This window comes from Nautilia lithotrophica, assembly GCF_054656815.1.
In genome coordinates this window covers 1-56,358 of record NZ_BAAHXN010000002.1, presented here as the reverse complement: position 1 = coordinate 56,358, position 56,358 = coordinate 1, and the positions used below count along the sequence as shown (strand labels likewise).

General features: G+C 33.5%; 60 protein-coding genes, 6 tRNA genes and 2 pseudogenes (1 of these 68 only partly in view). 13 read left to right on the top strand and 55 right to left on the bottom strand.

The genetic code is table 11. The features are described from left to right. A protein-coding gene (locus ACYQ19_RS04815) for a TrkH family potassium uptake protein (RefSeq protein WP_459978296.1) crosses the window boundary here: on the top strand, nt 1–1,248 show its 3' portion. It extends 207 nt beyond the left edge of the window; 1,248 of the gene's 1,455 nt are visible here — the last part of the coding sequence; its start codon lies beyond the left edge, outside the window; it ends in the stop codon at nt 1,246–1,248. Between the two features lie 188 nt (nt 1,249–1,436). Here ACYQ19_RS04815 and ACYQ19_RS04810 read toward each other — a convergent pair whose 3' ends face one another. The 11 genes and pseudogenes from ACYQ19_RS04810 to ACYQ19_RS04760 all read right to left on the bottom strand — a co-directional run. Continuing rightward, nucleotides 1,437–2,075 carry an HAD family hydrolase gene (locus tag ACYQ19_RS04810; protein ID WP_459978295.1) on the bottom strand — a complete coding sequence of 213 codons (639 nt, stop codon included), beginning with the start codon at nt 2,073–2,075 and terminating at the stop codon, nt 1,437–1,439. Then, complete coding sequence (gene dxr / locus ACYQ19_RS04805) at nt 2,056–3,156, bottom strand: 1-deoxy-D-xylulose-5-phosphate reductoisomerase (RefSeq protein ID WP_459978294.1); 1,101 nt, start codon at nt 3,154–3,156, stop codon at nt 2,056–2,058. Before dxr ends, ACYQ19_RS04810 begins: the two co-directional genes overlap by 20 nt. Continuing rightward, nucleotides 3,157–3,894, bottom strand: a complete 738-nt coding sequence (locus tag ACYQ19_RS04800; protein ID WP_459978293.1) for a phosphatidate cytidylyltransferase — start codon at nt 3,892–3,894, stop codon at nt 3,157–3,159. It abuts the gene before it with no gap. 118 nt (nt 3,895–4,012) lie between these two features. Beyond that, nucleotides 4,013–4,252 (bottom strand): hypothetical protein, encoded by a 240-nt coding sequence (locus ACYQ19_RS04795; RefSeq protein WP_459978292.1) that lies wholly within the window; start codon nt 4,250–4,252, stop codon nt 4,013–4,015. Continuing rightward, a complete protein-coding gene (locus tag ACYQ19_RS04790; protein WP_459978291.1) occupies nt 4,249–5,544 on the bottom strand; it encodes an NFACT RNA binding domain-containing protein in 1,296 nt (431 codons plus the stop codon). The genes ACYQ19_RS04795 and ACYQ19_RS04790 overlap by 4 nt, the downstream gene beginning before the upstream one ends. A 75-nt stretch (nt 5,545–5,619) precedes the next feature. Beyond that, nucleotides 5,620–6,222 carry a phosphoribosylanthranilate isomerase gene (locus ACYQ19_RS04785; protein ID WP_459978290.1) on the bottom strand — a complete coding sequence of 201 codons (603 nt, stop codon included), beginning with the start codon at nt 6,220–6,222 and terminating at the stop codon, nt 5,620–5,622. A gap of 93 nt (nt 6,223–6,315) precedes the next feature. Then, nucleotides 6,316–6,957 carry a ribulose-phosphate 3-epimerase gene (gene rpe / locus ACYQ19_RS04780; protein ID WP_459978289.1) on the bottom strand — a complete coding sequence of 214 codons (642 nt, stop codon included), beginning with the start codon at nt 6,955–6,957 and terminating at the stop codon, nt 6,316–6,318. Further along, nucleotides 6,954–8,798, bottom strand: coding sequence for a transporter substrate-binding domain-containing diguanylate cyclase (locus ACYQ19_RS04775; RefSeq protein WP_459978288.1), 1,845 nt, complete (start codon nt 8,796–8,798; stop codon nt 6,954–6,956). Before ACYQ19_RS04775 ends, rpe begins: the two co-directional genes overlap by 4 nt. A gap of 8 nt (nt 8,799–8,806) precedes the next feature. Beyond that, nucleotides 8,807–9,694, bottom strand: a complete 888-nt coding sequence (locus tag ACYQ19_RS04770; protein WP_459978287.1) for a carbon-nitrogen hydrolase — start codon at nt 9,692–9,694, stop codon at nt 8,807–8,809. Nucleotides 9,695–9,723: 29 nt separating this feature from the next. Then, nucleotides 9,724–10,065 (bottom strand): annotated as a pseudogene (locus ACYQ19_RS04765) (methyl-accepting chemotaxis protein); the annotation flags it as partial. Between the two features lie 345 nt (nt 10,066–10,410). Next, nucleotides 10,411–10,944, bottom strand: a pseudogene (locus ACYQ19_RS04760) (PAS domain S-box protein); the annotation flags it as partial. A 101-nt stretch (nt 10,945–11,045) separates the two neighbouring features. On the opposite strand from ACYQ19_RS04760, the gene ACYQ19_RS04755 reads away from it, so the two are divergent. From ACYQ19_RS04755 to ACYQ19_RS04745, 3 genes are all read left to right on the top strand, one after another. After that, nucleotides 11,046–12,242: a saccharopine dehydrogenase family protein gene (locus tag ACYQ19_RS04755; protein ID WP_459978286.1), complete on the top strand. Its 1,197-nt coding sequence runs from the start codon at nt 11,046–11,048 to the stop codon at nt 12,240–12,242. A gap of 2 nt (nt 12,243–12,244) precedes the next feature. Next, nucleotides 12,245–13,462 (top strand): saccharopine dehydrogenase family protein, encoded by a 1,218-nt coding sequence (locus tag ACYQ19_RS04750; protein ID WP_459978285.1) that lies wholly within the window; start codon nt 12,245–12,247, stop codon nt 13,460–13,462. Nucleotides 13,463–13,588: 126 nt separating this feature from the next. Continuing rightward, nucleotides 13,589–14,140: an HdeD family acid-resistance protein gene (locus ACYQ19_RS04745; protein ID WP_459978284.1), complete on the top strand. Its 552-nt coding sequence runs from the start codon at nt 13,589–13,591 to the stop codon at nt 14,138–14,140. On the opposite strand, the gene ACYQ19_RS04740 is transcribed toward ACYQ19_RS04745, so the two are convergent. From ACYQ19_RS04740 to ACYQ19_RS04715, 6 genes are read right to left on the bottom strand one after another with little or no spacing between them, the layout of a single operon-like run. Next, nucleotides 14,131–14,397, bottom strand: a complete 267-nt coding sequence (locus ACYQ19_RS04740; RefSeq protein WP_459978283.1) for a hypothetical protein — start codon at nt 14,395–14,397, stop codon at nt 14,131–14,133. The genes ACYQ19_RS04745 and ACYQ19_RS04740 overlap by 10 nt on opposite strands. A 13-nt stretch (nt 14,398–14,410) precedes the next feature. Beyond that, entirely contained in the window at nt 14,411–16,177 is a 1,767-nt protein-coding gene (gene ciaB / locus ACYQ19_RS04735; RefSeq protein WP_459978282.1) for an invasion protein CiaB, read from the bottom strand. 9 nt (nt 16,178–16,186) lie between these two features. Next, nucleotides 16,187–16,522 carry a hypothetical protein gene (locus tag ACYQ19_RS04730; protein ID WP_459978281.1) on the bottom strand — a complete coding sequence of 112 codons (336 nt, stop codon included), beginning with the start codon at nt 16,520–16,522 and terminating at the stop codon, nt 16,187–16,189. 37 nt (nt 16,523–16,559) lie between these two features. Next, entirely contained in the window at nt 16,560–16,853 is a 294-nt protein-coding gene (locus ACYQ19_RS04725; protein WP_459978280.1) for a hypothetical protein, read from the bottom strand. Between the two features lie 52 nt (nt 16,854–16,905). Beyond that, nucleotides 16,906–17,619, bottom strand: coding sequence for a ferredoxin-thioredoxin reductase catalytic domain-containing protein (locus ACYQ19_RS04720; protein WP_459978279.1), 714 nt, complete (start codon nt 17,617–17,619; stop codon nt 16,906–16,908). Next, nucleotides 17,619–17,948: a ferredoxin-thioredoxin reductase catalytic domain-containing protein gene (locus tag ACYQ19_RS04715; protein WP_459978278.1), complete on the bottom strand. Its 330-nt coding sequence runs from the start codon at nt 17,946–17,948 to the stop codon at nt 17,619–17,621. Before ACYQ19_RS04715 ends, ACYQ19_RS04720 begins: the two co-directional genes overlap by 1 nt. A gap of 174 nt (nt 17,949–18,122) precedes the next feature. Here ACYQ19_RS04715 and ACYQ19_RS04710 point away from each other — a divergent pair, with 174 nt between their 5' ends. The 5 genes from ACYQ19_RS04710 to ACYQ19_RS04690 all read left to right on the top strand — a co-directional run bounded on the left by ACYQ19_RS04710 (nt 18,123) and on the right by ACYQ19_RS04690 (nt 22,086). After that, on the top strand, nt 18,123–18,461 hold the full coding sequence (locus ACYQ19_RS04710; protein ID WP_459978277.1) for a P-II family nitrogen regulator: 339 nt from the start codon (nt 18,123–18,125) through the stop codon (nt 18,459–18,461). Further along, the gene (locus tag ACYQ19_RS04705; protein WP_459978276.1) at nt 18,451–19,731 is read left to right on the top strand and encodes an ammonium transporter; all 1,281 of its coding nucleotides are present in this window, start codon (nt 18,451–18,453) and stop codon (nt 19,729–19,731) included. Before ACYQ19_RS04710 ends, ACYQ19_RS04705 begins: the two co-directional genes overlap by 11 nt. Nucleotides 19,732–19,894: 163 nt before the next feature. Next, a complete protein-coding gene (locus ACYQ19_RS04700; protein ID WP_459978275.1) occupies nt 19,895–20,569 on the top strand; it encodes a P-loop NTPase family protein in 675 nt (224 codons plus the stop codon). After that, the gene (locus tag ACYQ19_RS04695) at nt 20,562–21,224 is read left to right on the top strand and encodes a hypothetical protein (protein WP_459978274.1); all 663 of its coding nucleotides are present in this window, start codon (nt 20,562–20,564) and stop codon (nt 21,222–21,224) included. Before ACYQ19_RS04700 ends, ACYQ19_RS04695 begins: the two co-directional genes overlap by 8 nt. Then, nucleotides 21,205–22,086, top strand: a complete 882-nt coding sequence (locus ACYQ19_RS04690; RefSeq protein WP_459978273.1) for an exonuclease domain-containing protein — start codon at nt 21,205–21,207, stop codon at nt 22,084–22,086. The genes ACYQ19_RS04695 and ACYQ19_RS04690 overlap by 20 nt, the downstream gene beginning before the upstream one ends. On the opposite strand, the gene ACYQ19_RS04685 is transcribed toward ACYQ19_RS04690, so the two are convergent. The 9 genes from ACYQ19_RS04685 to plsY all read right to left on the bottom strand — a co-directional run bounded on the left by ACYQ19_RS04685 (nt 22,083) and on the right by plsY (nt 28,497). Then, nucleotides 22,083–22,781 carry an ABC transporter ATP-binding protein gene (locus ACYQ19_RS04685; protein WP_459978272.1) on the bottom strand — a complete coding sequence of 233 codons (699 nt, stop codon included), beginning with the start codon at nt 22,779–22,781 and terminating at the stop codon, nt 22,083–22,085. The two genes, ACYQ19_RS04690 and ACYQ19_RS04685, sit on opposite strands and share 4 nt — an antisense overlap. Then, complete coding sequence (locus ACYQ19_RS04680; protein WP_459978271.1) at nt 22,768–23,535, bottom strand: ABC transporter ATP-binding protein; 768 nt, start codon at nt 23,533–23,535, stop codon at nt 22,768–22,770. Before ACYQ19_RS04680 ends, ACYQ19_RS04685 begins: the two co-directional genes overlap by 14 nt. Beyond that, a complete protein-coding gene (locus tag ACYQ19_RS04675; RefSeq protein WP_459978270.1) occupies nt 23,522–24,604 on the bottom strand; it encodes an NAD(P)/FAD-dependent oxidoreductase in 1,083 nt (360 codons plus the stop codon). The genes ACYQ19_RS04680 and ACYQ19_RS04675 overlap by 14 nt, the downstream gene beginning before the upstream one ends. Then, the gene (locus tag ACYQ19_RS04670) at nt 24,591–25,064 is read right to left on the bottom strand and encodes a hypothetical protein (RefSeq protein ID WP_459978269.1); all 474 of its coding nucleotides are present in this window, start codon (nt 25,062–25,064) and stop codon (nt 24,591–24,593) included. Before ACYQ19_RS04670 ends, ACYQ19_RS04675 begins: the two co-directional genes overlap by 14 nt. Further along, nucleotides 25,061–26,527, bottom strand: a complete 1,467-nt coding sequence (locus ACYQ19_RS04665) for a Ppx/GppA phosphatase family protein (protein ID WP_459978268.1) — start codon at nt 26,525–26,527, stop codon at nt 25,061–25,063. The genes ACYQ19_RS04670 and ACYQ19_RS04665 overlap by 4 nt, the downstream gene beginning before the upstream one ends. After that, a complete protein-coding gene (locus tag ACYQ19_RS04660) occupies nt 26,527–26,784 on the bottom strand; it encodes a YfhL family 4Fe-4S dicluster ferredoxin (protein ID WP_459978267.1) in 258 nt (85 codons plus the stop codon). Before ACYQ19_RS04660 ends, ACYQ19_RS04665 begins: the two co-directional genes overlap by 1 nt. A gap of 1 nt (nt 26,785) precedes the next feature. Next, on the bottom strand, nt 26,786–27,454 hold the full coding sequence (hsrA, locus tag ACYQ19_RS04655) for a homeostatic response regulator transcription factor HsrA (protein WP_459978266.1): 669 nt from the start codon (nt 27,452–27,454) through the stop codon (nt 26,786–26,788). A 79-nt stretch (nt 27,455–27,533) separates the two neighbouring features. After that, on the bottom strand, nt 27,534–27,860 hold the full coding sequence (locus tag ACYQ19_RS04650; RefSeq protein ID WP_459978265.1) for a dihydroneopterin aldolase: 327 nt from the start codon (nt 27,858–27,860) through the stop codon (nt 27,534–27,536). 28 nt (nt 27,861–27,888) lie between these two features. Beyond that, nucleotides 27,889–28,497 carry a glycerol-3-phosphate 1-O-acyltransferase PlsY gene (gene plsY / locus ACYQ19_RS04645; protein WP_459978264.1) on the bottom strand — a complete coding sequence of 203 codons (609 nt, stop codon included), beginning with the start codon at nt 28,495–28,497 and terminating at the stop codon, nt 27,889–27,891. Nucleotides 28,498–28,569: 72 nt separating this feature from the next. Between plsY and nadA the strand changes: the two genes are divergently transcribed. From nadA to ACYQ19_RS04630, 3 genes are all read left to right on the top strand, one after another. Further along, nucleotides 28,570–29,541, top strand: a complete 972-nt coding sequence (gene nadA, locus ACYQ19_RS04640) for a quinolinate synthase NadA (RefSeq protein ID WP_459978263.1) — start codon at nt 28,570–28,572, stop codon at nt 29,539–29,541. 150 nt (nt 29,542–29,691) lie between these two features. Further along, a complete protein-coding gene (gene nadC, locus ACYQ19_RS04635; protein WP_459978801.1) occupies nt 29,692–30,510 on the top strand; it encodes a carboxylating nicotinate-nucleotide diphosphorylase in 819 nt (272 codons plus the stop codon). A 7-nt stretch (nt 30,511–30,517) separates the two neighbouring features. Beyond that, the gene (locus ACYQ19_RS04630; RefSeq protein ID WP_459978800.1) at nt 30,518–31,384 is read left to right on the top strand and encodes a PhoH family protein; all 867 of its coding nucleotides are present in this window, start codon (nt 30,518–30,520) and stop codon (nt 31,382–31,384) included. A 136-nt stretch (nt 31,385–31,520) separates the two neighbouring features. Here the strand turns inward: ACYQ19_RS04630 and ACYQ19_RS04625 are convergent, their stop codons facing one another. The 7 genes from ACYQ19_RS04625 to ACYQ19_RS04595 form a co-directional block, all read right to left on the bottom strand. Then, entirely contained in the window at nt 31,521–32,381 is an 861-nt protein-coding gene (locus ACYQ19_RS04625) for an ABC transporter ATP-binding protein (RefSeq protein ID WP_459978262.1), read from the bottom strand. After that, entirely contained in the window at nt 32,378–33,052 is a 675-nt protein-coding gene (modB, locus tag ACYQ19_RS04620) for a molybdate ABC transporter permease subunit (protein WP_459978261.1), read from the bottom strand. Before modB ends, ACYQ19_RS04625 begins: the two co-directional genes overlap by 4 nt. Next, nucleotides 33,052–33,423, bottom strand: coding sequence for a hypothetical protein (locus ACYQ19_RS04615; protein WP_459978260.1), 372 nt, complete (start codon nt 33,421–33,423; stop codon nt 33,052–33,054). Before ACYQ19_RS04615 ends, modB begins: the two co-directional genes overlap by 1 nt. Nucleotides 33,424–33,432: 9 nt before the next feature. After that, complete coding sequence (gene modA / locus ACYQ19_RS04610; protein WP_459978259.1) at nt 33,433–34,149, bottom strand: molybdate ABC transporter substrate-binding protein; 717 nt, start codon at nt 34,147–34,149, stop codon at nt 33,433–33,435. Nucleotides 34,150–34,224: 75 nt separating this feature from the next. Then, a complete protein-coding gene (locus ACYQ19_RS04605) occupies nt 34,225–35,454 on the bottom strand; it encodes an L-cysteine desulfidase family protein (protein ID WP_459978258.1) in 1,230 nt (409 codons plus the stop codon). A gap of 71 nt (nt 35,455–35,525) precedes the next feature. Further along, entirely contained in the window at nt 35,526–35,765 is a 240-nt protein-coding gene (locus tag ACYQ19_RS04600) for an HP1242/YdcH family protein (protein WP_459978257.1), read from the bottom strand. A 27-nt stretch (nt 35,766–35,792) separates the two neighbouring features. After that, entirely contained in the window at nt 35,793–36,095 is a 303-nt protein-coding gene (locus tag ACYQ19_RS04595; protein WP_459978256.1) for a hypothetical protein, read from the bottom strand. A 209-nt stretch (nt 36,096–36,304) separates the two neighbouring features. Here ACYQ19_RS04595 and ACYQ19_RS04590 point away from each other — a divergent pair, with 209 nt between their 5' ends. Beyond that, nucleotides 36,305–36,700: a DUF6858 family protein gene (locus ACYQ19_RS04590; RefSeq protein WP_459978255.1), complete on the top strand. Its 396-nt coding sequence runs from the start codon at nt 36,305–36,307 to the stop codon at nt 36,698–36,700. Here ACYQ19_RS04590 and modD read toward each other — a convergent pair. From modD to ACYQ19_RS04480, 22 genes are all read right to left on the bottom strand, one after another. After that, nucleotides 36,684–37,511: a ModD protein gene (modD, locus tag ACYQ19_RS04585; protein ID WP_459978254.1), complete on the bottom strand. Its 828-nt coding sequence runs from the start codon at nt 37,509–37,511 to the stop codon at nt 36,684–36,686. The two genes, ACYQ19_RS04590 and modD, sit on opposite strands and share 17 nt — an antisense overlap. A gap of 364 nt (nt 37,512–37,875) precedes the next feature. Continuing rightward, nucleotides 37,876–39,957 carry an elongation factor G gene (gene fusA, locus ACYQ19_RS04580; RefSeq protein WP_459978253.1) on the bottom strand — a complete coding sequence of 694 codons (2,082 nt, stop codon included), beginning with the start codon at nt 39,955–39,957 and terminating at the stop codon, nt 37,876–37,878. 98 nt (nt 39,958–40,055) lie between these two features. Next, nucleotides 40,056–40,526 carry a 30S ribosomal protein S7 gene (gene rpsG / locus ACYQ19_RS04575; protein ID WP_459978252.1) on the bottom strand — a complete coding sequence of 157 codons (471 nt, stop codon included), beginning with the start codon at nt 40,524–40,526 and terminating at the stop codon, nt 40,056–40,058. Nucleotides 40,527–40,763: 237 nt separating this feature from the next. Then, nucleotides 40,764–41,147, bottom strand: a complete 384-nt coding sequence (gene rpsL, locus ACYQ19_RS04570; protein ID WP_123352888.1) for a 30S ribosomal protein S12 — start codon at nt 41,145–41,147, stop codon at nt 40,764–40,766. Between the two features lie 118 nt (nt 41,148–41,265). After that, complete coding sequence (gene rpoC / locus ACYQ19_RS04565; protein WP_459978251.1) at nt 41,266–45,768, bottom strand: DNA-directed RNA polymerase subunit beta'; 4,503 nt, start codon at nt 45,766–45,768, stop codon at nt 41,266–41,268. Beyond that, nucleotides 45,755–49,894 (bottom strand): DNA-directed RNA polymerase subunit beta, encoded by a 4,140-nt coding sequence (gene rpoB, locus ACYQ19_RS04560; RefSeq protein ID WP_459978250.1) that lies wholly within the window; start codon nt 49,892–49,894, stop codon nt 45,755–45,757. The genes rpoC and rpoB overlap by 14 nt, the downstream gene beginning before the upstream one ends. 75 nt (nt 49,895–49,969) lie before the next feature. Next, complete coding sequence (gene rplL / locus ACYQ19_RS04555; RefSeq protein WP_459978249.1) at nt 49,970–50,344, bottom strand: 50S ribosomal protein L7/L12; 375 nt, start codon at nt 50,342–50,344, stop codon at nt 49,970–49,972. Nucleotides 50,345–50,371: 27 nt separating this feature from the next. After that, entirely contained in the window at nt 50,372–50,851 is a 480-nt protein-coding gene (gene rplJ, locus ACYQ19_RS04550; protein WP_459978248.1) for a 50S ribosomal protein L10, read from the bottom strand. An 87-nt stretch (nt 50,852–50,938) separates the two neighbouring features. Continuing rightward, entirely contained in the window at nt 50,939–51,640 is a 702-nt protein-coding gene (rplA, locus tag ACYQ19_RS04545; RefSeq protein WP_459978247.1) for a 50S ribosomal protein L1, read from the bottom strand. A 41-nt stretch (nt 51,641–51,681) separates the two neighbouring features. Further along, nucleotides 51,682–52,107, bottom strand: a complete 426-nt coding sequence (rplK, locus tag ACYQ19_RS04540) for a 50S ribosomal protein L11 (RefSeq protein WP_015901971.1) — start codon at nt 52,105–52,107, stop codon at nt 51,682–51,684. Nucleotides 52,108–52,117: 10 nt separating this feature from the next. Beyond that, nucleotides 52,118–52,642 (bottom strand): transcription termination/antitermination protein NusG, encoded by a 525-nt coding sequence (gene nusG, locus ACYQ19_RS04535; RefSeq protein WP_459978246.1) that lies wholly within the window; start codon nt 52,640–52,642, stop codon nt 52,118–52,120. 8 nt (nt 52,643–52,650) lie between these two features. Next, nucleotides 52,651–52,839, bottom strand: coding sequence for a preprotein translocase subunit SecE (gene secE, locus ACYQ19_RS04530; RefSeq protein ID WP_459978245.1), 189 nt, complete (start codon nt 52,837–52,839; stop codon nt 52,651–52,653). A gap of 25 nt (nt 52,840–52,864) precedes the next feature. After that, a tRNA-Trp gene (locus ACYQ19_RS04525) sits at nt 52,865–52,940 on the bottom strand. Between the two features lie 5 nt (nt 52,941–52,945). Further along, nucleotides 52,946–53,022, bottom strand: a tRNA-Gly gene (locus tag ACYQ19_RS04520). 49 nt (nt 53,023–53,071) lie between these two features. Further along, nucleotides 53,072–53,224: a 50S ribosomal protein L33 gene (rpmG, locus tag ACYQ19_RS04515; protein ID WP_459978244.1), complete on the bottom strand. Its 153-nt coding sequence runs from the start codon at nt 53,222–53,224 to the stop codon at nt 53,072–53,074. A gap of 29 nt (nt 53,225–53,253) precedes the next feature. Next, on the bottom strand, nt 53,254–54,453 hold the full coding sequence (tuf, locus tag ACYQ19_RS04510) for an elongation factor Tu (RefSeq protein WP_459978243.1): 1,200 nt from the start codon (nt 54,451–54,453) through the stop codon (nt 53,254–53,256). Nucleotides 54,454–54,518: 65 nt separating this feature from the next. Continuing rightward, nucleotides 54,519–54,593, bottom strand: a tRNA-Thr gene (locus ACYQ19_RS04505). A 102-nt stretch (nt 54,594–54,695) separates the two neighbouring features. After that, nucleotides 54,696–54,772, bottom strand: a tRNA-Gly gene (locus ACYQ19_RS04500). A 4-nt stretch (nt 54,773–54,776) separates the two neighbouring features. Beyond that, nucleotides 54,777–54,862 (bottom strand) — tRNA-Tyr (locus ACYQ19_RS04495). Between the two features lie 28 nt (nt 54,863–54,890). Next, a tRNA-Thr gene (locus ACYQ19_RS04490) sits at nt 54,891–54,967 on the bottom strand. Between the two features lie 81 nt (nt 54,968–55,048). After that, nucleotides 55,049–55,471, bottom strand: coding sequence for a hypothetical protein (locus ACYQ19_RS04485; RefSeq protein ID WP_459978242.1), 423 nt, complete (start codon nt 55,469–55,471; stop codon nt 55,049–55,051). After that, nucleotides 55,468–56,289, bottom strand: coding sequence for a hypothetical protein (locus tag ACYQ19_RS04480; protein ID WP_459978241.1), 822 nt, complete (start codon nt 56,287–56,289; stop codon nt 55,468–55,470). Before ACYQ19_RS04480 ends, ACYQ19_RS04485 begins: the two co-directional genes overlap by 4 nt. Nucleotides 56,290–56,358: the final 69 nt, after the last annotated feature.

Sequence of the window (56,358 nt, the reverse complement as noted above, 5' to 3'; positions counted from 1 at the left end):
GATGCTATTTTAAGTGTCAACCTTGTATGGATTATGCTTGGAATTCTCGGTGCTATACCTTTAATGCTGGAAACGAATATCACTTTTATAGATGGTTTTTTTGAAGCTGCTAGTGGATTTACAACTACAGGTGCTACAATTTATTCCGATATTACAGATCTTCCAAAAAATATATTAATGCTTAGAAGCACAATGCACTGGATAGGCGGTATGGGTATAATAGTGCTTGGCGTTGGACTTCTTTCGTTAATTAATCCTACTGGGTCGCTAGCTTTATTTAAAGGTGAATCGACAGGTATAACACCAGATAAAGTTACTCCTAAAATCAAACATACCGCCCTTAAATTATGGGGAATTTACTTTACAATAACTATTATAGACGCCCTGCTTTTAAAATTAGAAGGAATGAGCCTTTTTGATGCAATAAATCATGCTTTTGCAACCATATCCACAGGTGGATTTTCAACTAGAAGTGAATCTTTGGGCTATTGGGCCAACAACCCTTGGATTTTATGGACAACTACATTTTTTATGTTTATTTCCGGAATAAACTTTATAGCTCATATAAAATTTTTAAAAAAAGATTATAGTGGATATAAAAGTGAAGAAGTAATATGGTATTCAATTATTTTTTTCGTATTGGCCGTTGGTGTAAGTTTAGTTCATTATTTTAATTCTAATGATTCCTTATTTTATACATTAACTCACGGATTTTTTACGATAAGTTCTATTTTAACCACTACTGGATTTGCTACAGTTGATTACTCTCAATGGGGACAAACAGCAATAGCATTAATATTTATCGCTATGTTAATAGGTGGAAACGCCGGAAGCACCGCTGGAGGTATTAAAGTCATAAGATTTGTGGTAATGTTTAAAAACCTAAACTATCAGATAAAAAAAATCCTTTTCCCAAATGCGATAATTTCTGTAAAAGTGGATAAAAAAACAATCCCCCAGTCAATTATAAATAATGTAAGTGCTTTTATATTTTTATATATCTTAACGGTTACTACTATAGCTTTATATCTTTTTGCCAACGGATACGATACTTTAACTTCGCTTAGCGCCTCAATAGCCTGTGTGGGAAATATAGGTCCTGGGTTTGGGCATGTAGGACCTGTAGATAATTTTGCATTTTTTACCCAAACTCAAAAGTTAATTCTTGCAATAGGAATGATAATAGGAAGACTTGAGTTTTTTACGGTTCTTATTCTTTTAAGCAGAGATTTTTGGAAAAAATTTTAAAAAACCAAGCTTAACTAGTATATTGATATATTTGTGTATTGGTTATTATGTTTAATAAAAATTGTTGAGGTTAGTTAGGGTTTTTATGGTTGTTGAGGTTAATTGAGTCCTCTGAAAAATATTGTTTTGAGAAAACATCTAAAGTGTAACGTTCGAAATTTCTGTGATATTTCAGGAATTACTCTTTCTTAACAATTTTTTATTATATATTCAACCGCTTCCAAAACATTTTCTTTTATTATTTCCGCGCATTTTTTCATATTATGGAGATTTTCATATTCCCATTTCACTCCAATATAATTAATTCCGGCTTCTTTTGCACTTACCATATCAAGGCAGGTATCGCCTATCATCCACGTAGCTTCTTTAATGGCATTCATTAAATGAACAGCCTTTAATATCGGTTCCGGATGAGGTTTAGGGTTTTGGACATGTTCTCTTCCAATTAGAACCTCAAAATAATGCATTATCCCAAAATGTTCAAGCAGCTCTTTTGAATATTCCCCGGTTTTGGTTGTTACGATTCCAAGTTTTGCAAATTTACCCGCTTCAATTACCGCTTCTTTCGCAAAAGGTAAAAGAATGGTTTTCTGTTTTGAAATTTTTCTGTAATGCTGTTTATAAGTATTAACATAATCCCATACGTTTTCTTTATCAACGCCAAGTTTGGCAAACATAACATCAAGTGGAAGTCCTATCAGTTTTTTAACATCTTCATCTTTTGGAGGATTATTTCCGTATGTTTTGAAAGCTACATTAAACCCTTCAAGAATAGCTTCCGTGGAATCAATAAGCGTTCCGTCCAAATCAAATAAAATTACCCTCACACCAGCCCTTTATTTCTTGTTTGATTTCGAAAATATCTTCAAGATTATTTATATTTACAATTTCAAATTCTTGGACCGCTTTTAATATTATTTTGCTTATGTCCATAAAAGAAATTTTCTCATTTAAAAACATTTCAATGGCAAATTCATTCGCAGTATTTACAACCACGCCCAAATCCGGTTTTTTTAAAAGCAGATCTTTTATTTCCCACACCGGATATTTTTCAGGATCTATTTTTCTAAATTCAAGCCCCCCAATTTCCAAAAGATTTACAGGTTTTAATATTTCATCCCTTACTTCATCCAAAATAGCAAACGCAATCGGCAGTTTCATATCAGTTTTGGAAATGTGTGCTGTGGTGCTTCCGTCTATCCATTCCACAAGAGCGTGAATAATGGATTTGGTTTCTATAAAAGCATCAATATCAGTCGTATTAAAAAGCCATTTTGCTTCAAGCAGTTCAAACAGCTTGTTTACCATAGTAGCCGAATCAATCGTGATTTTAACGCCCATCGACCAATTCGGGTGATTAAGCACGTCTTTAATGGTTGCTTTTTTAATATCTTCCAAATTCCAGTCTCTAAGCGCCCCTCCACTCGCCGTTATATAAAGTTTTTTAAAACCACACTTTCCATTTTTCACTTTACACTTTTCACTTAGTAAATACCAAAGCCCGAAATGTTCGCTGTCAATTGGGGTTATTTTGGAAGTATCTATGAATTTTCCGGCATTTACCAAAGACTCTTTGTTTGCAAGGGCTATTTTTTTACCACATTCCTGAGCTTTAAGTGTAGGTTTAAGCCCCGCATCCCCCACAAGGGCGTTTACTACAAGAGGACTTTTAGAATTTTCTATGATTTCAAGTATTGCTTCTTCCCCATATTTTACATTATTAAAATTTATCTTTTTGGCCGTCTTTTTATCTTTTACGGCGACATATTTAGGCTTAAACACTTTTATCTGCTTATTTAAAATTTCAAAATTATTACCGGCAACCAAAGCTTCTATTTCAATATTATAACGCCTTGCAATTTCCAATGTATTAACACCTATACTTCCCGTTGAGCCTAAAACTACCAACTATACCCCCAACAATACAAACATCACAGGTGCCGCAAACAGATATCCGTCTATTCTATCAAGCACTCCGCCGTGTCCCGGAAGGATATTGCCGCTGTCTTTCACGCCAGCTCTTCTTTTTAAATAACTCTCAAACAAATCCCCAAACACACTTGAAACACTTACAAGCAGTGCTATAAAAAACGCCTGTAAAAACCCCATAAAATATAGACCTACAAAAGCCCCGATTATCGTAGCACCGGCCACACCGCCTATAACACCCTCCCATGATTTGTTAGGTGAGGTTTTACAAAATCCGCTTGGTATAAACTTCCTTGCAAAATTTTTACCTACGAAATATGCCAAAGAATCGGTAAGAGCAACTATTACTATAAGCCATCCTATTACCCCCATCCCGTGTTTTACATATAACGCATATAAAATCATTACAGGAATCAAAGGATAAATAACAGGTGAAATAATTTTCAAATCCTTTTGCCAGTAAGCTATATACGAAGCACTTACAATTACGCCAAAAATTAACGCTATAAAAGGGTTTACGATTAATGAAAGCAGGACACTTGCGACTGCAATATAAAATATCTCTTTATCTTCCGTTTTAAAAAGTTTCTGGGCTTCTATATATCCTGCAATTGCAATAGCACCTATTAAAAGCCCTGTTAAAAATCTGTTATCAATTATACCTACAAGCAGTAATATAGCTATTAATACAACTGAAGTTATAAGACGTTCTTTCATTTAATTCCTTTTTTATAATTATACAATATATGAGCGGATAAGTAGTTAAGTTGTGAAGTCGTGAAGTGGATAAGAATTAAATACTTTTTTTTACAACTTCACAACTTATCCACCTGCCTTATGCTCTTAAATCCAGATGTTTGCTTTCTCTTTCTATTTCCTCTTTTGAATCGTCTTCGGCTAAAATTTTCTCACTCTCTTCTACCGGACGAACTTCTTTTACTTTAAGCTCTTTTTCTTCGTTTATGATTTTTTGCGTTTCTTTACTTAACTGCTCTCTTGCAATGTTATCTGCCGCCATTGCAGAAGCTACATGCATATTTTGATTTATAAGTGTTACCTGCCCAATTAAACTCATAATTTAACCTTTATAGTATTGTATTTGCCATACTCTACATTTGCCCCCTCTTTTACCTTTACAAATTTCCTTTTAGTATAATCGACTTCTCCCTCATTTTTTTTAGAAAACGCCACGGCAAGTTTTGCAGCTTCTTCTATTACGCTTTGGGGGATTGAAAGTTTGTTGTTTTTAATTATTACATGAGCACCCGGCACATTTTTAATATGAAGCCATAAATCATTTGCATTTGCGCTTTTTAATAATTTAATATTTCCTTTTTCGTTCTTACCTACAAGAATTTTATAATCATCTATAAAAAATTCCGCTACATTCTCATCTACACTTTTTTCTTTTTTAGGCGGTTTATAGTAATTAAGACTCCCTAAATCTTCCGTTTTTTCAATCAATTTTTTATAATTTTCCAAAAATTCCAGCTGTGAGTTTAAATGATTTTTTTCAATATGTAGATTCTGAGCTTTTCTTTTTGCTTTTTTTGCAAGGTTGTAAAAATAATTCCCCACCTCATTTATATTTTTTAGTTCAGGCAGTGGTATTACTATTTCTTTTCCTTCAAAATCATAAGTTTTAAGCTCTTTCATATAAGGTTTAATCTGATAGAGGTTTACCATTGCGATATCTGCGTATTTTTTATAAAGTTCGGATTTTTTTAGAAGTTTTTCTTCATCCTCAAGTTTTGAGAGTTTTTTTTGAATCTCTTTTATTTTTTTGTTTATTCTGTTTATTATGGCTTCTTTCTTCTGTTTGAGGCGGTTTTGGTATTTTTTGTTAAACAGCTCTTTTGTAAAGCTCTCTAAATCTTCTATTTCAAACTCTTTTTCCTTAATTTCAAAAGGCGGCAGTTCTTCAAGTTTAACACCCGGTTTCACAACCCTTGAAGACTGGTTTTCTGTAATATGTCTTAGTGATTCTATTACTATATCGTTTTCATCAAGAATGATGGCATTCGTATAACGCCCTGTAAACTCAAACCTGATTTTTACCATCTCTTCTTTGAAGCGGTTTTGGTTCTTTGCGGTTATTGTTAAAATTCTCTCTTTTGTTTCAACGTTTACAATTTCCGCTTTTGTAAATTTCTTTTCCAAAACAATATCAAAAGGCGCTTGAAATTTGCGTGAAAGAGGATAGTCGATGTTTATATAAATATCCCCGCTTCCTTTTGTAAGATCAAAATAAAACCTATCTTTGTCAAACTGCATTAAAATAAGGTTTTCATCAACTCTAAGTGCCCTTTTAATATATTTGTGCTTTTTTATATATTCGGCAATCCTTTTTAAAACAAACGCTTTCAAACTTTACCTTTTTATTTTTAATTACCCTCAATCTACTATCAACTATTTACTATCGCCATTAACCATTTACCATTCTTATCCGCACCTGAAGCCGTATTTTGCAAGCTCTATAAATTTTCTGACTTTTCTTTTGTCTTTCTTTCCTGGACTTTTTTCAACCCCGCTGCTTACATCAACCCCGTAAAACCCGTATCTTCCGACTTCAAAAACATTTTCAGCACTTAGCCCCCCGGCTAATATAATATCCGAATTATCCCTTCCTTCAAACCATTCAAGCGCAACCCTTTTACCGCTTCCTCCATATTGTGGAACAAAAGCGTCCACTATTTTATATTCGCCCTCAAATTTTTCAATATCGTTTTTTTCCTTCGCACGGATTACTTTTATGTGTTTACATTTCAGATTTTTATAAAATTCTTCATCGGCTTCAAAATGTATCTGTGCAATATCGGCTTTTGTAAAAGACATTATTTCATTTACATATTCGACATCCACATTTACAAACAATACGGCTTTGGTAACAAAAGGAGGCAGTTTTTCAATAATTGATTTTATGTCTTCCGGTTTTATAAATCTGGGTGATTTAGGGTAGGTTACAAACCCCAGGGCGTCCGCCCCGGCATCACAGGCAACCTTAGCGTCTTCATAGTTTGTAATTCCGCATATCTTTACTTTCAATTAAACCCCTTTTTAACGATACTTTTCATTGCCATGTTACTCATTTTCTCACTTTTTCTTACTTCCTCTTACTTTTTCTTACTTTCCAATTACTCACACTTTGAGACTTTCAATGGCTTTTTTATAATCACTGCTTCCAAACACATAGCTTCCAGCCACTAAAATATCCGCACCCGCTTCTTTTAAAAGAGGTGCGTTTTTATTATTCACTCCCCCGTCTATTTCTATTAAAAGAGAAGGGTTTTTCCTCTTAGCAAGTTCTCTTAACTCTTTTATTTTATCCAAAACACTCGGAATAAATTTTTGTCCCCCAAATCCCGGGTTTACACTCATTAAAAGCACCATATCAACATCAGCCACTATATATTCAAGCAAACTCACCGGTGTTGCAGGGTTTAAAACAACCGCAGGCCTTATACCCTCGTTTCTTATTTTTTGAATAACCCTGTTAATATGTTTTTCTTCTTCTATATGAAAAGATATAAATTCCGGTTTTAAATGTTTATAAAGGTCTATAAAAAACGGAATGTTTTCCACCATAAAGTGAATATCAAGAGGTTTAGTTGAAACCTTGGCAACCGCTTCGACTATCATAGGACCCATTGTCATGTTAGGCACGAAGTGCCCGTCCATTATATCAACATGTATCAAATCCGCACCCGCTTCACACACTGCTTTTACATCTTCTGCCAAATTACCGAAATCGGCGCTTAAAATACTTGGAGCTATTATCATTTTATTCCTTTAACCTGATTTCTTCCGCTATTTTTTGCTTCATATAAAGCTCTATCAACTTTTTTCAATACATCCTCAGGGTTATCACCTTTTTTAAATTCGCTTACACCTAAACTAATTGTTATTTTCAACCCTTCAAAATCACTATTTTCAATAATTTTTCTTAATTTTTCAGCAATTTTATATGCTGCATCAAAAGATGCATTAGGCAGAATAATAACAAATTCTTCACCACCCCACCTTCCAAAATAATCGCTATTTCTTATATTTTTTTGGATAATTGCAGCAAGCTTTGATAAAACAAGATCGCCTTTCTCATGCCCAAATGTATCATTAATTTGTTTAAAATGATCTATATCGAAAAATATTACGCTTCCATTAGTTTCTTTTATTTTTTTATGTAAAATCTTTTCAATTGTTCCTCTGTTATATATTTGCGTCAAAGCATCGAACTCTGATTGTTCTTTATACGTTCTAGCTTTTAAAAATATAAATATTAAAATTAATATAAGGACAAAAATAACTAAATATACCCATATACTATATTTTTTTTCTTCTATTAAAATTTTCTCACCAATATAACGCGAAATAATTTTATTTTTTTCAAATATTGATATATTATCAATTGCTTTATCTATTTTTCTTTTTACATCCAATAAATCTTTTCTTAACATAACTTGCAATTTAAATGTAAAAGGCGTTTTGAAAAATATTCTCATACTTCCAATGTTTTTTTCATTCATAAGCCAAACAATAGTAGGTAAAATATCCACAACACATTGCGCTTTTTTTGCCTTTACTAGCTCAAATGCATCAATAACGCTTTTAGCTGGAACATAATTAAGATACGGGTAATGTTCTTTCATCATTTTATGTGCTGTATAATTATAACCTACGGCAATAGTTGAAATATTGTCAATATTTTTAATTTTCAAATCATTCCTACAAGCAATTGCCAGAGGAAATTCTACATATGGTTTTGAAAAAATTGCATATTCTTCCCTATCAGGTGTTGCTGATGTATTTGGTGTAATGTCATATTTTTTAGACTTAATACCATTCAAAATTTTAATCCAAATAGGTTGAGTAATGATTTCATAATCAAGCTTAGCTTTTTGTGCAATAAGTTTCCAAAAATCTATACCAATACCTTTTAATTCACCATTTACTTCTAAATCAAATGGTGGCCAGTATGGTGTTACCGCAACTTTTAATTTTTTAGCAACCACTTCTTTAAACATATCATCATAAATTGAAGAAATATTGATTTTGCTTTTCAAATAATAACCAGTTAATATAAGTGAAGAATTTGTTTTCATTTTAGGAAAATAGGCACTTAAAAAAGAGGCAGCATCCTTATTCTTTTCTAAAAAATCTTTATAAGCAACTAAATAAAATTTATTAAATACAATTCCCAAATTATCTAAATCATATAAATAAGAATTTTTTATATATATTTTATCATTCAGAACAATAGCATCAACTTTATTTTTTTTAAAATCCTCTACTGAGGCATGAATATACGAAACTTCATCTATTACATTAAATAATATTTTAGCAGGAAGATTAGCATTTCCAACTACTTTTATGTCATTAAGATTCTTATGAGAATATATATATGTTTTTAAATGCCCTATTCCCGATATCACGCTTAAATTATTTTCTACTATTAATGGTAATTTATCGTAACTCAATATATAAAATCCATTTTTTTGTAACTGCTTAAAATCTTTTTTTACAAATGGTTTAGGTAAATCCATTTTAAAATTTTTATCAACATATACATTAACATTCATATCTGCAAATAAAAAAACGCTTAAAAAAAGTATAATAAAACGCATAAAACCCCTTAACAATATCTTTTAAGTAAACATTTATAATTTTCTATTCTTCTATCTCTAAAAAATGGCCATATTTTTCTTACTTCAGCAGCGCTTTTTAAATCAATATCCACGTTTATTATTTCCTCTTCCATTCCCGCTTTATAAATTACCTCACCCTGAGGTCCATAAACAAAACTATTCCCCCAAAACTCAATTCCACCCAATATTCCACTTTCATCTTTTTCTTTTCCTACCCTGTTTACCGCAATTACATATACTCCATTAGCTACTGCGTGTCCTCTTTGAACGCTAAGCCATGCGTTTAGCATTTTTTCTTTTTCTTCTTTTGTATTTTCTTTTTCACAAAGTTCATCAACTCTATCCTCAGGACACATAAGCCAGCCGATCGCCGTAGGATAAATAAGTATTTCGGCACCTTTTAAAGCCATAATTCTTGCCGCTTCCGGATACCATTGATCCCAACACACCAAAACTCCAAGTCTGCCTATGCTTGTATCAATAGGTTCTATTTCATCCCCAGGGGTAAAATAAAACTTCTCATAAAATCCTGGATCATCCGGAATATGGTTTTTTCTATATTTTCCGGCTATTTTTCCTTTATCAAAAACCACTGCCGTATTATAATATATTCCGTCAATTACTTTTTCAAAAAGAGAAGTAACTAAAACAATATTTTCCTTTTCACTTACTTTTTTCCAAAATTCTACATCTTCATTAAAATTTTCGGCATAGTCAAAATATTTAGTATCTTCAGATTTACAAAAATACTCGTTTTGATGAAGCTCTTGCAAAATAACAAGTTCACCTTCCGCTTGCTTTATCATTTCAATCGTATGCTGAATTGTTGCTTCTTTGTTCCCTTTATATTCTTGCTGAATAAGAGTTACTCTCATATTTCACCTCTACTAAATTTTATCTATTTTTAAACTTCAAAATCTTTTATCATTTCATTAAGTTCAAATATATTTCTTGCCATTGAATCAAATTTATCAATGATTGCTTGAAGTGAACTCATTAATTCTTTTACTTCATTTTGGGTATTTTCTATATCGTTGTTCATATTATGAACATTTGATTGTATTAAATTTATAACGGCAGTGATTTCACTTGCACTTTTTTGTGATTTTTCTGCAAGTTTTCTAACTTCATCCGCTACCACTGCAAATCCTCTTCCGTGTTCTCCCGCTCTTGCAGCCTCTATTGCCGCATTAAGTGCTAAAAGATTCGTTTGATCTGCTATATCTTTTATAATATCGACCATTTTTTCTATTTCATTCATTGATTCACTAAGTTCATTTGCACGATTACTAACTTCCATTTGAGAAGGCAGAAATTTAGTTTCATTCCATTCCAATAGTCTATTTAATCTACTTGATACATCGTCATATACTTCTTTTACCAATTCGGATGATTTTCTAAGAGATACAACAAGATTTGTTAGTGTTCTTTGTATCTCTTTTATCGGTTCTTCTAAAATTTTAAAATCATTATCTTCAGAAATGGTAAATTCAGTATTGAGTTTATGATTTGAGATATTCTCTAAAACTTTTACTAATTCTTTTGCTTCTTTAGCAAAAAACTCTTTTCTGATTTCTACTTCTTTTTTTCTCTCTTCTATTAAATTTCTTAAACTAACATAAGTCTTAACAACTTCTTGATTTTTAATTATTGGCTCAACATATACATATACAGGTAATATATCACCTTTTTTAGTCATTATTTCAGCTACACCGATACCACTACGTTTTTCATTATCATATTTAGCTACAAGTTTACAAACTTTACATTCCTGAGGGTTTTTAGGCCATAAAATTTTTGGTGCTTGAGGAATATCCAAATTTTTTATTTCATATTCGCTAAATCCAGTCAACTGCTCAAATTCTTTATTCCATGTAATCATTTTTCTTTTAGGATCTACTGCAAAAAGTGCAACCGGGAAATTTTGTATAAAATAATTAAATTCATAAGTTACATTTTCTAAATAATTAATTATAAAATCCAATTTTTCTTCAGTTTTATTAGTATTTTCTAACCCTTTTAAAAAATTCTCATCAATAATTTTTTCTTTTATTTTATCTAAACATTCATCTACTTTTTGTTCAATGGATGATTTATTAACACTCTCTTTTTTACCGAAAAACATTTTCATCCTTTTTAATAAATTCCTATTCGTTAATTATAACACAAATGAATAACATAAAACTTAACCCAAAAATTGATATAATTTGAGAAAAAAGGAGAGTAATGGCGAATTTATTAATAATTGGTGCCGGCGGTGTAGGAAGAGTGTCGGCTTTTAAAGCCGCTCAAAATAACAATGTTTTTAAAAAAATAGTTTTGGCAAGTAAAACAAAATCCAAATGTGACGACATTGCTAATGACATCAAAAATAGACTTGGAATAGAAATTAAAACATACGAACTTGATGCAAATAAAAAAGAAAATGTTATTGAACTCATAAAAAAAGAAAATATTGATATTATATGCCATGTAGCCCTTCCTTATCAAAACCTTCCAATAATGCACGCTTGCATTGAAACTGGATGCGCATATCTTGATACCGCGTTGGCAGAAACAGAAGATAATCCCGATACATATTACGACCTTCAGTGGGCTTTGGATGAAGATTTCAAAAAAGCCCATACCATGGCTCTTTTAGGATGCGGATTTGACCCTGGCGTTACTTCGATTATGGTTAAATATGCCGCAGATTATTTATTAGACGAACTTGAAGAGATTGAAATATATGATTGTAATTTCGGAAGTCACGGAAGGGCGTTTGCCACAAACTTTGACCCTGAAATCAACTTAAGAGAATTAAACCTTCCTGGAAAATACTGGGAAAACGGGGAATGGAAAACTACTGAACCTTTTGAAGTTCAAATTAAACACGATTATCCGGAATGCGGTGATGCGACAAGTATTCTTATATGGCATGAAGAGCTTGAAAGTATAGTAAAACATTTTCCAAACCTTAAATCGGCAAAATTTTATATGTGTTTTAGTGATCAGTATCTTTACCACTTCAATGCACTTAAAAATGTCGGAATGTTCAGCATTGAACCTATTGAAGTGTGTGATGGCGTAAAAATATCACCCCTTCAATTTTTAGCAAAAATTCTTCCTGATCCTCAAGAGCTTGTTAAAAACTATAAAGGACAAACAAACATAGGTGTAATTGCAAAAGGTAAAAAAGACGGCATTGAAAAGAAATTTTACATATACAATATATGCAACCATAAAAAAGCAATTAAGGAAACTGGAGCACACTGCGTAAGTTACACGACAGGCGTTCCCGCAATTATAGGATGTAAACTAATGGCTAAAAAGGTCTGGTGGGAAGAAGGTGTTAAAAACGTTGAAGAATTTGATGCAAAACCATTCTTTGAAGAGATGGAAAAAGACGGACTTCCGATTAAAGTAATAGAAATCAAGGAGTAAAAATGAGTAATTTATTAATTATAGGTGCTGGTGGAGTTAGCAGGGTCGCAACATTTAAGGCCGCAATGAATGACCATATTTTTAAAAACATTGTGCTTGCCAGCAGAACAAAAAGCAAATGCGATGCAATAGCAAAAGATATTAAAGAGCGTCTCGGAGTTGAAATAAAAACATACGAAATAGACGCAATGGATATCGATGCCACAGCACAATTAATTAAAGACACAAACAGCGATATAGTGCTAAATGTAGCTCTTCCGTATCAGGATTTGGCAATAATGGATGCATGTCTTAAAGCTGGTGCACATTATGTTGACACTGCAAATTACGAACATCCTGATGAGGCAAAATTTGAATATAAAGAGCAGTGGGCCAGAAACGAAGCCTTTAAAAAAGCCGGTCTTATGGCACTTCTTGGAAGCGGGTTTGATCCGGGGGTTACGAATGTATTTACGGCTTTTGCAGCACAGGAACTTTTGGATGAAATTGAATATTTAGATATATTAGACTGCAATGCGGGAGATCACGGATATCCTTTTGCAACAAACTTCAACCCCGAAATAAACATACGTGAAATTACCCAAAAAGGGAAATATTACGAAAACGGAGAGTGGAAAGAAATTGAACCTATGAGTGTTAAATTTAAATGGAACTATCCTAACGTAGGAGAATACCCAAGTTATCTTTTATACCACGAAGAGCTTGAAAGCTTAACCAAAAACTTTCCATCAATCAAAAGGGCAAGATTTTTTATGACGTTTAGCGATAATTATCTATGGCATTTAAATGCACTCCAAAATGTCGGAATGACAAGTATTGAACCTATTAAAATTGCTGAAGGATGCGAAATAAGCCCTATGGAATTTCTTAAAAAAGTGCTTCCAGATCCTGCAAGTTTAGGACCTAGAACAAAAGGTCAAACACATATTGGCGTAGTTGCAACTGGTTATAAAAACGGAGTGAAAAAAAGATATTATATTTATAATATCTGTGACCACCAGTGTGCATTTAGAGAAGTCGGTGCGCAATGTGTAAGCTATACTACAGGAGTTCCGGCGATGATTGGATGTTTGATGATAGCAACAAAACAATGGTTTGAAACAGGTGTTAAAAATATGGAAGAATTTCCTGCCCGTCCGTTTTTATATCAGCTTAACAAACAAGGACTCCCTTGGTTTATAGAAGAATTGACAACAGAAGGATTACCAATAGATAATTAAACTTTTCTCTCTTCTTTTTTACTACTTTTATTTTCAATTTTATTAAGCCTATTTCACTCAACTTACTTGACTTTATAAGATAAATTAGTTTATAATTACTTTTGTAAAACTTTTAAGGAGGATAAAATGTTTGTATTAAACAACATCGACAAAGAAAAGCTGAAAGAATTTAGCACTATGTCGATTATTACAGGTGTATTAATGGCATTGGCCGGTATTTTGGCAATTGCTAACCCATTAGCTGGAAGTGTAGCTTTTGTAGTATTTTTAGGTGCTTTATTTATAAGTGGTGCCATTATCCAAGGATATATTACTTTTAAAGCTCATCAAAAAAGTTTAGGTGCTTGGTTTAAAGTATTTTTGCTTTTTGTCACAGGTGTGCTTTTATTAATATGGCCTGGTAGTGGTATTGCGGCAGTGGCTATATTATTCGCCGCTTATTTCTTTATGGATGCATTTGCAAGCTTTGGAATGGCTCTTGATTTAAGACCATTAAAAGGTTGGGGTCTTGCAGCGTTTAATGGAATGCTTAGCCTACTACTTGGAATTATAATGCTTATAGGTTGGCCGTTTAATGCAGCTTTTACCGTTGGAATAATAGTAGGTGTTAGTTTCTTAATGGATGGACTTGTTCTAATTTATTTAGGATGGTTATCAAAAAAAGGGCTTCACGACTGATTTTTTGGCCAAAATTTAACTATTGAATATCCCTCGTCTTTATGACGAGGTGCTTTTTCGTCCCATTCATACTCTTCAATAAAATCATTCAATATGGTTGCTAAATATTTTAATCTGTCATCAATAGAAATATTAGGCATTTCATCTTTTAAAAACATATAAAGGTCTTTTTCCTGTTTTTTGCATTTATTGTGCAGGTTTTTTATGTTTTCCACACTTAAATCCAACTGCTCTTGTTTGTTTTTTTCACTAATCATTTTTAATTCCCCGTTATCCGTTATTATAGATTTTATCTCCGATTTCCCTGTATCTTTGATAATAATATTTTACAAATTTGTCAACATCCGGATTTTTAGGATAATAATTTTTATCTTTATATATGAATTTATCCAAAAATTCTTTCGCATCGGTTTTGTTTATATAACATTCTGCAAGTTGTAAATATGTTTGTTTATACCATTCTTTTAATTTGCCATAATTTTTGTAATCATATTCCAAATATTTTCCGTTAAACCTTACAACCCCGCTTTCAAAAAGTCCTGTTAAATGAATAAGACCTTCAATATAATAAGGTAAAACCTCATCCACTTCCATCCAAGCAATCAATCCCACAGCCCTTTTTATAGTATCATCTAAAATGGCTTCTTTTAACTTTTCTTCCTCATTTTCAAAAAAAGCCATAAGTCCGCCGGTTGTGGCTTTAAATTCTTCTACGTTTTTAAACATTCCGGATTTGTTCATCGCGCTTTCGGTATTTTCGTCAACCCACAGAATATGTCCGAATTCATGTCCTATGGTCGTTATGTCATAAACTTTTACAAACTTCTCTTTATCCTCAAGGTCTTTATAAAACCTGTCCATAAACTCTTTTCCTAAAATTTCATAACTTAAAGCCATTTTAGGTCTGGCTTTGATATCTTCATACACTTTATCAACAAAAGCAAATATCTTTTTACCTTTTTCACTACTTACTTTTTCATCGTTCGGCACTACCTGTGCGGAAAAAAGTCCGTTAAATTCCGCTCCGTAAAATGTTGCCGGTGATGATATGTAAAGCTGCGTTTTGTCGATATTACTTAAAGCTGTTTTTAAAAGTTTCTCGTCTTTGCAGTATTTTGTATACATTTTAACGATATTATCTTTCACCTCACTTTTAAGTTCAGGGTTTTGGATTCTGACATCAAGTTCAAGTGCCACGGCTTTTCTGTATTTGTCTTCGTAATATTCAAGAGGATGTCCGACTTGAATAGGGGACTTTATATCCATCCAGAGTTTGTCTACTTCTGCCCATTTTTTAATCAGATTATGTCTGTTTTTTTCAAGAAGCGCCATTTTTAAAGCGTGAAAATACAAAATCCACTGAAGCTTATATTCATCATCAAGGTTTTCAAGCGCAAGTATCAGCTCGTCAATCGCCTTTACCGCCTCATTTACCTCTTCTTCAAAAATTTCACAATAACTTTTGGCAATATAACTGCCACTTTCACCTTTTACCAAAACCGAATAACATCTATCCCCCATCTCTTCATTATGACCTTTGTCTATCAGATCTTTTTCTAAAAGATATGCTATTACTTTTGCTTCATCACCGCCAAATTCCCTACTTAAATCCTCATTTATCGTATGAATTATATGTCTGGTCCAATTCGGCTGCCATTTGCTAAAGGCAATTCCTATTTTATGAACGCCTCTGAGGATCTCCGCATAAAAAGGTCCCACAAAAGGTGCAATGTTTTGAATAAGCTCTTCGTGTTCTTTGAGCCAGAAATTTTTGGTAAGTTCATACAAATCAAGCTGAATTTCTTTTATTTCATCTTCGCTGAAATTTCCTTTTTTTAAAAGGTTTAAAATACTATCTTCGCGCAAATGAAAAAATCTTTTTTTAAGACTCAGCAGATTTTCTTCATTTATTTCAAGTCCGAGTTCTCTTAAAATAGCTTCAAAAAGCTGCCTTATATCATCCGGGCATTTTTTAAAATATCCGTTTATCTTTTCGTCTCTTTTTCTTACTACCTCATAAGCCGCTTCCAAAAACATATCAATCCTTTACCAGTCGTTCCATGAATGAACTTTTTTCGCTATCAAAAGCCCGTCCATTCTGTTAAGTGCGCTAAATCCTATATCATATAGTTCATTATCATCCATATCAACAAGAGAAATTAAATACCCGCCGTTTCTGAGTGCCCTGAAAAGCGGTTTTGGGTCTCTTTTTTTATCACAGACGATAAAGTGATAAAACCTTTTGGAATTCAAGTCTTCATCCAAAAGATCTATGTTTCTCTCTTCGGAAGCAATTAGATCTTTTAACTCTTCACTTGTTACGCCTACGTTGATATTAGGCTCATATCCTATAATCTCATTAATTAGTTTTCCGTTTGCCATTTTCAATTCTCCACCCGAATTTTTCACTTTTCATTTCTTATATGCTTCCGTAAGAAAAAAGTTCTCTAAATAAAAACGCCTCAACTACGTCGTTTATACTCATCTCGGGGGTTGGTGTCATCAAAGGTTCAGCCCCTGCTTCCAAAAAATCAAAAACATACTCTTCTTTAGGTGTTATAAAAAAATGAACCATTCCTACAAGATCGTCCCTGTTATTTACATAGTCTATCTTTTCAATCGCTCCGTTGTTTACAAAAACTTTCGCGAATTTTTCAGCTTCTTTGCTTCCTACACAGACATTATCTTTAACGGGTATTCCTAAAACAAACATTATTCTAACTCCCTCTTTTCATTTTCCATTTTACATTTTACATCCATTGAAATCACCCTCTCTCAACCTCACCGAAATAATCTGCAATACCATATGTAAGATTTCCCACTTTCGTAAATCCAAGCTGCTGTTGAAGAGCTCTTTGCAAATAACCGCTCCTACTACCTACATGACAATAAATTATAATTCTTTCATTCTTGTATTTCATCCATTTATCAAGATCATATTGCACTCTGCTAATTGGAAGAAGCTCATCGGTTCCTTTAATTCTCATCATCTGATATTCAAAAGGTTCTCTTATATCTATAAGGGAAAAATTAACAAGCCCAGCACCTCTTGCTTTAAGCAATATCTCAAGTTCTTCGCCCAAAATTTGTTCTTTTTCAAGTATGCCCTCAAGCTCTCCTACACTTAATCCTTCAATTTCTCTAGCCTCTTTTCTAGGGTGTTCTTTATTATAATTTTCAGCATATTCAGGTGAACAAAAAATACCGCAATGACATACTCCATCTTCTGGTATCTCTTTTTCAATTGCCGGTTTACAAGGGCATATCCTATCATTGCCGTCAAATTGAGGAACAAAACACGGACAATATCTTTTTCCGTGTAACAATTTATTATTTGTAAGCCCCTTTAAAACCCTTTCTACAATTTCTTCGTCCGGATGGAAAGACCATCCGAATTGTTCAAGCACTTTATGGGCAAATTTTTCAGTTTTTACGAATTCTTGCTGAAATTCTGGTGAATTAATATCAACAGCTTTCATTAACCCTCCAGCTCTTTACATTTTTCAGGATTACAGAAAATTCCACAATGACAACATCCTTCTGCTACTTCATGATCTATAGCCGGTTTACATGGGCAAATTCTATCTTCCTTATCCCCCATAGGAATAAAACATGGACAATATCTTTTTCCATACATTAATTTATTTCTCGTAAGTCCCATAACAATAGCGTCATATACTTCTTTATCCGGGTTAAAACACCATCCAAATTGGTCAACTACTTTTTGAACAAATTTTTTTGTTTTAGCTTCTTCTTGTTTAAATTCTTCAGAATTCATATCAACATCAGTTCTTTTTGGTTGTAGCATAATATCTCCTTTTTTGCTTGATTTTATCATATTTCTAAAAAAAGTCAAAATAAGATAAGAACAATCTATTGATTAATTAATTTACAATAAATGATTAGTTTTTAAACAATTTTATAAGACATTTTTATCTTATTTAGATTTATAATTACACTAACAAATCAAAAAGGAGAGCTTATGAAAAAAATTGAAGCTATTATAAAACCTTTCAAACTTGATGAAGTAAAAGAGGCTTTAATTGAAGCAGATATTACGGGAATTACCGTAAGTGAAGTGAAAGGTCACGGAAGACAGCACGGACACACCGAACTATACAGAGGTGCGGAATATGTGGTGGATTTTCTTCCTAAAGTAAAACTTGAAATTTTTGTTAATGATGATTTTGTAGAAAAGACAATTGACATTATCATAAATCATGCTAAAACTGGGAAAATTGGTGATGGAAAAATATTTATAATGCCTGTTGAAGAAGCAATAAGAATTAGGACAGGTGAAAGGGGAAGAGATGCTGTTTAGAATATTATCACTATTGGGACTTGCAAGCTTGGCATTTGCGGGCGAAGTAAAACTTGATAGCGGAAATACCGCTTGGATGATGGTGGCAACTGCATTTGTTATGCTTATGACACCTGCAGGATTGGCTCTGTTTTATGCTGGAATGACAAGGGCTAAAAACACTCTTAACACTTATATGATGGTATTTTCAGCATTTGCATTGGCTACGGTTGTATGGGTTTTCTGGGGATATTCTTTAACTTTTAGTGGAAATATTGCGGGAATTATCGGCGATTTAAAAGCTGCATTTTTAAATGGTATAAGTTATAATGATTTAGAAGGAAGCGGTTATCCAACTTACGTATTTATAGCATTCCAGGGAACATTTGCAGCAATTACGGTTGCAATTGCAAGCGGTAGTATAATTGAGAGGGTTAAATTCTCAACTTGGCTTATATTTGTAGTATTATGGGTTACATTTGTTTACGCTCCGGTAGCTCACATGGTATGGGGCGGTGGATTTTTAATGGGTGATGGTGCTCTTGATTTTGCAGGTGGAACTGTTGTTCATATGAACGGAGGTCTTGCAGGTTTGGTTGCGGCTTTAATGATTGGTAAAAGAAGAGGTTATCCTAAAACTCAGATGATGCCAAGCAGTGTAATTTTAACGGCACTCGGTGCGGCTATTTTATGGTTCGGATGGTTCGGATTCAATGCAGGTAGTGAGTTTGCAGCTGATAATGTAGCAGGAAGTGCTTTTATTATGACAAACTTTGCAGCAGCTGCAGCGGCGGTAACTTGGATTATATTAGATTACATTAAATTCGGTAAACCTACACTTTTAGGTGCGGCTTCGGGTGCTGTAGCAGGGCTTGTAGCTATTACCCCAGCTGCTGGATTTGTAGGTATTGTTGGTGCTCTAGTAATCGGTATAGGCGGTAGTTTAACAGGATTTTTCGGTGTAACAATTCTTAAAAAAATGTTCAAATATGATGATTCATTAGATGCATTTGGTATTCATTTCATTGCGGGGCTTTGGGGTGCGATTGCTACAGGTTTCTTTGCACTGCAGGATTTAGCATGGGATGGCCCTCTTAAAAATGGAGACAGATTAGGACAGATCTGGGTTCAAATCGAATCAGTGCTTGTAACTATAGTATTCGTAGCAATTATGACTGCTATAGTTCTTAAAGTGGCAAGCCTTCTTACAGGCGGGGCAAGAGTCGATGAAGAAGCTGAAATCGAAGGACTTGATTCAGCAGAACACGGGGAAAAAGGTTTTAATTTATAATTAAGTCCCACAAAATCTAGCGACTTTTTGGGGACCCAGTCTTTATACCCCATAAAGTCTAACGGCTTTTTGGGGACCCTGGTTTTTTGATTTTTTACTTTCCATTGAAACTTTTTTAACTTTTTTACCATTTATTTGTTATAATTCATACAAAAAGGTGTATATGTTTTTAGCAACTTCCGAATATCTAAAAAAAATCAAAAACATAGCGGATATGTGTAAGCAGCTCAAAATAAACGTATATATTTGGGGAGAAAAAGGTGTAGGTAAAACATTTTTAGCCAAATATATCGCACCAAATGCAGTCATTAATCCCAAAACTACAACTATAAACCCCGTAATTTTGGAAGATTTTGACAAAAACCCCGTGCTGGAATTCAAAAACAATTTCCTTATAGCTACCGGAAGCCAGCCTCTTAATAAAGATATCTTAAAAAAATATTTTACTATGGACATAGAAATCAAACCCTTAAGAGATCACCCGGAAGACATTGAAGATTTTATAGACCTTTTTAAACAACAGGCAAAGGAAGAGTTAAAAATCACCAAGCACATTAATATTGACCATCCCGACATCAGTGAAAATTTAAACTCTTTAAAAAGACAGGTTTATTCTATGTTTTTACTTCCTCAAAACAAAAAAGAAATATTTGAAATTTTAAAACACCATTATGAGAACACAGACGAACAATTAACCTACGAAGAAGAGTTAAACAATTTTGAAAAAACACTTTTTAGTGCTATGAGAACGAAATACAAAAGCAAACTCCAAATTGCAAACCACTTAAAAATCAACAGGGTAACCCTAACAAAAAAAATGAAGGCTTTGAATGTTTGAATTTTGGTGTGAATACGACATAAATCCGCTAATTATTTTTAATGAAAAGGGCCATATAAAATATTGCAACCAAGAAGCTGAAATATTCTTATCTTACGTTAACAGAAAAGAAGTTTACGATTTCGTAATAACAAACGCACCTGCAAACCCCGGAATAAAAACGGAATTTAAACAGATCAAATTTAAAGATTTTGAATTCAACGGCTTTTCAATAGGATATAAAGACGATACACAAATCGGTATAAGGTTTTTTATCAATACCAATACACACTCAATTGAACTTACCGAACTTGAAGAAATAGACCTTTCAATGCTTTTAAATTTTGCTATAGAATATGCCACGCTAAAAAACGACATAACAATTACAACGATGTTTGATCCCTCAATTCCGACTATATTGGTTCACAAAAAAGCCCTTTTGGATTTAATATTTGAAATGCTGGAAAATCAAAAAGAAGCTATAATTTCAACTAAAATAAACGTAGGGGAATATATAAAAATTAAAGATAAAAAATACCAGATCATAGAAATAGGTATAAAAGTAAAACCCCAAAAGCCCATAAAATCCCCTTACTTTGAAATTTTAAACAAAGAAGACGGATACACAATAAAAATACCACTTATTAAGGAAATAGATGAAAATAATAATACTTGATACGGAAACGACAGGAAACAAAGAAGAAGACAGAATAATCCAGCTTAGTTATATTGTTATGAATGAAAGTCTGGAAATAGAAGAGATTCACGACGAACTGGTAAAACCGCCTCTTCCTATTAGTTTTGAAGCTATGGCGGTTCATCATATTACGAATGAAATGGTAGAAGACAAACCTCAAATTAAACACACAAACGCATATAAAAGATTAAAAGAATTAAACTCACCCGAAAACCTGCTCGTAATCCATAATGCAAAATTCGATCTTGATATGCTAAAAAAAGAAGGATTTAATTCTTTTTTCAAACTAATAGATACTTTCAGAGTGCTTAAGCATCTTCTCCCGGAAGGAAAGTTTTCACTTCAATATAACAGATACGCATTAGGGCTTTATAAAAAAGAAAAAGATATTTGCGACAAATACAACATACAGATTAATGCACATGATGCTTTGGGTGATGTAATAGTTCTTGGACTTTTGTTCGAATATCTGGTTAAAAATTTTGACAAAAATTTCGAAGAATTGGTAGATCTCACAACACAACCTGTTCTTCACGATAAATTCTACCAGGGTAAATACAAATTCGAAAAGATAAAAGACGTCCTTATAAAAGATCCTGACTATATCGAATATATGTTAAGCCTAACAGATCTTGACCCCGATGTAAAATATTCCATAGAACACCATCTTGAAAATTTAGATGAGCCTATGGAGTTTAGATTTGGAGTAGGAAAATATAAAGGCATGACAATCGAAGACGTCGCTGAAATAGACATCCAATACCTTAGCTGGGCGTATCATAATATGAAAATGGGTAAATGGATGAGGGCAAAAATCGGAGAGATTTTAAATAAAAATTAACCCCCGAGATATTTTTTCTTAATCTCATCACTTGCAAGAAGCGCTTTGGCTTCATCTTCCATAACAAGCGATCCGTTTTCCATTACATACGCCCTGTGGGCAATTTTAAGCGCAGCCGCCGCATTTTGCTCTACCAAAAGAATGGTAACATCATCGCTTTTGTTTAGATCAACCAAAATTCCGAAAAGATCTTTTACGATAATAGGTGCAAGTCCGAGTGACGGCTCATCAAGCACAAGCATTTTAGGTTCACTCATCAAAGCTCTTGCAATTGCAAGCATTTGTTGTTCACCGCCACTCAGGCTTCCTCCGTAATTGTTTCTTTTTTGTTTAAGTCTTGGAAATAGCCTAAACATCTCTTCTTTTAAGTTTTCGTAATTTTCTTCGTTTGTATATGCACCGATTTTAAGATTTTCCTCAACCGTTAAATTAATAAATATTCTTCTTCCTTCAGGCACCAAAGCCATTCCGTGTTTTACTATTTTGTCAGTTGAAAGCTTTGATATATCACCTTCTACAAATCTTACCTCACCCTCTTTTTTTACTAGATTGAAAATTGCGCTAAGTGTCGAAGTTTTACCTGCTCCGTTCGCCCCGATAATGGTAACTATTTCACCTGCTTTTACTTCAAAATCAATACCTCGGACAGCTTCAATAACCCCGTATTTTACTTTTAAATTCTTAACCTTCAACATCGATATCTCCTAAATATGCTTTTATTACCGTTTCATCTTTCATCATATCAGCAGGTTTTCCTTCAAAAATCGTTTTTCCGTAATCAAGAACCATTACCCTGTCTGCAATTTTTTGAACGAATTTCATATCGTGTTCTATAAAAAGAATTGTTTTTTCTTTTTCGCTTCTGAGTCTAAATACCGTATCGGCCAGTTCGTCAGTCTCTTTCGGGTTCATACCTGCAGCCGGTTCGTCCAAAAGAAGTAAATCAGGTTCAGTCGCAAGAGCCCTTGCAATTTCAACTTTTCTTTGATTTCCGTAACTAAGAGCCTTTGCATTATGATTGGCATACTGATCAATTTTTAGGAATTTTAAAATTTCCATCGCCAACTCTTTATGAATCTTTTCCTGTGAGAAAAATCTTGGAAATCTGAAAACAGCCTCAAAAAAAGTATATTCAATATGATTATGAAATCCGATAAGCACATTTTCCAATACACTCATTGAATTGAAAAGTCTGATATTTTGAAACGTTCTTGCGATACCTTTCTCAACGATTTTAACAGGGTTAAGCCCCGTAATTTCCTCATCTTTAAAATACACATGCCCGCTTGTCGGTTCAAACGCACCCGTTATAATATTAAAAAGCGTTGTTTTTCCCGCACCATTGGGACCAACAAGTGCAAATATTTCACCTTGTTTTACTTCAAAGTTAACATCCTTAATCGCAACGACACCGCCAAACTGCTTTGTTACATTTTTAACTTTTAACATTTTTCTCCTTTAAATACTCTTCACCATGCTTTCTCGCCCATTTTATAAATAATCTTTTAGTGTCTAAAATCCCCAGATCTTTATCATTTAAGATATACTCTTTCAAACTTTTAGCACAAGCATAAGCATTTGAAAAACCTCTGCCACCCATTCCGTTAACAATATAAAGCCCGTCTATAAAACTTAAAAATTTCGGTATTTCACCTTTTACAACTTTTGGATTAATTTTTAAGCTTTCATCTACATCTATAATTTTACCAACCACAGGAAAATAATCAACACTCGCAGCCCTAAACCCGCCAATAATTTTTGATATTTTAAAATTTTGTATATCAACTATCTCTTTTGCTTTTTCAATAAGTTCATTTGCTTCATCTTCATTTTCATGGCAGTCCAAACAATTTCTTTTATGAGTTGCCCCTATTTTTATTATTCCATTAATCTCGGTTAAAGAACAATTTTTATGAAAATGGCAAGGCAAAACTTCTTTTAATTCTCCATTCCCCTCAATTCTTTCACCCCATATCGGACGGATATTAATATAAGGAATATCAATTAAAGACTTATGTCCGGTTGCAAGTATTACATTTTTGGTTTTATGCTCATTTACTTTCCAGTATTCCCCTTCCCTATGCAAAGAATCCACTTTCTGAATCTCAAAATCGACTTTTATTTTTTCTTTTACTTCTTCAGGGAATACAACACCCCCGTCTTTAAAGAAAAAACCTCCATATTTTTTTTCAAAAGGAAGTCTTATTTCTTTTTCGTATCTTTTGAACTTTTCAATATCCCTTTCATCCCTTGGAAGAAGGGTTACACCTATTTTATGTGTATCTATTCCGATTTTTTCATAAAAAGAAAGGGATTCCACAATGGCTTTGTTTATAAACCTTGTATATGCGGTATCAAATCCGACTTTAGGGAATAAAAAGGCACCGGCCGCGGCACTTGCACCGGAAGTAAGTATCCCGTCTTCATCCAATAAAAGCGTCTTGTATTCCCTCAATTCGTATGCTGTTAATAAACCGGCTATTCCACCGCCAATTACTATAAAATCAAAAAGTTTCATCAAAAGAACTTTCAAGCACCTTTTGATCTATTTTTTTGCATTTTTCAAATAAAAATTTTTTAAACTCTTCTTTATCGATTTTTACCTGAACATAAATCATTTTATCTTTTTTACTATACCAGCTATCACCTTGAAGTGCATTTAAAATCACAAAATCTTTTATTTCGGAATTAATATTTTTATCACTTAAACCAAGTTTTCTTAAAAAAAGTTTCGTTTTACTTTGAAGTTTTGCAATTAATTCACTTACACCCAGAGAATAAGCTTCTTCTTGTTTTAAACGAGTGAGTTTATCGGCATGAACTTTTCCAACACTTAAAAACGAAGATTGATAACACACCCAAAAAGGCGCTGGAATTTGATGAACGTAACATTTTGTAAATTCACTCACTTTTGTAGTAGTATTTGATACACTACATCCCAAAAAAATAAGCGGAATCAAATAAAACGACTTTTTCATTTTTTCCCTTTATCGATAATATCTAATTCAAAAAACAATTCCCTTGTTTTACTTCTTTCTTTTGCCAAATAAAGATTTTCACCTTCAATAACAATTTTTTTATTTTTTTTGATAATAGATACTTTTGGCATAGAAAGATTGATATTTATTAACTTTGCAACCCAGAAAATATTGCAAAGTTTTTCAATAATATCCTTTTGTGGAAGAAGGCATTTATATTTTTCTATCTCTTTTTTCTTTATTTTTTTTCTTTTATAAAAACGGATTATTTTTGACATCAACAGCCTATCACAATGTCTAAACCCGTAATGCAGAGAATTTAAAAGAATATAATCCGTATGTTTATGAGCTTCGTAAAAATCAACTAATTCACCCGCACGGGAGAGTTTAATGGCATAAGTTAAATGAAGTTTATATTTATCATCAAGATTAAAATCGTCTTTTAATAAATCAAACAACTCAAGAGCGATTTTCGTTTCGTATGAAGAAAGTTTAGTATCTATTTGATAAACATCAATAATGGTCCTGACTGATGGATTAAAATTTTCAGGAAATTTATGATTGTCGTGCCTTAAAAGATCCGTTAAAAAAACACCTTCCCTTACACCAACACCACTGGTTATAACCTGTTTGGATCCTAAAAACTCCAAAAGTTCGGTAAATATGAGCACCCCAGGTCTTATTACATCAAGTCTTTCGGGTTTTACACCTATTTTTAGAAGTTCTTCGTCTTTCATTTTAACAATGGATTTTAAAAATTTCATATGATCTTTTACATCATAAGTAAACCCGTGTAGAATATCAAGAGGATATTCTATTTTTTTCATGATAACCTGTGAAAGTGCCCTTATAGTTCCGCCTATTCCGAATACTTTATTCTGTTTGAACTCTTCATTTAATCTGTCAATTTCGGCCCTTATATGTTTTTTGGCGCCTTCAATATCACCTTTGTCAAAATAAAGCTCTTTTAGTCTTACCGTTCCGAGTTTGAGGGAAATGGTGTTGATAATTTTTTTCTTTCTTATTAAAGCAAGTTCTGTAGAACCTCCGCCGATATCTATAGTAACGCCGTTTTTTTCATATAAAAGATTTGCAGCCGCAACCCCTCCGAAAAAAGCCTCTTTATCACCATCAATGACTTTTATGTTTATTCCAAGTTCTCTTCTCACCCTGCTTAAAAACTCGCTTCTGTTTGGTGCGTCTCTCACAGCCGAAGTGGCGACCGCAAGTATTTTTCTTACCTTCAAGGACTTTGCAATTAAAAGAAATTCTCTAAGAGCTTTTATCGCCCTTTCAATTGCAAAATCCTGAAGATTTCCTTTATTTTCATAAGCACCTTCACTTATTCTAACTTTACTTTTTTCTTCTCTTAAAAGATAAAATCCAAAACGGCTGGTTTTTTTGAACACAGCCATTCTGGCTGAGTTGGAACCTATATCTATTACAGCCGTTATTTTAGCCATTATTCTTCTTCGTCTTTATGTATTAACTCTGCTTTTAATTTTAATTCTTTTGCACTCTCCTGATTATCCGGATCCGGAACTATTGCGTCTACAGGACATACCTGAACACATTGAGGCTCCCCTCCATGTTCTATACATTCGGTGCAAAGATCAGGATCTATTTCATATATTGGATCTGCAGGTTCAATAGCCCCGTTTGGACATTCATCCACACATGCATCACATGCAATACATTCTTCGTTTATCATCAGTGACATGCTACTCCTTTGGATAACAAAATTTATAGCCTCTACGGCGAATGGTCTTTATTGTATCAATTTTAAAAACTTTGTCAACCTTTTGACGTATCTGATTTACAGCAACTTCAATAACATTTGGCGTTACCAGTTCCGGTTCTTCCCAAATAGCGTCAAGAAGCTGTTCTTTTGATATTACCTGATTAGGATATCTAGCTAAATGAGTAAATACTTCAAACGCCTTTCCTTTTAAATAAGTTTCTTTTCCATTGTAAATAATTTTTTCTTCATCTTTAATAATTATCAAATCTTTTATTTTAATCTGAGACTCTTTTCCGCTTCTTAAAGCTACATTGATTCTTGTAATTAACAAATCAAAATTAAGCGGTTTTCTTATAAAATCATCGGCTCCCATTTTTAAAACTTTTATTTCCGTTTCAACGGAGCTATCATTGGAAATAACGATTATTTTAATTAAAGGATATATGTCCTTTGCATAATCAATAAATTTAAATACTTCGCTAAGACCAAAATCAGCATCTATTATTGCCAAATTATAGTGTCTTACATCCAAAAAATATTTTCCGTCTCTAACCGTATATGCTGAGTCACTCTTATATCCCACTTCTTCAAGAGATTTTGTGATAAGATGATTTAAAGTTTCGTCTTTTTCAATTACAAGAAGTCTCACTCTCTCTCCTTTATTTTCGCATTCGGCAGGCGGCCGAACGCGACCCCGAACCTAATACTTGAAAAAATTATATCAAAAATTAATATTTTCTTAAAATCTCAACGCCTACTAAAGCATTTCTTAAAATTTCAGGTTTTTGAATTTTAAGTTTTAGGCTTTTCATTTGCGGATATTTTTTTATCAATGTATATTCAATCGCTTCCAATGCGTCTTCGATTAACATAAATTTTTTTTCTCTCATCAGCTTTTCTACAATACTGCAAACCTCCGCATAATCAATAAATTCGTTTTTGTTTTCATATTCTATTTCTGCATTTACAATAACTTTTTGAGTCTTTTCCCTCTCTTCGGGAAGTATTCCGATTATAGCCTTAAATTCTAAATTTTCAATTATAATCTTATACATTTTCCATTTTCCATTGAAAATTTTCCATTTATATTACTCTCTTCTCCTGACCTGTAATAAGTCGGTAAATGTTTTCTTTGTGTTTATATAAAACAACAAATCCTATTATCCACAAAGGTGCGTGAGAGTGTATAGGCAAATCAGGATACAAAACATATGTGCTTGCAATACCTACGATAATTGCCGTAAGTGAGCTAAGCGATGATATCCTAATAGTTTTTGCCATAATAAACCATACCACAATCGCAACCAATACCGCTTTTGGCACAAGAACCAAAAGCACGCCGGCTGTGGTCGCAACACCTTTACCACCTTCAAGTTTAAGATACGGCGAAAAGCAATGTCCTATCACCGCTATAACGGCGATTGCCCATTGAGTAGCTTCACAAACACCCATTATTTTCGCAAGTATTATAACTGCAGCACCTTTAAAAGCATCTAAAAGAAGTGTGATTGCCGCAAGTTTTTTGGCTTTGGCAGGATCAGTTTGTTTTAAAACTCTAAGAACGTTTGTAGCTCCTATGTTTCCGCTTCCGTGCTCTTTTATGTTAATTCCGGCAAAATATTTGGCTATTAAGTATCCAAACGGAATACCCCCTATAAGATAAGCTATCAAATACCATATTAAAGGTGACATATTTTTCCTTTTTTGTGAAATTATAATATAATTTTTATAAAGTATTTTTATGCCTTCCAATAAAGGAGTTAAATGTTAAATGAAATAAAAGCACTTATAAAAAAGCACAATATCACCATTGCCGCACATTATTATGAAAAAGATGAAATATTTGATTTGGCGGATTTAACGGGTGATAGTCTGGAACTTGCCAAAAAAACGAGCACACTTAAAAACCCGCTAATATTTTGCGGTGTAAAATTTATGGGTGAAAGCGCTAAAATATTAAACCCTAATATCGACGTTTATATGCCGCGTCTTGCTGATTGTTCCATGGCCAGAATGGCTGAAGAGGTGAAAGTTGAAAACAATATAAAACTTTTAAAAGAAAATGATATAGATTTTATTCCGATTACATACATAAATTCTACCGCTAAAACAAAAGCAATCGTAGCCCAAAACGGAGGACTTACATGCACAAGCTCAAACGCACAGAAAATTATAGAATGGGCTCTAAGTCAAAATAAAAAAATTTTCTTCCTTCCGGATAAAAACCTTGGCAGAAATATAGCAAGCAAACTCGGAATAAGTGCAAAAATTATAGGAGAAGAAAACTGGCAGGACGCTACTATGATATGTTTTGACGGGCACTGCAGTGTTCATCAGCTATTTATGCCGGAACACGTTGAATTTTATAAAGAAAGATTTCCGGACATCAAAATCGTAGTTCATCCGGAATGTTCACCGGAAGTGGTAAAACTGGCCGATTTTGCCGGAAGCACATCTCAGATTTTAAATTATGTAAAAGAACACCCTACTGAAAAGATGGCTATAGGAACGGAATTTAATTTCGTAAACAGAATGAAAAATGAAATAAATCCGAACATTTATATATTAAGCTCTACAAAACCAGAATGCCCTTCAATGAATGAAACAACTTTAAAAGAACTTTATAAATTATTAAAAGCTATTGATGAAGGCAAAGATTACAATAAGATTGAAGTTGATCCTGAGATTGCAAAAAACGCAAAAATTGCACTCGAGAGAATGATGAAACTCTCTTAAATGGAGAATGAAAAATAATAAAAATTTTAAAATATTATTTTGAGAAAACATTTGCAGCGTAATGGTCGAAATTTCTATGAAATTTCGGGTTACCATAGCGAAGCCGTTTGAATAAAATAATATTTTAAAATAAAAAGGGAAAAAATGCTTATGAAACATCAGATAATAGATTTTTTAAAAAACGCATTAAATGAAGATATCGGAAGAGGCGATTTGGCAAGAAGACTTATTAACAAAAGGGCAAATGCCGTAATAAAAGCCAAAAGTGAAGGGGTAATAGCCGGAATAGAATATATAAAACATTTTAGTGATATAGTTGACGTTAAATTTGATCTTCATTTTGAAGACGGCGATTTTTATAAAAACGGCGATATTATTTTTGAAATTTACGGAGATGCAAGAGATCTGCTTTCAATTGAGAGAACAATGCTAAATATCCTGCAGCATGCAAGCGGAATTGCAAGCAATGCCTATGAATTTGTAAAACTGAGTGAAGAAAAAATTAAAATACTTGATACGAGAAAAACAAGACCGGCTCTTAGGGTTTTTGAAAAATACGCCGCATTTTGCGGAGGTGTTACGAACCACAGACTGGGGCTTGATGATTGTCTGATGTTAAAAGACACTCACTTGGCTTTGTTTAATTCAATTAAAGAAGCCGTTCAGATTGCAAGAAAAAACATTCCTTTTACAACAAAAATAGAAATCGAGGCCGAAAGTGTGGAAATGGCGGTAGAAGCCATGCAGGCGGGTGCCGATATTGTAATGTGTGATAATATGAGTTTTGAAGATATTAAAAAAGTCGTAAAATACAGAAATGAAAATTTTAAAGGCGTATTTCTTGAAGCCAGCGGAAACGTAACGCTTGAAAATATCAAAAATTATATCCAGACCGGAATTGACGCCGTCAGCAGCGGTGCAATAATTCATCAGGCGACTTTTAAAGATTTCTCAATGAAAATGAAATAAGGAGTGTATTATTTTAATAGAGGATAAAAATTTCGAATACGGACACTTTTTAGGAGTTAAACCGGCAAAAGACATAATAGAATACATAAAACAAAAACACAATTACGAACTAAAACACTGGGATTTTATTATAACTCATGATGAAAACAGCGAAAGAGACCTTGCATACTGCTACAATCCTTACAAAGGGATCGAAAGAATAGACAATATCCCGGAAACTTCCAAAATAAGAATAAAAAACGCCAAAATATTCGAACCGCTCGATATTTATCAAAAATGCGCGGTTTATGCAATGGTTGAAGCACCGGCAAGTTTAATTACTGGTAGATTTGGAAGCGGTAAAACGCTTCTTGCAACAGCCACGGCTTTGAGTTTAACCAAAAAGAAAATTTTTATAACACGTCCGCCTATCGGAATCAGCAGCGATTACGACATAGGGTTTTTACCCGGAAGCAAAGACGAAAAAATGCTCGAATGGGCCGGAGGTTTTTTAAGCGCGCTTAATTATCTTTACAGAGATTTAAAAGGCCAAAGTTACGACAGCATAAAAAGCCAGCTCTTTTTTGAAAAATTTGAAATAATACCGCTTAATATGATTCAGGGTGTATCAATACTTGAGGGTGAAATTTTAATAGTAGATGAAGTGCAACTCATTACAAGGGAATATATGAGTATGATACTTTCACGTATGAGTGAAGGCAGTAAGCTGTTTTTACTCGGTGATTTGCATCAGACATATTCCACAATCGACAAACAAGATAGCGGCCTTTATAGACTTCAACAAGTCCTTCCTCACGAAGCGCTTGCGTGGGTTGATTTACAAAAAATATACAGAAACAAATTGACAGAAATAGCCATTAAACTTTTAGAATAATTTTTTCTATTTTATATTAAAAACACAATTCATCAATGCTTTTTAAAACACTTTGAAAATTCAACAAAATTTAGCGCCAGACACTATAATCATTATCCATTTTCATTTTTTCCACCTTCACCACTTCACAACTTACCTACATATCCACTTTCTTAATCAACGGATTATACGCTTTGCTTGAAACCACGACTTTATCACCTATTTTAAGCTCTTCCGCTTCTTTTTTGGATATTACCACTTCGACTATCTGATTGGCAATGGAAACAATAGCGATATTAATAACATCAACTCCCACAATATCTATTACTTTACCTTCAAATGCAAACTTTGCCGACCCGCTTGTTTTTAAAAGAAGTTCTTTTGGTGATGCAAATTTTTCTATTTTACCATTGTTTAAAACAATCATTTTATTTGCAAGTCTGTAAATTTCACTGGGTGAGTGAGAAACCATAATCGTGGTTAAATTAAACTTTTTATGAAATTCGGCAATATCGTTTTGAAGTTTCTCTCGCATCACAGGGTCAAGTGCCGAAAAAGGCTCATCCATAAGCAAAATTTTAGGTTTTCTCATCAAAGCTCTGCAAAGGGCGACTCTTTGTTTCTGCCCACCGCTTAATGTATTGGGATATCTGTTTGAAAGCTCTTTAAGTTCTGCCATTTCTAAAAGCTCATTTGCCAAATCTTTATCTTTTTTTACATATAAAAGATTTTCTATCACACTCATATTTGGAAACAGCGCAAAATCTTGAAAAACAAATCCGACTTCCCTTTTTTGAGGGGGAAGTTTTATTTTTGAACTCTTCCACACCTGACCCTCAACCGATATGTCTCCGCTGCACTCTTCCAAACCGGCAATTATTCTCAAGAGTGTCGTCTTTCCGCTTCCACTCGGACCTGAAATTGCCAAAAAATCATTCCGTTTTATTTCAAATTTGCACAGAAGTTTCATCTCTCCGTTGCTGCCGTGAAGTTTTTTTTGAATGTCAACCTTTATCATAAAAACCTCTTTTTCTGTTTTTCATTAAACATATAAACAAAAAGTAAAACCATAAAACTGATAGCCAGCATTATAAGGCTGTAAATATGTGCACTTTCGTAATCAAGGGTCTCCACATAATCATATATTGCAACACTCGCGACTTCCGTTTTTCCGGGGATTGAACCGCCTACCATCAATACAACGCCAAACTCACCCACAGTATGGGCAAATGTTATAATAACAGCCGTCATTAATGAAGTTTTCATATTTGGCAAAATTACATTAAACAGCGTCTGGATTTTGCTTTTACCGCTTAAATATGAAGCTTCTATTATATTTTTAGGAACATTTTCAAATCCGTTTTGCAAAGGCTGTATCATAAAAGGAAATGAATATATACTGCTTGCAACTACAAGCCCTTCAAAAGTAAAAACAAGCTTAATATTAAAAATTTCTTCAAAAAATTTGCCTACCGGCGAATTTTGAGAGAGAAAAACAAGCAGATAAAACCCGAGCACTGAAGGCGGAAGCACAATAGGAAGTGCGCTTACAGCTTCCAAAACAGGTTTGAATTTGGATTTTGTTGAACTTAAAAACCAGGCAAAAGGTATGCCTATAATTAACAGAATAAGCGTGGTAAAAAACGCCAGTTTAAAAGAAAGCAAAAAAGGTGTAAAGTCTATATTCATCAAAACACCTTTCCTATCGCAACATCACTTGCTTTAAACAAAACATAAACCTCATCCTTAAAATCAACATATTCGCTAAGCATTATACACTCAATTTCAAATCCTGACACCTCGACAATAATACTTGATAATATTTCGCCTTTATTAATTTCAACAATTCTGCCGGATAAAGAATTTTCAAACACACATGGTTTTTGTGATAAGCTTATTGCCGTCGGTTTTATTAAAAGCTCGGCTTTTTTTCCTACTTTCAAATCAATATTCATTTCAAGCATTAACACATTTACAATTTGAGAGCTTACGTTAAACTTTATTAAATTCAATCTTTCCAAAGATTTTATTTCCGCAATTTCCCCGATTAATTTATTCACTTATTTCCTTCAATAAATATATCCGTATTTTTTAAATATTTCTTTGGCTTCATTAGAAAAAATAAAATTATAAAATTTTAAAGTTTCATTTTTATTATTCAGCATAATTATACCTTGATTTATAGGTTTATAAAGGGATTTCGGAACATCCGCAAAATTTCTGTATTTTTTCATTTTAGGAGAAAAAAGGGAACTTTTAGCAACAATCCCCACGTCTGCCGAATTAATGGTATATGGTATTACCGCACTGACCGTTTCGGCATATACAAGTCTGTTTGCCACTTTATTATATATTCCGGCATTTTTCATGGCATCTATTGCTGCCTTTCCGTAAGGTGCGGTTTTCGGATTTGCTATGGCAATTGATTTTGCATTTAACATAGCTTTTTTGAAATCATCAAGCCGGATGTTTTTTACACTGAAAAGTGCTATTGCGCCTTTTGCATAAATTTTGGGTTTACTTTTTGCAATTCCTTTTTTATACAGAAATTCCGGATATTTCATATTAGCCGACATAAATATGTCATATTCCGCACCGTGCATTATTTGTGCCGTCAGTTTTCCGCTGCTTGCTAAAATTACGTTAACCTTTATATTCGGATATTTTTTATTGAATTTTTTAATAATTTCCGGCATTGCATATGTTGTATTTGCCGCTGCGGCCACATATATCTGTGAAGCCAAAACCGAAATAAAACTGCAAATTAAAACAATAATAAATCTCATTTTATTTCCTTATCGTTATATATTTTTAAATATAACGCTATTATAATATTTTTTACCTTTATAGTCAATGGAGAATCAAATAACCTTATTTTTCATTATCTCAACAATGCTTCCGTCAACACCCTTCATTGATTTGGCAATGATTTTTAAATTTCTGATACTTTCTGTTATATCATTTTCCAAAATACCATCAGCGTAAACTTGCTTGCCTTGCAATGCAAATACTGCAGATTCATACCCTGTTTTAGCCCCTATAAACACTTTTAACGAACAAGCCATTTTAGCCCCGTCACATATTACGCCGTTAATATTTTGTATAACAAAAGAAACCGCATTTTTTGAAATGCCCCTTTTACCGCTCTTAAGATATGCAATTGCTCCCGCAACACCACATCCACTGGCAAAAGCCGCACCACATATAGGACTTAATCTGCCGATAAATATTTTAATATATAAAGTAATTAACATACTTAAAGCAACTGCTTTTAAAACTTCTTTTTCATTAAAGTTTTTTTCTATTCCGTAAATCCACACAGGCAGTATTGCACTTATTCCGTGATTACCGCTTCCAACCAGGCTCATAGCGGGAAAATTTACCCCTTCCATTCTGGCATCCGATGCACTTGCCGTAATTGACAATATCTTTGATAACGTATCATCACCATCAAATGTTTTTCCTATGTTTAAAGCGCAGTCGTTATTAAGGCCGATTTCAGCCAGTTTCAAATTCATATCCACCGCTTCTTTTACAAACACAAAATCTCTTTCACCCTCAATCAAATCATAAAGAGTGTCAAAGTTTTGTTGCATTAGCCAGTTTTCAATATCGTTAAGATCAATTTTTTCAGTATTGTATGTAAATTTAAATTCCTTTTTTGGTGTTTTAATATAAGAGATATAATCATGATATTTTTGAGTAATTACTTCATATCCGCAAGTTTCGCTTTTTATATATATTTCATTTCCCTCAACTATATTTACATCAATATAATCAAATAATTTTTCAGCTTCTTTTAAACACTTTTCATTTACATTTTCAAATATATTCAAACCTTTTTCTTTATCTCCACACAAAAACCCGAGTAAAAAAGCAAGTTTAACGCCGAATTTTCTTCCGGTATTTGGGATCGGCACATACATTGCGTTTTTTAAAAGATTGGTATTTATTGTAAGTTTAATTGGGCTTATTTTATCACTATTTACATAATATCTTAAATATGATGCATTTAAAGCGATTGCGGCCGGTTCAGTGCATCCGAGAGCCGGTTTTATTTGAGGTAATAATATCTCTTTTAAGGTAAACATAACAACACCTTTTTATTGGAAGTATATGAAAAAGCAGGTAAAAATAATAGAAAAAAATTGCTAAGAAAAGGTTATAGACCCTTTTCTTTTTTATATTGAATCACTGCAGCGTAAACTTCGTCTTTAATATGAAGTTTTTCCTTTTTAAGCTTTTCAAGTTCAAGCTCTTCCATGTGTTCTCTTCCGGCTTCTACCTCATCAATGATTTTATTGAGTTCTGCATGTCTTTCGATAAGTTTTGCAATATGTGGATTTTCAGCCGCAACTTTTTCCATTACAGGGATTAATTCTGGGCAACATTCTTTAAACATTTATTCTCCTTTTTTTTGAAATTATACCTAAAATATATCACATCTTGTGTTGTCAACTTCTTCATCATCGTCAAATTCTTCATAAAAATCGTCATAATCTTCATCTAACTCTTCTCTGTTCTCTTCAGGTTTACAGATTTCACACTTTATTATTTCAAAATCATTCACAGTTTCAAGATACTCTTCTATTTCCGAATAAAAATTGTAAGGGATAAATTCCAGTTTAGTGTTTAAATTTAAATCTTCTTTCTTTTCAAAAACCACATCACACAAATCCGAATGTATTTCAATATTCTTATTTTCATTGTCTATTATAAGCATATATCCCATATTTAACCTTTTTATTGTAATTATATCATTTCTTAATGCCTCTTACTTAAATATTTAAAGTAAACCTCATAGTATGACTAATAGTAAGAAGCAAAACGTGATTTTAGCTATCATTACTAACTTTCTCTTACTATTTTATAATTTTTTCTTATAACAGACATAAAATATCCTTATTTTTGCTAAACTTCGCTTCAAAAAAAGGAGCTTACATGCAACAAATGATATTACAGGAAAAATATCCGGTATTCGTTCTAGATGTAGACAAAAATGAAACTCATTACAAAACAGCAGGTGAAATAATAGAATTTTTTAAAGAAAAAATTAACGCTCACCCTGTTTGCACTTATATAGGTGAATTTGATCATTACGCACATACAAAATCACTTCCCGAAGGTGAAATCAATCCGGAAATCAATGACTGCAAACTTGTGCTTTTCTGCTTTGGAAACAAACTTCCTAACGGAAAAATTCCTGCTGCAAGACCTAGAAGTATAAGCGTGACGGAATATAAAGACAAATTTGAAATTGCTTTTCTTGAAGCACCTGCCCTTATAGCAAACGAAGTAATGGAAGGTTGGGTTAAAGAACTTAAAAAGGTTCTATAACAACTTTTACATCCGCCCCCTTTGCAAAATAAGGGGCGGTTGTCACTATACTATCAACCCCTGCTTTTGCATAGTCTTCAACATTATCAATATTAATACCGCCTGCACTAATTACTTTAATATTTTGAGAATGAGCTTCTTTTACAATTTTTTCGGTCGTTTCAACGTCAATTTTATCAAGCTGGAGCACATCAATGCCTATTTCTATAAGTTTTTTCGCATGCTCTAAATTTTTAGCCTCAACCACCCATTTTTTTTCAATGGATTTATGTTTGAGTTTCTCAAAATCCCTGTAAAATTTCTCCCATCCCCCGTAAAGATTTATATAATTTTCAAATACCAAAATAGTCTCCGTCGTAGTAATCCTGTGAGGAAGCCCTCCCCCGTCTATTACAGCCTGAAGAGCAATTTTTTTAGTAAAAGGAATTACCTTTCTTGTTGTCAATATTTCAATATCAGGATTATATTTTCTGGCTTTTTTCGTCATCTCATATACATAAGTAGAAACACTTAATGCATATTCATATATGTTTTGAGCCACTTTCCACAAAATCAACACATTTTCCCCGTGAGCTTCAAACAATTTACTTCCGGCTTTAATATAATTTCCGTCTTTTTCTTTAAATACTATTTTTAAATTTAATTTCTTTGCGATTTGTTCTATTAACTTGTTTGCAGTTACCACACACTCTTTTCTTGTAAAAAACATAATCTTACCGCCGTCTTTTATTTCAAGCAGTTCCTGAGTCAAATCAAACATTGGCATATCTTCATTTATAAGCCTGTCAATATCTTCATATGTATAATACATTTAAAATCCTTTCGTTATATATAAAAACATATAACGCATTATAACACTTTTTTATTTAAATCAAAATCAATAAAAGAGAATAATTATTAATATTATTTCAAAATAATTTACACATTATATTTGTGCTTTAACAATTTTCGTATATCAGTATATTATGTATTAGTTACCGATTATTAAGTTGATAAAATTATTAAGTTATAAAGGTTATTAAATATGATTTTTCGGAAACTTTTCTTTATCGTTTTCTATTTTACAAAAATATTTTCTTAATATAGTTATTCTTTATGTTATATTAAAAATGTTCTTTACTTTTACACTATAGTGCCAGACACCTATATGGCAAACAAAAAGAAAAAACAAGGGATTAACCTTGTCTTTCTTTAATGATTTCTTCAGCAATATTGTGAGGCACTTCTTCATAGTGATCAAATACCATTGAGTATGTTCCCCTACCTTGAGTCATACTTCTAAGGTCAGTTGAGTAACCAAACATTTCGCTTAACGGAACGAATGCGTTAATTTTTTTGATTCCGTGAACATCTTCCATAGAGTTAACCTGACCTCTTCTTCTGTTGATATCACCGATAACGTCACCCATATATTCTTCAGGAACTTCGATTTCAACTTTCATAATAGGCTCTAAGATAACAGGGTTAGCTTTTTTAACACCTTCTTTAAACGCCATAGAACCTGCAAGTTTAAACGCCATTTCACTTGAGTCAACTTCATGGTAACTTCCGTCGTATAGTTCTACTTTAAAGTCCACTACCGGGAACCCTGCAAGAACTCCTCCCTGAGCAGCTTCTTGGATACCTTTGTCAACTGCTGGAATATATTCTCTAGGAATTACACCACCTTTGATTAAATCAACAAATTCATAACCTTTTCCAGGCTCTTGTGGGATTAGTCTGATGAATACGTGACCATACTGACCTCTACCACCTGATTGTTTTGCGTATTTGTATTCTTGTTCAACTTGGTTTTTAAATGTTTCTCTGTATGCAACCTGAGGTTTACCAGTGTTACATTCAACTTTAAATTCTCTTTTAAGTCTGTCTACGATAATTTCAAGGTGTAATTCACCCATACCAGAAATGATTGTTTGTCCACTTTCTTCATCAGTTGTAACTCTGAAGCTTGGATCCTCTTCTGCAAGTTTTTGAAGAGCGATTGCCATTTTTTCCTGGTCAGCTTTAGTTTTAGGCTCAACAGCTACGCTGATAACCGGATCTGGGAATTCCATTCTTTCAAGAATAATAGGTCTTTTTTCATCACAAAGAGTATCCCCTGTAAGTGTGTTTTTAAGACCAACGATTGCTCCGATTTCCCCGCTGTAGAATTCGTTAACTTCTTCTCTTTTGTTTGAATGCATTCTAAGAAGTCTACCAACTCTTTCTTTTTTGTTTTTAGTTGCATTTAGAACATAACTACCAGCAGTAATAGTTCCTGAATAGAATCTTGTAAATGTTAATTTACCGACAAACGGGTCAGTCATAATTTTGAATGCAAGACCTGCAAACGGCTCATCATCACCAGGATTTACGCTGATTTCTTCACCAGTTTTAGGATCAATTCCTTTAATCCAGTCAACTTCATCAGGAGCCGGAAGATAATCGATTACCGCGTCAAGTAACGGCTGAACACCTTTATTTTTGAATGCTGTTCCGCATAACATTGGAACGATTTCGATATTAATTGTAGCTTTTTTAATTGCAGATTTGATTTCTTCTTCAGTTAATTCTTCACCTGCAAAATATTTTTCCATTAATGCTTCATCAGTTTCAACAACTGATTCGATCATTTTTTCTCTATATTCTTCAGCTTTTTCTTGAAGTTCTGCAGGAATGTCTTCTTCTCTGTATTTACTTCCAAGTGCAGCTTCGTCATCCCATACAAGCGCTTTCATTTTAACTAAATCAACTACACCTTTAAAGTTATCTTCAGCACCGATTGGTATTTGAATTGGAACCGGATTAGCTTTTAATCTTTCTCTGATTTGTTTTTCAACATTATAAAAATCTGCACCGATTCTGTCCATTTTGTTAACAAACGCGATTCTTGGAACTCTGTATTTGTTAGCCTGTCTCCAAACAGTTTCAGACTGAGGCTGAACACCACCAACCGCACAGAATACTGCAACGGCACCGTCAAGAACTCTCATACTTCTTTCAACTTCGATAGTAAAGTCAACGTGCCCCGGTGTATCGATAATGTTAATTTGGTGATTTTTCCAGAAACATGTAGTAGCAGCTGAAGTAATTGTAATACCTCTTTCTTTTTCCTGTTCCATCCAGTCCATTGTAGCTGCACCCTCATGCACCTCACCTATTTTATGAGAAACACCCGTATAGTAAAGGATTCTCTCAGTCGTAGTCGTTTTACCTGCGTCGATATGCGCGGCGATACCAATGTTTCTAACCATATGTAAAGGGGTTTTTCTTGGCATATTATCTCCTTATTTGTGATTGTGTGTAAATTTTGAAAGGGGAAAAGAAGAAAAGAAAAATCATTTTTAACTTTTCACTTTTCATTTTTAATTTGTTTTTACCATCTGTAATGAGCGAACGCTTTGTTAGCTTCAGCCATTCTATGAGTATCTTCTCTTTTCTTAAATGCCGCTCCTCTCTCATTTGCAGCATCCCAAAGCTCGTTTGCAAGTCTTTCTACCATAGTTCTTTCATTTCTGTTTCTTGCTGCATCAACAATCCATCTGATTGATAAAGTCTGTTGTCTTTCAGGTCTAACTTCCATAGGAACTTGGTAAGTAGCACCACCTACTCTTCTACTTCTAACTTCAAGAAGTGGTTTTACGTTTTCAATCGCTTTAAAAAATATATCGATCCCTTTAGTTCCTTCTTCTTTAGTATCTAATTTTTCAATAGCTCCGTAAACAATTCTTTCTGCTAAAGTTTTTTTACCATCCCACATAACTTTATTAATAAATTTTGTAACTACTTCGCTGTTATATACCGGATCCGGCATTACCGGTCTTTTTGGGGCTCTTCTTCTTCTCATAATATCTCCTTCTCTTCAGTTTTTTACCCTGCATTTCACAGGACTTACTCTACCTTTTGGCAGTGAGGAGCAATTTCAAGTTAAAAGTTAAAAGTGAAAAATTAAAAATCAATAACTTTTCACTTTACATTTTACACTTTTCACTTATAATGTTGCTCCTACTATAACCAAAACCAACTATAACTTATATATCTTTACCTCTTACTTCACAACTTAAGCGCTTATACGCTTATCTACTTATTTCTTACCTGCGTCAGCTTTTTTAGTTCCGTATTTACTTCTTGAATGCACTCTTCCTTTAACACCAGCAGTGTCAAGAGCACCTCTTACGATGTGATATTTAACCCCTGGTAAGTCTTTTACCCTACCACCTCTTACTAGCACGATGCTGTGCTCTTGTAGGTTGTGACCTTCACCAGGAATGTAACTAATTACTTCGTATCCTGAAGTAAGTCTAACTTTTGCAACTTTTCTCAAAGCTGAGTTAGGTTTTTTAGGAGTAGTAGTATATACTCTTGTGCAAACCCCTCTTCTTTGAGGACAGCTTACAAGTGCAGGTGATTTTGATTTTTTAATTACCTTTTTTCTACCTTTTCTAACTAATTGGTTTATAGTAGGCATAGCTTTCCTTTTCTGTGATTTTACTAACTTTTTTAGTGTGAAATAATATCAAATTTTAAGCAATTTTCAAAGAAATTTTGTAGATTATTGACTTTTATAAAGGAAAAGAGGAAGAAAATTATTGATGGTCGAGTTTAAGATCTCTGTCGTGATGATAGAACATACCTGTTCCAACAGGAACCACCCTACCAAGAACAATGTTTTCTTTAAAGTCTTCAAGATAATCAAATTTACCTTGAATACTTGCTTCTGTAAGAACTCTTGTTGTTTCCTGGAATGAAGCCGCACTAATAAAGCTGTCGCTTTGAATTGCCGCTCTTGTTATACCTACAAGCATTGGCTCTGCAATTGCAGGTTCGCCACCGAATTTTTTAATTCTTTCATTTTCTTCATTAAAGATTTTTTTACTTACTATATCACCTTCAATGAATTTTGTATCACCACTATCAAGAATTTTTACTTGTCTTAACATCTGGTTAACGATAAGTTCGATGTGTTTATCGTTAATGTTAACCCCTTGAAGTCTATAAACTTTTTGAACTTCAGCAACGATATACTGCTGAAGTGCTTTTTCCCCAAGGATATTTAAAATATCATAGCTTGAAATAATACCATCAGTTAGTCTCTCACCTGCGTGAACAAAGTCACCTTCATGCACTAATATTTGTCTTTCAGCCGGCACAAGATATTCTTTTACGCTTGTTTCACCTTCTACGATTAGTCTTTGTTTTCCTCGAACGGTTTTTCCGAATTTTACATAACCATCAATTTCACTGATAATTGCCGGCGATTTAGGTCTTCTTGCTTCAAATAACTCATTAACCCTTGGAAGACCCCCTGTAATATCGGCACTTCTTGCAACCGCTTTTGGAGTTTTGGCTAAGATATCCCCTTGTTTAACCTCAGCACCTTCTTGCACGTGAATAACCGTTTTAGGCTCAAGCACATATTCAAATACTCTTTCTTTATTTGCAAGCAAGATTCTTGGCTGATAACCTTTTGGTAAATATTCTTTTACGATAATTCTTGATTCACCTGTTAATTCATCCACCTGAGTCGTAACAGTAAATCCATCAATTACGTCTTCAAATTTAACTACCCCGTCAGCTTCAGCTAAGATTGGATTAGCAAACGGATCCCATTCAGCAATTACCTTGCTTTCACCTTTAATAGGCTCGGCAATTAAATCACCCGCTTTAATCTTAGCGTTATCGTCTACAAGGATTTTACTTCCTCTTACTATATAGTATCTGTCAGCTTCTCTGTCGTTTTCATCAACGATTACGGCAAATAGACCTTTATATTCATTGTCAAATCCAATTTCAGTTCCTGCTTTAATATCATAAATTCTCTCTAAATGATCCCCAGTAAGTTTATAGTATTTAACCATTCCACTGGCTTTTGCTTCAACTTTTAATGGAACCGGCTCGTTATCCGCAACTTTAAGCTCAGCACCATAAGGGATTCTTTGAGGAATATACCATGCTTCTTTAATTACCTCAACTATAGCATCGTCTTTGCTAACTCTTGCGTTTTTATACGGAATATAAAGTTTACCTTCTGTTTTACCAGCAATTCCGGCAAGTTCAGTTCCCTTAACGATATCATTTTTTCTTAAAGAATATCTTTTTACGCTTCCGTCGTCACATTCGATTTCAACAAGCACTTCTTCGTGCTGAGTTTCAATTCTTACAATTCCGTCACACGGAGCTTTAAGTTTAGGTTCAACTAATAATACTGCTGCATTTCTTCTATTTGCAACGATTTTTTTACCTTCTCTATCATATGTCTCAATATTATAGTATCTGATGTATCCGTATTTTTCCGCTACGATTTGTCTCTCTTCTTGAGTTGAACCTGCAATACCACCTGTATGGAATGTTCTAAGTGTAAGCTGTGTTCCAGGCTCACCAATTGATTGAGCCGCTAAGATACCTACAGCTTCACCAACTTTTACAAGTCTTCTTTCTGCCAGACTCATTCCATAACATTTAGCACAGATACCTTTAGGCGCTTTACATGTAAGGGCACTTCTAATTTTTACGGATTTTACACCTTTTCTAACAATTTCTTTTGCTTCTTCCTCAGTAATTAAAGTTCCTTCAGTATAAAGCACTTCGTTAGTAATCGGATCGTAAACGTCATCCGCTAAAACTCTTCCGTAAATTCTCTCTTCTAAGCTCTCAACAAGAGTAGAACCGTCTGCAATATCAGTAACTTCGATACCTTCATGTGTTCCACAATCCTGCATAATAACTCTGAAGTTTTGTGAAACGTCAACAAGTTTTCTTGTTAAGTATCCAGCACTCGCCGTTTTAAGAGCCGTATCCGCAAGACCTTTTCTCGCCCCGTGAGTTGAAATAAAGAACTCAAGAACGTTTAGACCCTCTTTAAAGTTTGAGATAATCGGTGTTTCGATAATTTCACCGTTTGGTTTTGCCATAAGACCCCTCATACCTGCAAGCTGTTTAATCTGAGACGCACTACCCCTCGCACCTGAGTCTGCCATCATATAAATAGAGTTGAATCCGTCTTTGTCTTTTTTCATAAGCTCCATCAGTTTATCTGCGATATCGTTGTTAGCTTTTGTCCAGATATCAATAATTTTATTGTATCTTTCCTGATCAGTTAAAAGACCTTTTTTGTATTGATCTTGAACTTCTTTAACTTTTTTAAGTGCTTCTTCTACGATTTGCTGTTTTTCTTCCGGAACTACGATATCCGCCGCAGAAATAGATACCCCTACTTTTGCCGCATATTTGAAGCCTAAGTTTTTAAGATTATCCAAAAATTCAGCCGTAACTTTAAGTCCGCCGTATTTATATACGTAATCTACAAGGTTTGAGATATCTTTTTTCTTCATAATTTTATTATACATCTCAACAGGAACGAAATCAGGTGCGATTGAGTGTAAAATCATTCTACCAGGAGTTGTATCAACCACTTCACCTTTAACTTTTACTTTTACTTTTGCGTGTAAATCCACAGCGCCTTCGTCAAATGCTGCAAGCACTTCTTCAGGTGAAGCAAATAGTTTATGTTCACCTTTTACACCATCTTTCATAAGTGATATATAATAAATTCCAAGAACCATATCCTGTGAAGGAACCGCAATAGCTTTACCAGAAGCCGGTAATAGAATGTTCATAGAACTGAGCATCAGGACTTTTGCTTCAGCAATAGCTTCCTGAGATAAAGGAACGTGAACAGCCATCTGGTCACCGTCAAAGTCAGCGTTGAACGCAGCACAAACAAGTGGATGCAGTTGAATTGCATTTCCGTCGATTAGGACTGGATGGAACGCTTGAATTGATAATTTATGTAAAGTTGGCGCCCTGTTTAAAAGCACTGGGTATTGGTCAACTACTTCTTGCAGACATTCCCAAACTTCAGGTGTTTTTTCTTCAATATGTCTTTTTGCCTGTTTAATTGTAGTAGCATAACCTTTTTCTTCTAACTTTCCGATTAGATGCGGTTTGAATAGTTCAAGCGCCATTTTTTTAGGAAGACCGCACTGATCCATTCTAAGATTTGGTCCGACTACGATAACACTTCTTCCTGAGTAGTCAACCCTTTTACCAAGAAGGTTTTGTCTAAATCTTCCCGTTTTGCCTTTAATTACATCACTTAGTGATTTAAGAGGTCTTTTGTTAGCACCTTTAATAGTGTTCCCTCTTCTTCCGTTGTCAAACAGCGCGTCAACTGCTTCTTGAAGCATTCTTTTCTCATTCCTGATAATAATCTCAGGCGCATCAAGTTCGATTAGTCTTTTAAGTCTTTGATTTCTGTGAATAACTCTTCTGTAAAGATCATTTACATCCGCTACGGCAAATTTACCCCCATCAAGTGCCACAAGAGGTCTAAGATCTGGCGGAAGAACAGGAATTACAGACATAATCATCCACTCAGGTCTGTTATCAGAGTTTAAGAAACCTTCAACAATTTTAAGTTTTTTAACGATATCTTTTTTTCTAGCTTCGCTTCTAGTATTTTTAAGCTCTTCTTTTAGAGTATGATACATCTCAGCTAAATCAAGCTCTTCAAGCATTCTTTTAATAATTTCTGCTCCCATTTCAGCATGGAAACCTGTATCCCCGTATAGCTCTACTAATTTTCTGTATTCGTCTTCTACTAGGACATCACCTTTTTTAACTGGTGCATCACCCGGCTCATAAACTACATACGCTTCATAATAAAGAACTCTTTCAAGATCTTTCATTTTAATATCAAGAAGCGTTCCGATTCTACTTGGAAGGTTCGAAACATACCATATATGCGCTACGGGAGTTACAAGTTCGATATGACCGAATCTCTCACGTCTAACTTTAGACGTAGTCACTTTAACACCACATTTTTCACACACAATACCTTTGTAGCGCATTTTTTTGTATTTACCGCAAAGACACTCATAATCATTGATAGGCCCGAAAATTTTCGCACAGAAAAGCCCGTCTCTTTCTGGTTTTAGAGTTCTATAGTTGATTGTTTCAGGCTTTTTAACCTCACCAAAAGACCAAGAAAGAATCTCTTCAGGAGATGCTATTTTAACTTGAACAGCATCTATATCTTTTGGTCTGTTCTCTTCATCCCAGTCAAGTTTTACGTATTTAAATTTCTTCATTGTCTTCTTCCTTTTTATAAAACTCTAAATCAAGTCCAAGTGCTCTAAGCTCTTTAGATAATACAAAGAATGTTTCACTAAGACCTTCAATCGGAACGTTTTCACCTCTTGTAAGTGCTCTATATGCCTTGTTTCTTCCTTCTACGTCGTCAGATTTGGTTGTAAGCATCTCTTTAAGGTTGTATGCCGCACCATATGCTTCAAGTGCCCAAACTTCCATTTCCCCAAATCTCTGACCACCGAACAGGGCTTTACCACCTACAGGCTGCTGAGTAATTAAGCTGTATGGTCCGATACTTCTTGCGTGAACTTTATCATCAACAAGGTGATGAAGTTTTAGCATATACATATATCCTACATTTACTCTCTCTTTAATCGGCTCACCTGTTCTTCCGTCATAAAGCTGAGTTTTTCCGTCTTCCGGAATTCCGGCAAGTTCAAACAGCTTTTTAAACTCTTCTTCAGTAACCCCCTCAAATACCGGTGTTGCAAATTTAACACCTTTTGCCCAATCCTGAGCATACTTGAGAAGCTCTTCATTTGTAAGTGAATCCAAGAAATCTTTATAATGATCACCAAAATGTGCTACTTCAACGATTTCTTTCATTTTAGATCTAAGTTTATCCATCATATCGTTTTGTTTTTCTTTTAAAATTTCTTCTATTTGTCTTCCGAGATTTTTACCTACAAGTCCTAAATGAACCTCAAGAATCTGTCCGATATTCATCCTTGAAGGAACCCCTAATGGATTTAGAACAATATCAACAGTTCTTCCGTCTTCCATATAAGGCATATCTTCTTCAGGAACAATAATACTCACTATACCTTTGTTTCCGTGTCGCCCTGCCATTTTATCACCGACTTTGATTTTTCTTTTGTTAGCGATATAAACTTTAACCATTTTCGCAACGCCGTTTGGCAGGATATCATCTCTTTCAAGAACTTCTAATTTTTCGTCGTATTCTTTTCTGATATTGTCTTTTTCATTTTGATATTTTGCTTTAATTTTTTCAAATTCCTGAACTGTTGCTTCATCAAAATATTCCACTAAACTTAAAAGCAAGAATTTATTAATATTCACAAGCTCGTCTTTTGGAAGTTTTTCCCCGGCTTTATATGTTTTGCCATTAAGTTCTACGTCCTTAATTAAAGGTTTACTTGAAAGAAGGTTTGCTAAGGCTAAAACTTCTTCTTTATCAATAATGCTTAATTGATTTTTATAAATTTCTTCAATTTTTGCCTTTTCTTCATCGTAAGCTGCTTTTGCCCTTTCGTCAAGCTCATAACCTTTTTTAGTGTAAACCTTAACGTCGATTACCACACCTTCCATACTTGCAGGTGCGTAAAGTGAAGAATTTACGACATGCCCCGATTTATCACCGAAGATTGATTTAAGTAGTCTTTCTTCAGGTGTTGGTTTTACATCACCTTTTGGTGAAATTTTACCAACCAAAATCATTCCAGGTTTTACGTAAGTTCCTATTTTTACAATGCCGCTCTCATCAAGATGGGTTAAATATTCAGGTTTAACACCCGGGATATCCGCGGTAATTTCCTCAAGTCCGTGTTTAAGTTCCCTTACTTCACAAACTTCTTCATAAATATGAACAGACGTATAAACATCATCTTTTATAATTCTTTCACTAAGAACAATAGCATCCTCAAAGTTATATCCGTTCCATGGCATAAACGCCACCATTACGTTTTTACCAAGTGCTATTTCCCCGTTATCCATATTCGGTCCATCGGCAATTACGTCACCGGCTTTAACAATATCACCTTCTTTTACAATTGGTCTTTGATCAAAGCATGTGTTTTGGTTAGTTCTAAGGTATTTTTCAAGCCCATAATGATCAATATACGCACCATTTTCATCTTCACCTAAGATGTAAATATTTTTAGCATCAACTTTAATAACTTTTCCGCCACGTTTTGCTTTAACGATCTGCCATGCATCACGTGCAACATATTTCTCCATTCCAGTCCCGACAATAGGAGCTTCACTTCTAAGTAATGGAACACCTTGTCTTTGCATGTTTGATCCCATTAACGCCCTGTTAGCATCGTCATGCTCAAGGAAAGGAATAAGTGATGCACCAACCCCTACAATCATTTTAGGGTTAAGATCGTAAAGATCAACTTCTTTTTTATCAACAAGAATAATTTCACCATCTTTTCTTGCTTCAATTAAATCATCAATTATTTCACCCGTTTCTTCATCAATTTGCACAGAAGCTGGTGCAATTGTTTTTTCTTCTTCCTGGGTAGCTGTTAAATATACTACTTCATCAGTAACGCGTCCATCTTTAACTACTCTGTAAGGAGCTTCAATAAACCCGAACTCATTAACTTTAGCATAAGTTGAGAGTGTATTTACAAGACCGATGTTTTGACCTTCAGGCGTTTCAATAGGACAAATTCTTCCGTAGTGACTTGGGTGAACGTCCCTGATTTCAAATCCAGCTCTCTCACGAGTAACCCCACCTTCACCAAGTGCACTAAGTCTTCTTTTATGAGCAACTTCGCTTAATGGGTTAGTCTGGTCCATAAATTGTGATAACTGACCTGTTGCAAAGAAATCAAGAATTGTTGTTGTTACAAGTTTTGTATTTACTAAATCCATTGGAAGTAGGTCATTTACATTTGTAACTGTTGTCATTTTATCTCTAATTGTTTTTTGCATTTTAGCAAGACCATCTTGAAGTCTGTTTGCTAATAACTCTCCAATACTTCTGATTCTTCTGTTACCAAGGTGATCTCTATCATCAATTTGACCTACACCGTTTTTAACACCGATTAAATATTGAATAGTTTTAATAATATCCTGATATGTTAAAACTGTTACGTCATCAGGAACATTTAAACCAAGTTTGTGGTTCATTTTCATACGACCAACTTTTGTTAGGTCATATCTTTCAGGATCAAAGAAAAGTTTATCAAATAATTCTTTTGCAGTTTGAGGTGTAGCAGGCTCACCCGGTCTCATAACTTTATAAATTCTGATTCTTGCCAAATCGTTTTCGTTTTCAATACCTTCAACTTGTCTTAATATTTTTAGCGTTTCTATATCTTGATGGAAAGCTCTAAGAATTGAATCATCAACACCTTCAGCCAAATCATTTACTATTTTAAACTCTTCTATTTGAGATTCAAGTATTTTTTTAAGTTTAACTTCATTAAGAATAGTTAATGTATCAAATAAAACTTCACCTGTTAAAGGATCATAAATCGGTTCAGCTAAATGTCTGTCTAATAAAACTTCAACTGGATATTCAACATATTCAAACTCTTCTTGAATTTTTTTAAGTTTTCTATCACTAAGTCTTTTACCAGCAGCTAATATAATATTACCATCAGGATCTTTAAGGTCATAATCTAATTTGCCGCTTTCAAGTGCAGAAGTTGGCATTAAAAATTTATTATCTTGAATTTTAATATCAATAATAGGATAAAACATTCTAAGAATGTCTTCTTTAGAATAATCCATAGCTCTAAGAAGTATTGTTACCGGAACTTTTCTTCTTTTATTCACTCTTACGTATAATACATCTTTTACATCATATTCAAAATATACCCAGCTTCCTCTATCAGGAATAATTTGAGCAGAATATAATAATTTATTGGAATTTTGTGCTTCTTCCTGTTTGAAAATAACACCCGGACTTCTGTGAAGCTGATTAACAATAACTCTTTCTACTCCATTTATAATAAAACTTGTTCTTTCCGTCATTAAAGGAATATCTCTGATATAAAGAGTTTGTTCTTTAATGTCTTTAATACCTATTTTTTCACCTGTTTTTTCATCTCTTTCATGAACTATAAGTCTAATTTTAATTCTAATCGGAATAGAATATGTAAGACCTTTTTCCATACACTCTCTAACTGTATATTTAGGCTTTTTAAATTCAATACCTGCATATTCAAGTGTAATTCTATTTTGGGCATCTGTAATTGGAAACATAGATTTAAAAACTTTATGAATACCACTTTTTTCAGGCTCTTTTAGATTTATAAAATCTTGGAAAGAGTTTTGTTGTAAATGTAGTAAATTCGGAATATCCAATATTTGTGGGATTTTTGAAAAATCTAATCTTAATCTATTGGCTGATTTTAATTGGTTTAACATAGGCTCTCCTGCGCAGAATATTTAGTAGAGATTTGTATATATATCAAAATATACAAAAAAAAGCAAGGGGAGAAATTATTTAACTTCTACAGTTGCTCCCGCTTCTTCAAGTTGTTTTTTAATTTCTTCAGCTTCTTCTTTACTTACAGCTTCTTTAATTGTAGAAGGTGCTCCATCAACGATTTCTTTAGCTTCTTTTAATCCAGCACCAGTAATTTGTCTTACAACTTTAATTACGTTAATTTTTTTAGCACCAGCATCTTTAAGAATTACATCAAATTCACTTTTTTCTTCAGCAGCACCACCAGCAGCACCACCAGCAGCACCAGCAACAACAGTAGGTTGTGCGCTAACATCAAATTTTTCTTCGAATAATTTAACTAATTCGTTTAGTTCTTTAACTGTTAAGTTTTCAATAGTTTCTAAAATTTGTTCAAATGTACAAGCCATAGTAACTCCTCCTATATTTTATTTATTTTATTCAGATTCTTTTTTTTCGATTAATTTATTTAAAGCCCATGCAAATTTTGCAACAGGAGCTTTCATCATAAATGCAACCATACCAAGTAATTCATCTTTAGTTGGAAGTTTGCTTACTTCTTCAACATAAGCAGCATCTTTTACTTCACCTTCAATTACTGCACCTTTAATTTTAAAAGTGTCTTTATGAGCACTTGCATGTTTTGTAATTATTTTTGCAAGAGTGATTTGGTCTTCACCCCAGATAAAAATATTATTTTCTTCAAACTCAGCTTCAATACCATTGTTAGCAAAAGCGATTCTTGCAAGAGTATTTTTAATAATTCTTGCTTTACCTTCAGCTTCTCTAACAGCTTTTCTTAGAGCCTCTAAATCTTTTACTGTCTGACCTTTGAAGTCTGCGTAAAATACGCTCACTTCATTGGTAAATTCTTTTGAGAGCTCTTCAACGATTTGTTTTTTTAATTCTTTTTTCATAAAGCTCCTTTCACTTAGACTCGGCAGGAAATTAAGGGCCAATCCCACCTGCTTTCTAAGTCATTTAGACTTAGGCCAAAGCCTTTTTTATTTGTATTCTGTTAATTCGTTAACGTCAAGTTTAACACTTGGGCTCATTGTTAAACTTAGAGCCGCGTTTTGAATATATCTACCTTTAGCACTTGCAGGTTTCATTTTATTTATTTTTTCGATAAATGCAACAGCATTTTCATAAATTTTTTCAGCATCAAAGCTTGCTTTTCCGATACCTACGTGCATATTACCTTTTTTGTCAACTCTGAAGTTTACCTGACCAGCTTTTGCGTTTTTAACTGCCTGTGCAACGTCCATTGTAACTGTTCCAGTTTTAGGGTTAGGCATAAGTCCTTTTGGTCCAAGAATTTTACCAAATCTACCAAGTTTACCCATCATATCAGGTGTTGCAATTAAAATGTCAAAATCAAGGTTTCCGTTTTGAATCATTTCTAAAACTTCTTCTTCACCTACTATATCAGCACCAGCTTCTTTAGCTTCATCAGCTTTAGCACCTTTTGCTAATACTGCAACTTTTACATTTTTACCTGTTCCGTGAGGAAGAACTACACTACCTCTAATCATTTGATCAGCATGTCTTGGATCAACACCAAGTTTAAGTGCCAATTCAACTGTTTCGTCAAATTTTGCTGATTTAAGTTCTTTTACTTTTTCAGCAGCTTCTTTTAAACTATATACGTCTTTATCAATCTTCTTTAGAAGCTCTTGATATCTTTTTGAATGTTTTTTTGCCATTTTCTCTCCTACGCAAATTTTTTGCTTCCACGCCAGTGGTATTAATCTACTATTTCAATTCCCATACTTCTTGCACTACCAGCAAGAATTTTCATTGCTTGTTCGATGTCGTCAGTGTTTAAGTCTGGTAATTTTTTCTCTGCCACTTCTTTTAATTGAGCTTTTGTAATTTTTCCAACTTTATCTTTAAGTGGATTTGAACTACCTTTTTGAATTCCAGCAGCTTTTTTTAATAAGTCAGTTGCTGGTGGTTGTTTAGTGATGAAAGTAAAACTTCTATCACTGAAAACTGTAATTTCAACAGGAATTGTAAAGCCCATCATATCTTTTGTTTTTTCATTGAATGCTTTACAAAATTCCATAATGTTAATACCTCTTTGTCCTAATGCCGGACCAACTGGAGGTGATGGATTTGCTTTACCTGCTGGGATTTGAAGTTTTAATACTTCTACTACTTTTTTTGCCATCCCTTATCCTTTATACTATTTTTTCTACTTTTGTGTAATGAATCTCTACAGGAGTGCTTCTACCAAAAATTGTTACATTTAGTTTAAGCATTCCTTTTTCATAATCGAAATCTTCAACTTCTCCTGTGAAGTTTGCAAATGGACCTTCGTTTATTCTAACAATTTCACCTTCTTCAAAAGAAACTTTTGGTTTAGGTGCCGTTTTAGTTTTTGCTTTTTCGAGAATTAGCTCGATATCTTCTTTTTTAAGAGGAGTTGGTTTTTTAGATTCACCAATGAATCTACCAACTTTTGGAAGAGATTGGATTTTATGCCAAAGTTCAGTATCTAAATCAGCTTCTAAGAAAACATATCCTGGATAAATACTTCTTTCAAAAATTTTCTTTTTTCCGTTTTTAACTTCAATAACTTCTTCTGTAGGAACAATTATTTCTCCAATCACATCTTGAAGATTAAGTTCTTTTTTTAAGTTTTCTATTGCTTTTTTTACACTAAGTTCACTACCTGAATAAACTTGTAACGCATACCAATTCATATATTTCCTTATAATACAGCTTTTAAAATTCCACTCATTATTAAATCAACTAAACTTAAAAATAAAGTAACTACAGTCACAACTACCACTACTGATATAAACGATTGTTTTATTTCAGTAGCTGTAGGAAAAATTACTTTATCTAATTCATTTTTAGCTGCTTTAACATAATCAATTAAAGTCTTAATTTTTCCCATGTTACCTCTTCCAAAAATTGGTTGATGGCAGGGCAGGAGGGACTCGAACCCCCAACAAGCGGTTTTGGAGACCGCCGCTCTACCATTGGAGCTACTGCCCTGCACGTGGAGCGGGCGACGAGACTCGAACTCGCGACCCTCAGCTTGGAAGGCTGACGCTCTAGCCAACTGAGCTACGCCCGCTCATTTAGCCTTGCATTACAAAGCTAAATGAAAGGGCAAAAGCCCAAAATTAAAGTTTAGATTCTTTGTGAACAGTGTGTTTATTACACCATTTACAATATTTTCTAACTTCAAATTTTTCTGGATGTTTTCTTTTTTCTTTAGTCGTGTGGTAATTAAATCTTCCACACTCTTGGCATTTTAGATGAATAATTTCTCTCATCTTTTTCCTTTAAAAATAAGGGAAAACCCTTATTCGATAATTTTAGTTACAACTCCAGCACCTACAGTTCTACCACCTTCTCTGATAGCGAATCTTGTTCCTTCTTCAAGTGCGATTGGAGCGATTAATTCTACAGTTAATTTTACGTTATCACCAGGCATAACCATTTCTACACCTTCTGGAAGGATTACGCTTCCAGTTACGTCAGTTGTTCTGATGTAGAATTGTGGTCTGTATCCGTTGAAGAATGGTTTATGTCTACCACCTTCTTCTTTTGTTAAAGCGTAAACTTCAGCTTCAAATTTTGTATGAGGTGTAATACTTCCAGGTTTTGCAAGAACTTGTCCTCTTTCAACTTCGTCTTTTTTGATACCTCTTAGAAGTACCCCAACGTTGTCACCAGCTTGAGCTTCGTCCATTTCTTTTCTAAACATTTCGATACCAGTAACTTTTGTAGTTACAGTCGGTTTGAATCCAACGATATCAACATCGTCGTTTAGGTGAAGAGTTCCTCTTTCAATTCTACCAGTTACAACTGTTCCCCTACCAGAAATTGAGAATACGTCTTCGATTGGCATTAAGAAATCTTTTTCAGTATCTCTTTCAGGTGTTGGAATGTATTCATCCACTGCTTTCATTAGTTCAAGGATTTTTTCACTCCACTCACCAAGTTGTCCAGCTTTTACTTCTTCAAGAGCTTTAAGAGCTGAACCAGCGATTACTGGAGCATTGTCACCATCAAATTCATATTCGCTTAGAAGTTCTCTAACTTCCATTTCAACTAATTCAAGTAGTTCTTCATCATCAACCATATCCATTTTGTTTAGGAATACAACGATTGCTGGAACACCAACCTGTCTTGATAGAAGGATGTGCTCTCTAGTTTGTGGCATAGGACCATCTGTAGCTGCAACAACTAAGATAGCTCCGTCCATCTGAGCAGCACCAGTAATCATGTTTTTAACGTAGTCTGCGTGTCCTGGACAGTCAACGTGTGCATAGTGTCTGTTTTCAGTTTCATATTCAACGTGAGATGTATTAATTGTAATACCTCTTTCTTTTTCTTCAGGTGCGTTATCGATGTTATCATAATCTTTCATCTCAGCATAACCTTTTTGCGCTAACACACCTGTAATTGCTGCTGTTAAAGTAGTTTTACCGTGGTCAACGTGTCCAATTGTTCCAATGTTAACGTGTGGTTTGGTTCTTTGGAATTTTTCTTTTGCCATTTTATTCCTCCATTTAAAATTTTTAAAATTAGCTCTATTATTTATGAACTCCAACAAGGCCTTGCTGGAGCCCATAGCCGGGATTGAACCGGCGACCTCTTCCTTACCAAGGAAGTGCTCTGCCACTGAGCTATATGGGCAAAAACACTGCTAGCAATGTTTTATAAAAACATTAGTAATTTTGGGAGTATACGAGCAGACAACAATTTTAGCAGTTTGCTCAGCTCCCAGTTTGTCATGACTGGAGCGGGCGACGGGACTCGAACCCGCGACCCTCAGCTTGGAAGGCTGACGCTCTAGCCAACTGAGCTACGCCCGCTCAATGGTGGTGGGGGAAGGATTCGAACCTTCGAAGGCAAACGCCAACGGGTTTACAGCCCGTCCCCTTTGGCCACTCGGGAACCCCACCAGTTTAACTGGTCAAACGCTGATATAGATGGAGCCGGCGAAGGGACTCGAACCCCCGACCTGCTGATTACAAATCAGCTGCTCTAGCCAGCTGAGCTACGCCGGCAACTCCAACTTGTCTTTGTGGACTGAAATTATATGCAAATTGATCTTATATGTCAAGAGTTTTTTTTTATTTTTATAAAAATTATAAAATTTTTTCTAAACAACATTTATCTACAATTTCATTTAATAATTTTATAAACACACTTTTCTTACTTTTAAACTCAATAAAACAAATTTTTGAATCTTGAGTCGTCACTAAATATATATTTTCTTTTTTTATGAATTTATTTATTCCAAAAATTTCATCTTTTTTTATTTTTTTTAAAACTTTATTTTCTTTTAATGCAACAATTTCACCTTCTATTAAATAGATAATATCATATGTATCTATAACTGATTTTTTATTAATTAGTTTTATTTCAATCTTTTTAATCTCTTTATCAATTACAAAATCATCTATACCATTTAAAAATTTAACTTCTTTTTTAACATCAGTATATTTATTGTTTGTTAAAGATAATAAAAATTCTGTTTCTTCATTTGTATATTCAGTAAATAAATTCATTCTATAACCTTTAATATTTTTTTTAGATATTTCAACCATTCACCATTTGAACTTTTCGTTTCATCAATGTTTTTTAAATAATAATTAATAAATGTTTTTGTGCTAAACTCACCTTCTATGTTAGATTGTTCAAAAAATTTTTTTATTTCTGACGATTCTGACGCATTTACCCATAAAAGCTTTTCATAATAAAATAATTTTACATTTATAATTTTTTCTAATTTTTTTAAATGCAAATCCTTAAATTTATTAAACTTTGGGATAAATGTTTTTCTTTCACTATTTTCTAATTCATTCATAATTTTTTTAATTTCAGTATATTCTTCTTTAATTTTAGATATATAATAGATTGAATCAACTTGTTGTTTTTTTAATTTCTTATATCGAATTAAATCCTCTTGTTCTTTTGGTTGTTGTTTATATTTTTTTAATTTGTTTTCAACTTCTAATATTGTTTTATTATAATTTTCGATTTCACTCTTTAAAATTTCAAATTTATTTTTTAATTGTTTATATTTATCATGTTCTGGTAAATATTCATTAGAAAAGACAAATTCATCATATTCAGTTTTTTTTCTGAAATTTTGATAATATTTATATAATGAATTTATATCATTATATAATTTAGCAGTAAGTCCTTTTAATAAAGAATCATCTATTTCAGAAAGAAAATGTGTAGCCGTATCAATAAATTTTTTTAATTCAATATAATTGTTTTTTGGAAAACTAAATTTGTTAGAAATTAAATAATTGAAATGATAATTATTAATTTTTTCTATTTCTGAGAAATACAGTTCTATAAATTCATCTAACATCATCCCCCACCCCTAAAATTTTATTTATTATGATAGCAAAATTTATTAAATCGAAAAATAAAAATAATATCA

What these genes read in the sequence shown, in the direction of transcription:
- ACYQ19_RS04800 (WP_459978293.1), bottom strand. Translation starts at nt 3,894, where the DNA reads ATGAAAGAACGTCTTATAACTTCAGTTGTATTAATAGCTATATTACTG.
- ACYQ19_RS04795 (WP_459978292.1), bottom strand. Translation starts at nt 4,252, where the DNA reads ATGAGTTTAATTGGGCAGGTAACACTTATAAATCAAAATATGCATGTA.
- rpe (WP_459978289.1), bottom strand. Translation starts at nt 6,957, where the DNA reads ATGATAATAGCTCCAAGTATTTTAAGCGCCGATTTCGGTAATTTGGCA.
- ACYQ19_RS04775 (WP_459978288.1), bottom strand. Translation starts at nt 8,798, where the DNA reads ATGCGTTTTATTATACTTTTTTTAAGCGTTTTTTTATTTGCAGATATG.
- ACYQ19_RS04770 (WP_459978287.1), bottom strand. Translation starts at nt 9,694, where the DNA reads ATGAGAGTAACTCTTATTCAGCAAGAATATAAAGGGAACAAAGAAGCA.
- ACYQ19_RS04755 (WP_459978286.1), top strand. Translation starts at nt 11,046, where the DNA reads ATGGCGAATTTATTAATAATTGGTGCCGGCGGTGTAGGAAGAGTGTCG.
- ACYQ19_RS04750 (WP_459978285.1), top strand. Translation starts at nt 12,245, where the DNA reads ATGAGTAATTTATTAATTATAGGTGCTGGTGGAGTTAGCAGGGTCGCA.
- ACYQ19_RS04745 (WP_459978284.1), top strand. Translation starts at nt 13,589, where the DNA reads ATGTTTGTATTAAACAACATCGACAAAGAAAAGCTGAAAGAATTTAGC.
- ACYQ19_RS04740 (WP_459978283.1), bottom strand. Translation starts at nt 14,397, where the DNA reads ATGATTAGTGAAAAAAACAAACAAGAGCAGTTGGATTTAAGTGTGGAA.
- ciaB (WP_459978282.1), bottom strand. Translation starts at nt 16,177, where the DNA reads ATGTTTTTGGAAGCGGCTTATGAGGTAGTAAGAAAAAGAGACGAAAAG.
- ACYQ19_RS04730 (WP_459978281.1), bottom strand. Translation starts at nt 16,522, where the DNA reads ATGGCAAACGGAAAACTAATTAATGAGATTATAGGATATGAGCCTAAT.
- ACYQ19_RS04725 (WP_459978280.1), bottom strand. Translation starts at nt 16,853, where the DNA reads ATGTTTGTTTTAGGAATACCCGTTAAAGATAATGTCTGTGTAGGAAGC.
- ACYQ19_RS04720 (WP_459978279.1), bottom strand. Translation starts at nt 17,619, where the DNA reads ATGAAAGCTGTTGATATTAATTCACCAGAATTTCAGCAAGAATTCGTA.
- ACYQ19_RS04715 (WP_459978278.1), bottom strand. Translation starts at nt 17,948, where the DNA reads ATGCTACAACCAAAAAGAACTGATGTTGATATGAATTCTGAAGAATTT.
- ACYQ19_RS04710 (WP_459978277.1), top strand. Translation starts at nt 18,123, where the DNA reads ATGAAAAAAATTGAAGCTATTATAAAACCTTTCAAACTTGATGAAGTA.
- ACYQ19_RS04705 (WP_459978276.1), top strand. Translation starts at nt 18,451, where the DNA reads ATGCTGTTTAGAATATTATCACTATTGGGACTTGCAAGCTTGGCATTT.
- ACYQ19_RS04700 (WP_459978275.1), top strand. Translation starts at nt 19,895, where the DNA reads ATGTTTTTAGCAACTTCCGAATATCTAAAAAAAATCAAAAACATAGCG.
- ACYQ19_RS04695 (WP_459978274.1), top strand. Translation starts at nt 20,562, where the DNA reads ATGTTTGAATTTTGGTGTGAATACGACATAAATCCGCTAATTATTTTT.
- ACYQ19_RS04690 (WP_459978273.1), top strand. Translation starts at nt 21,205, where the DNA reads ATGAAAATAATAATACTTGATACGGAAACGACAGGAAACAAAGAAGAA.
- ACYQ19_RS04685 (WP_459978272.1), bottom strand. Translation starts at nt 22,781, where the DNA reads ATGTTGAAGGTTAAGAATTTAAAAGTAAAATACGGGGTTATTGAAGCT.
- ACYQ19_RS04680 (WP_459978271.1), bottom strand. Translation starts at nt 23,535, where the DNA reads ATGTTAAAAGTTAAAAATGTAACAAAGCAGTTTGGCGGTGTCGTTGCG.
- ACYQ19_RS04675 (WP_459978270.1), bottom strand. Translation starts at nt 24,604, where the DNA reads ATGAAACTTTTTGATTTTATAGTAATTGGCGGTGGAATAGCCGGTTTA.
- ACYQ19_RS04670 (WP_459978269.1), bottom strand. Translation starts at nt 25,064, where the DNA reads ATGAAAAAGTCGTTTTATTTGATTCCGCTTATTTTTTTGGGATGTAGT.
- ACYQ19_RS04665 (WP_459978268.1), bottom strand. Translation starts at nt 26,527, where the DNA reads ATGGCTAAAATAACGGCTGTAATAGATATAGGTTCCAACTCAGCCAGA.
- ACYQ19_RS04660 (WP_459978267.1), bottom strand. Translation starts at nt 26,784, where the DNA reads ATGTCACTGATGATAAACGAAGAATGTATTGCATGTGATGCATGTGTG.
- ACYQ19_RS04650 (WP_459978265.1), bottom strand. Translation starts at nt 27,860, where the DNA reads ATGTATAAGATTATAATTGAAAATTTAGAATTTAAGGCTATAATCGGA.
- plsY (WP_459978264.1), bottom strand. Translation starts at nt 28,497, where the DNA reads ATGTCACCTTTAATATGGTATTTGATAGCTTATCTTATAGGGGGTATT.
- nadA (WP_459978263.1), top strand. Translation starts at nt 28,570, where the DNA reads ATGTTAAATGAAATAAAAGCACTTATAAAAAAGCACAATATCACCATT.
- nadC (WP_459978801.1), top strand. Translation starts at nt 29,692, where the DNA reads ATGAAACATCAGATAATAGATTTTTTAAAAAACGCATTAAATGAAGAT.
- ACYQ19_RS04625 (WP_459978262.1), bottom strand. Translation starts at nt 32,381, where the DNA reads ATGATAAAGGTTGACATTCAAAAAAAACTTCACGGCAGCAACGGAGAG.
- modB (WP_459978261.1), bottom strand. Translation starts at nt 33,052, where the DNA reads ATGAATATAGACTTTACACCTTTTTTGCTTTCTTTTAAACTGGCGTTT.
- modA (WP_459978259.1), bottom strand. Translation starts at nt 34,149, where the DNA reads ATGAGATTTATTATTGTTTTAATTTGCAGTTTTATTTCGGTTTTGGCT.
- ACYQ19_RS04605 (WP_459978258.1), bottom strand. Translation starts at nt 35,454, where the DNA reads ATGTTTACCTTAAAAGAGATATTATTACCTCAAATAAAACCGGCTCTC.
- ACYQ19_RS04600 (WP_459978257.1), bottom strand. Translation starts at nt 35,765, where the DNA reads ATGTTTAAAGAATGTTGCCCAGAATTAATCCCTGTAATGGAAAAAGTT.
- ACYQ19_RS04595 (WP_459978256.1), bottom strand. Translation starts at nt 36,095, where the DNA reads ATGGGATATATGCTTATAATAGACAATGAAAATAAGAATATTGAAATA.
- ACYQ19_RS04590 (WP_459978255.1), top strand. Translation starts at nt 36,305, where the DNA reads ATGCAACAAATGATATTACAGGAAAAATATCCGGTATTCGTTCTAGAT.
- modD (WP_459978254.1), bottom strand. Translation starts at nt 37,511, where the DNA reads ATGTATTATACATATGAAGATATTGACAGGCTTATAAATGAAGATATG.
- fusA (WP_459978253.1), bottom strand. Translation starts at nt 39,957, where the DNA reads ATGCCAAGAAAAACCCCTTTACATATGGTTAGAAACATTGGTATCGCC.
- rpsG (WP_459978252.1), bottom strand. Translation starts at nt 40,526, where the DNA reads ATGAGAAGAAGAAGAGCCCCAAAAAGACCGGTAATGCCGGATCCGGTA.
- rpsL (WP_123352888.1), bottom strand. Translation starts at nt 41,147, where the DNA reads ATGCCTACTATAAACCAATTAGTTAGAAAAGGTAGAAAAAAGGTAATT.
- rpoC (WP_459978251.1), bottom strand. Translation starts at nt 45,768, where the DNA reads ATGAAGAAATTTAAATACGTAAAACTTGACTGGGATGAAGAGAACAGA.
- rpoB (WP_459978250.1), bottom strand. Translation starts at nt 49,894, where the DNA reads ATGTTAAACCAATTAAAATCAGCCAATAGATTAAGATTAGATTTTTCA.
- rplL (WP_459978249.1), bottom strand. Translation starts at nt 50,344, where the DNA reads ATGGCTTGTACATTTGAACAAATTTTAGAAACTATTGAAAACTTAACA.
- rplJ (WP_459978248.1), bottom strand. Translation starts at nt 50,851, where the DNA reads ATGAAAAAAGAATTAAAAAAACAAATCGTTGAAGAGCTCTCAAAAGAA.
- rplA (WP_459978247.1), bottom strand. Translation starts at nt 51,640, where the DNA reads ATGGCAAAAAAACATTCAAAAAGATATCAAGAGCTTCTAAAGAAGATT.
- rplK (WP_015901971.1), bottom strand. Translation starts at nt 52,107, where the DNA reads ATGGCAAAAAAAGTAGTAGAAGTATTAAAACTTCAAATCCCAGCAGGT.
- nusG (WP_459978246.1), bottom strand. Translation starts at nt 52,642, where the DNA reads ATGAATTGGTATGCGTTACAAGTTTATTCAGGTAGTGAACTTAGTGTA.
- secE (WP_459978245.1), bottom strand. Translation starts at nt 52,839, where the DNA reads ATGGGAAAAATTAAGACTTTAATTGATTATGTTAAAGCAGCTAAAAAT.
- rpmG (WP_459978244.1), bottom strand. Translation starts at nt 53,224, where the DNA reads ATGAGAGAAATTATTCATCTAAAATGCCAAGAGTGTGGAAGATTTAAT.
- tuf (WP_459978243.1), bottom strand. Translation starts at nt 54,453, where the DNA reads ATGGCAAAAGAAAAATTCCAAAGAACCAAACCACACGTTAACATTGGA.
- ACYQ19_RS04485 (WP_459978242.1), bottom strand. Translation starts at nt 55,471, where the DNA reads ATGAATTTATTTACTGAATATACAAATGAAGAAACAGAATTTTTATTA.
- ACYQ19_RS04480 (WP_459978241.1), bottom strand. Translation starts at nt 56,289, where the DNA reads ATGATGTTAGATGAATTTATAGAACTGTATTTCTCAGAAATAGAAAAA.